We start from the raw sequence: 55,480 nt of genomic DNA, 5'->3' as shown, positions 1-55,480 counted from the left end.
TCGACACCGAGGCGGCGAACCGGCTGATCCGGCAGCAGAACCCGGAGATGGGCGAGGACCTCATCGCCTATGGGACGGAGATGATGAACAAGGAGGGCATCGTGCGCTCGGGCGATGCGCTCGCGCTCGGCATCGGGGCGATGACGGAGGCGCGGTGGGAGGCGCTCTACGAGGCGGCTGTGCAGGTGGGCGTGGTGCCACGGGGGATGGAGTGGCGGCGGGCCTTCGACCTGGGGCTGGTGAACAAGGGCATCGGCAAGGCTTGAAGGCCAGGGGCCCGCAAGCCCCTGGCCAATTTCGTTTTGGTTTGACAATTTTAGGGATTTAGGACTTTATTCGAATCCCGGCGCTGGGGCCGGGATGGAGTGTCGCATGCTCGTCCGCATCTCGCCGCAATGGCAAATCACCATCCCCACGGCGCTGCGGGCCCGGTTCGGCCAGGCGACACAGGCGGAGATCCACCTGGAGGACGGGGTGCTGATGGTGCGGCCGGTGGTCGCGCCCTCACCCGACTGGGTGGAGAGCCAGTATGCGCCGCAGGGCATCACCAAGGAGGTGCTGTGGGAAGCGATGCGGGTGATCGAGGGCCGGCGGCGGCGCAAGGCGGAGCGTTGACTTTTTTCCTATAGCGCGGGCGGGGTATGGAGGCAAGGGATATCCGGCCCTTGCCGTCGGCGTTTTCCTCCCTTCATCCTCACGCGATGCCGCCCCTGCCCTCCCCCCTCGCGTGACGCTCGTCGCCCTGGATGGCGTCGGCAAGCGCTTCGCCAGCGGGACGGAGGCTCTGCGGGGGGTCGATCTGCGGATCGAGGCGGGGGAGTTCCTGTCGCTGCTCGGGCCTTCGGGCTGCGGGAAGTCCACGCTGCTGCGGCTGATCGCGGGGCTCGCGGAGCCGAGCGAGGGGCGGATCGAGCGGGCGGCGTCGCGGCAGGTCGGGTTCGTCTTCCAAGAGGCGACGCTGCTGCCCTGGTCGGATGCCATCACCAATGTGCGGCTGCCGCTGCGGCTGGCGGGGATGGCGCGGGCGGAGCAGGAGGCGCGGGCGGCGGCGGCGCTGGCACAGGTGGGGCTCGGCGGCTTCGAGCGGGCCTATCCGCGGGAGCTGTCGGGGGGGATGCGGATGCGCGTCTCCATCGCGCGCGCCCTGGTGACGCGGCCGAGCCTGCTGCTGATGGACGAGCCCTTCGCCGCGCTCGACGAGCTGACGCGGCACCGGCTGAATGACGACCTGCTCGCCTTGTGGGTGGGGAGCGGGGTGACGGTGGTCTTCGTCACCCATTCGGTCTTCGAGAGCGTCTACCTCTCCTCGCGCATCCTCGTCATGGCGGCGCGGCCGGGGCGGATCGCGGCGGAGGTGAGGGTGGAGGAGGCGGCGCCGCGGCCCGAGGGGTTCCGCACCTCGGCCGGCTATGCGGCGCTCTGCCGGCGGACGACCGAGGCGCTGGAGGAGGCGATGCGGGCATGAGGCGATGGGCGGACTGGCTGGCGCCGGCCCTGGTCGGGTTGCTCGTGCTCGGCGGGTGGGAGGCGGCCGTCCGGCTGCTGGAGGTACCGGCCTATCAGGTGCCGGGGCCGGTCGCCATCGCCCGCGCCCTGGTGGAGGACTGGCCGCTCTTCCGTTCCTCCATGCTGGTGACGCTGAAGATCGCGCTGCTGGCCCTGCTGCTGGCAGTGACGCTCGGCGGGCTGCTGGCCGTGCTCTTCGCGCAGTCGCGCTGGGTGGAGCGGGCCTTCTTCCCCTATGCGGTGGTGTTGCAGGTGACGCCGGTCGTCGCCATCGCGCCGCTGATCCTGATCTGGGTGGACGACGTCACCATCAGCCTGCTGATCTGTGCCTGGATCGTCGCCTTCTTCCCGATCCTGTCGAATACCGTGCTCGGGCTGAACAGCGCCGACCGCAACCATGTGGAGCTGTTCCGGCTCTATGGCGCGACTCGGTGGCAGACCTTGTGGCTGCTGCGGCTGCCGGGAGCGCTGCCCTTCTTCCTCGCGGGGCTCCGCGTCGCCGGGGGGCTGGCGCTGATCGGGGCCGTGGTCGCGGAATTCGTGGCGGGTGCGGGGGGAACGGGATCGGGGCTGGCCTTCCGCATCCTGGAAGCCGGGTACCAGCTGAAGATCCCCCGGATGTTCGCGGCGCTGGCGCTGATCTCGGCGCTCGGCATCGCCATCTTCGCCGTGCTCGGCCTCGTCCAGCACCTGTTGCTCAGGCGCTGGCACGAGAGCGCGATGCGGCCGGAGGGCTAGGCCGCGCGGAGGCGGCGGAGGACAGTGTCGATGACGCCGCCGAGCGCGGTCGCGTCGCCCGAGAGCTGGTCGGCGATCCCGCGCAGCTCGCCGGCGCTGCGGCCGACGCCGAGGATGGCGCCGTTCACCTCATCGATGTTGCTGGTGACGGAGCGGGTGTCGCCGGCGGCGTTCTGGACGCTGCGGGCGATCTCCTGCGTCGTCGCGGCCTGCTCCTCGACGGCGGCGGCGATGGCGGTCGCCACCTGGTCCATCTGACCGATCACCTCGGCCACGCGGCGGATCATCGCCGCGGTGTCCTGGGTGGAGCGCTGCATGTCCGTCACCTGGGCGGCGATCTCCTCGGTGGCCTTGGCGGTCTGGGCGGCGAGGTTCTTGACCTCGGAGGCGACGACGGCGAAGCCCTTGCCGGCCTCGCCGGCGCGGGCCGCCTCGATCGTTGCGTTCAGCGCCAGCAGGTTGGTCTGGCCGGCGATGTCCTGGATGAGCTGGACGACGCCGCCGATGCGCTCCGAGCTGGCGGTGGCGCCGACCACCTGGCGGTCGGCCTGCTCGGCGAGGCGCACGGCCTCGGCGGCGATCTCGGTCGAGCGGTTCATCTGGCGGCCGACCTCAGAGACGGAGGCGGCCAGCTCCTCGGCGGCGGCGGCGACGGTCTGGACATTGGCGCTGGCGCGGTCGGCGGCCTGGCCCACATCGACGGCCTGGCCGGCGGTGCGGTCCGTCGCCTCCGCCATCGCCTGGGCGCTCTCGCCCATGCGGCGGGCGCTGTGCAGCACGCCGTCGGCGGTGCGCTGCACCGAGGCCTCGATCTCCTCGGCGGCGGCGAGCATGGCGGTGCGGCGGGCGGCCTCGGTCGCCTCCTGGTCGCGCTCGCGCTGGGCGCGGGCTTCGACCAGGTCGGACTGCATGCGGGTGAGCGCCGTCGCCAGGCTGGCGATCTCGTCCTGGCCCTCGACGGCGAGGCGCTGGTCGAGACGGCCGCCGGCGATGCCCTCGGCGAAGGCGACGCAGGCACGGACCGGGCGGACGATGCCGCCGGCGGCGAGCACCATCACGCCGATGCCGAGCGCCGCGACGGTGAGGCCGGCGACGAGCTGCAGCAGCGCATCGGCCCGGTTGCGGGCGGTGAGCTCCGCACCGAGCTGGGCGGCGGCGGTCAGTGCCACGCTGCGCGGCACCTCGACCAGCACGCTCCAGGGCTTGTCGGTATTGCCTTGGATGATAGGCGAGAAGGCGCGCAGCGAGTCGGTCTGGCGGTCGAGGGCGGTGGCGGCGCGGCCCTCCTGCACGGTGCGGAGATCTGCCTGCCAGTCGGGGCTCAGCGGCGCGAAGGACTGGCCGACCTGCTGCGGGTTGTTCGAGCTGGCGACAACCAGGCCCATATTGCTGATGATGGTGACGGCGGCGCGGCCGTCATAGAGTTGGGCAGCCACCTCCGTCGCCCGCTGCTGCACGAAGTCGAGGTTGATGTCGGCGCCGGCGACGCCGAGGAAGCGCCCATCCCGCTTGATCGGCACGGAGAGGGTGGCCAGCAGCAGGTTGCGGCCCTGCACCACATAGGGCAGCGGGTCGAGCACGCTCTCGCGTCCATGCTCGCGCGGGCCGAGATACCAGGCGCCCTTCATCACGCCGTTCGGGTGGAGGTCGCGGCTTTCATACTCGACAAGGGACTGCAGGCCGATACGGCCCGTGGCGTCGCGGTTCCAGTAGGGGATGAAGCGGCCGGTGTCGTCCGTGCCCGTCCTGCGCTGGCCGCGGTAGAAGGCGTCGGCGCCGTCGAGCGCATCCGGCTCCCAGGCGGTGTAGGTGCCGTTGAGGTTGGGCTCGTTGGCGAGGACGGCGGCGAGGATGCGGTTCATCTGGCTGCGCCGCAGCTCCGGCTCCAGGCCGGAGTCGGCCGCGGCGAGGACAGCGAAGGTCGAGCTCAGGGCGCGGGCGGCATCGAGGGCGGTGCGGAATTCGAGGCGAATGCGGTTGGCCTGCACCGCGGCGACGCTGCCGAGATAGTCGAGGGCGCCCTGGTCGAGCAGGGCCTCCGTCCGGCTCTCGACCACCTCGGCGGTGCGGAAGGCGGTGAAGATGTTCCAGCCGGTCAGGACCACTCCGGTGCCGAGGAGGCAGGCGCCGGAGAGGGCGGCGATCCGGGTGCGGACGGAGCGGAACTGGAGTTTCGACACGGCTTGCATCCACGCTGGGCGGCCGGCGCCGGATTGCGCCTGGCCGCGGTGGTGGACTGTGCGGGCGAAACGTTACGATTCGCCTTATGCGTGGGTCAGCGCGCGAGGAAGGCCCTGATTCGGTCGCCGACCGGGGCCATGCCGACCACGCCGTTGAGATGGCCGAGCGGGCCGGCGAGCTCCGCCGTCTCCACCTGCTTGCCGGCGCTGCGCAGCGTCTCGGTGAATTCGCGGACGCCATCGGCGAGGAAGACCCGGTCGGTCGGCGCGGAGACCACCAGCCAGCGCGCCGGGGTGCCGGAGAGGGCGGCGGCGAAGCTTGGGTACTCGTTCAGGAAGAGCTGGTTGGCGCGCACCATGTAGAGGAAGGAATTGGCGTCCGAGGTGCGGGCGCGGGCCGCAGCGGCATCGTCGAGCCAGCGCTCGATGGCGAAGCGGTCGCCGATGCGGCGGGCGGGGTCCTGGCCTTCGGGGAGCTGGCGGTCGTACTGCTTCGCCCAGAGGCGGTCGCGGGCGTGGAGCGTGACGACCTTCCAGGCTTCGGCGAGGCCGCGCAGCGGCGGCTCGCGCCCCTGGCCGTAGTAATTGCCCTCGGCCCAGTTCGGGTCGAGGCGGATCGGCGCCTCCCAGATGTCGAGCCAGCCCTGCATCCAGGCGTCGATGTCGGCGGCGATGACGGGCATCACCCGCTCGATGAAACCAGGGTAGGCGGCCGCCCATTCGATGCTCTGCAAGCCGCCATTGGAAGGGCCGGCGACGAGGGCGAGGCGCTTCACCCCGAGGCTGTCGAGCAGGCGCTTCTGCGTCTCGACGAAGTCGCGCATGGAGACGACGGGGAAGGTCAGGCCGTAGGGACGGCCGGTGTCCGGGTTGATGCTGGCGGGGCCCGTCGTCACCGTGTTGGCGTCGGGGACGTTGACGTTGACCAGCGTGTCGGCCGAGACGACCAAATAGCGGTCGGTGTCGATCGGCTTACCGGGGCCGATGATGGCGTCCCAGTAGCCGGCGGGGCCGCCCGCCGCGAGCCGGCCGAAGGCGTGGCTGTTGCCGCTGAAGAAATGGCAGATGAGGATGGCGTTGGTGCCCTCGGCATTCAGCCGGCCCATGGTCTGGTAGCCGATGCGGAGGTTGGTGATGGTCGCGCCGCCGCGCGTCTGGTAGGCGCCGCCCTCGAAGACCCGCTTCTCCACCACCTCCTGCGCCATCGCCGGCCCCGCCAACAGGCCCAGCGCCAAAGCCAGCGCCGGCAATGCACGCCGCATCATCCGCGTTTCCTCCGGGAAAGCCTCGCCCCATCGTGACGGCGCCGGGGCCGGCCGGCAAGCCTCACAACCGCTGATATGGCAGCGGAATGCAGCAGGGATACCGTTGCGCCGCTACCGCTGCCCGCCTAGCCTCGCTTCACCAGCGCCCCTCGAAGGGCGCGGCGAAGGAAGGGGGGGCTACCGTCTTGATGACAGTGACGTTGCTGCTCGTGATCCTGCTGGGGGCGCTGTCGCTCGCCTATGGCGTGGTCACGGCCCGGCAGGTGATGGCGCTCGATGCGGGCACTGCGCGCATGCAGGAGATCGCCCAGGCGATCCAGGAGGGCGCGCAGGCCTATCTGAAGCGCCAGTACATGACCATCGCCCTGGTCGGCATCGTGCTTTTCGTGGCGATCGTGCTCTGGCTGGGCATCGGCGTGGCGATCGGCTTCCTGCTCGGGGCGCTGCTCTCGGGGCTGGCGGGCTTCATCGGCATGAATGTCTCGGTGCGGGCCAATGTGCGGACGGCGCAGGCCTCGGCCGGCTCGCTGGCGGCGGGGCTCGACGTCGCCTTCAAGTCGGGGGCCATCACCGGGATGCTCGTCGCGGGGCTCGCGCTGCTGGGCGTCGCCGTCTACTTCTTCATCCTGGTCGTGCTGGTTGGGCATGCGCCGAACAGCCGGCCGGTGATCGACGCGCTCGTCGCGCTCGGCTTCGGGGCTTCGCTGATCTCGATCTTCGCGCGGCTCGGCGGCGGCATCTTCACCAAGGGCGCCGATGTCGGCGGCGACATGGTCGGCAAGGTCGAGGCGGGCATCCCCGAGGACGACCCCCGCAACCCGGCGACCATTGCCGACAATGTCGGCGACAATGTCGGCGACTGCGCGGGCATGGCGGCCGACCTGTTCGAGACCTATGCGGTGACCATGGTGGCGACGATGGTGCTGGCCGCCATCGCCTTCCCCGCCGACATGCTGGCGCAGGGGATGCTCTATCCGCTGACGATCGGCGCGGTCTGCGTCGTCACCTCGATCGCCGGGACCTATTTCGTCAAGCTGCCGGCCAACAACTCGATCATGGGGGCGATGTACCGGGGCTTCATCGTCACCGGCATCCTTTCGCTCGTCGCGTTGCTGCCGCTGAGCTACCTGGTCTTCGGCAGCGGAACGCTGAGCGCGGCGGGGGCGAATTTCACCGCCTTCTCGCTGTTTCTCTGCGGCGTCGTCGGGCTGGCGGTGACGGGGCTCATCATCGTGGTGACGGAATACTATACCGGCACCGACTACCGACCGGTGAAGGCCATCGCCGAGAGTTCGGTGACGGGGCATGGCACGAACGTCATCCGCGGGCTCGCCGTCAGCATGGAGAGCACGGCCATCCCGGCGCTCATCATCATCGCCGGCGTGCTGTTCAGCTACAACCTGGCAGGGCTCTACGGCATCGCCATCGCGGTGACGACGATGCTGGCGCTGGCGGGCATGGTGGTGGCGCTCGATGCTTTCGGGCCGGTGACGGACAATGCCGGCGGCATCGCCGAGATGGCGAGGCTGCCGAGCGAGATCCGCGTCACGACCGATGCGCTGGATGCGGTCGGCAACACCACCAAGGCCGTCACGAAGGGCTATGCCATCGGCTCGGCGGGGCTCGGGGCGCTGGTGCTGTTCGCCGCCTATACGCAGGACCTGGCCTACTTCTCGGCCAATGCGGCGACCTTCCCCTATTTCGCCGGGATCGGCGCGCTGACCTTCAGCCTGACCAGCCCCTATGTGGTGATGGGGCTGCTCTTCGGAGGGGCGCTGCCGTTTCTCTTCGGCGGCATGGCGATGACGGCCGTCGGCCGCGCTGCCATGGCGGTGGTGGAGGAGGTGCGGCGGCAGTTCAGGGAGAAGCCCGGCATCATGGCGGGGACCGACCGGCCGGATTATGGCCGCGCGGTCGATATCCTCACCAAGGCGGCGATCAGGGAGATGATCATCCCCTCGCTGCTGCCGGTGCTCTCGCCACTGGTCTGCTATTTCGGCGTCACCGCCATCGCCGGGAAGGCGGCGGGCTTCGAGGCGCTGGGGGCGATGCTGCTCGGCGTCATCGTCACCGGCTTCTTCGTCGCCGTCTCGATGACGACGGGCGGCGGCGCCTGGGACAATGCGAAGAAGTACATCGAGGAAGGCCATCATGGCGGCAAGGGCTCGGATGCCCACAAGGCCGCGGTGACGGGCGATACGGTGGGCGACCCCTACAAGGACACGGCGGGGCCGGCGGTGAACCCGATGATCAAGATCACCAACATCGTGGCGCTGCTGCTACTGGCAATCCTGGCGCATAGCTGACATGGAAAGGGCCGGCGGAGCGATCCGCCGGCCCTATTTGCTTACCGGCCCGCGCGGGCCAGTGTCAGGATCGCCCGCTGGGGCTTGCCGGAGGCTTCGGCGATCCGCCGGTCCTGGGCTTCGATCTCATCCCGGGCCGGCTCGTCGCCGTCGAGGCCGCCGAGCAGCTCGGTCGGCACCTTCCGGTTGGAGGCACGGCTGCCATCCGCATAGGCGACGTCAAAGAGCACGTATTTTCCATCATCGCGGCGCTTGGCCATGATCCTATCCTCATGCCGCCGCGGTGGCGGCTATCTGTCCTGGTCTGCGGGTTCTTCCTCGGGGGGCAGGCCCTGGGCCTCGCGCTCGGCCTTGCGGCGGGCGACGGCCTCCTCGCGCTCGCGCTGCTTCGCTTCCTGCTTGGCTTGCTTGCCGCGATTCACCTCGGCCCGCTGCTGGCCGTAATTCGGTCTGCGCGCCATCGGCTGCTCCCGGACATGATTCTGGGCTACGGCCTCTGGCCGCAGCGGCTGCGATAGGCGTTTAGCGCCCGATCAGCTGAAGACGGCCGGCGGTCCACCGCGGAGCTGGTTCTCCGGCACGACGCGCTCATGCCCGTCCTGCTGGTGCTTCACGCGGTACTCGCGGAGCTGCTCAGAACCGGGGAGTTGCCGAACCACGGTGTAGAGACCGCGGGGCACGTTGCCGTCGAAGCGGCCGGCGATGAATTCGACATTCTGGCCGACGGTGTAGAGATGCGTTGCCATGCTGGCTTACTCCTGCCACCGCGAAAAAAAGAGGCGGGCCGAAGCCCGCCCCAGTCGCTCAGTCGAGCTTCAGGTTGCAAGCGGAGAGCTTGCCCTGCTGGCCGCGCTGCACATCGAAGCTGAGGCGCTGGCCGTCCTGCAGGCCCTGGAGGCCGGAGCGCTGGACATCGGAGATGTGGACGAAAACGTCAGCGGTGCCGTCCTCGGGCTGGATGAAGCCGTAGCCCTTGGTTGCGTTGAACCACTTAACAGTGCCGGTAGACATGCGGGGAATCCCATCATGCAAGGGTGCCGTCCCACGCCATCGCGGGGCGGGCCAATCTGCCTTTGAGGGACGGAAACCAGGCTCGGGCTCCCAGGGGAGCAAACGAAACGGGCCGAACCAGACGGGTTGACGACCAAGATATGGTCCCTTCCCGCCCCTATTGCAATGGGGGCCTTCAGCCGATGCGCAGGCGCGACGGGATGGGAAGGCCGAGATGCAGCGGCACGTTCCAGACCTCGCGCACCGTGCGCAGCTTGCCGAAGCCGGCGGCGAGGTAGTTGGGCAGCGCGCGGGGATGGTCGGCGGTGCAGGTGTTGACGGTGAGGGCGCGGGTGCCCTGGCTCCAGGCCTCGTCCACCGCATGGCCGAGGAAGGCGCGGCCGAGCCCGGCGCCGATGGCATGCGGCATCAGCCCGAAATAGGAAAGGTTGACCAGCGGGCGGTTGCGGCGGTCGAGCTCATAGAAGCCGGCCGGCTCGCCATCCTTGTAGAGGACGTGGATGGTGACGCCGGGGTCGGCGAGGATGCGGGCGAGCTCGGCCTCGGTCAGCGTGCGCCGCAGCCACCAGACATAGTCGTGGCCGACGGTGTCGTAGAGGTAGCGGTAGAAGGCCGTGGTGCAGCGCGTGGCCCGCGTCACGCGCGCCCCGAGCGGCAGCGGCAGCGGCGGATCGGCGGGGCGCCGATCCATCCGCAGGAAGGTGACGTCGACGGCGACGGCCGCCGTCCGTTCCGCCGCGGCACTCATCTCAGTTGTCGAGGAAGCTGCGGAGCTTCCGCGAGCGGCTGGGATGCTTCAGCTTGCGGAGCGCCTTCGCCTCGATCTGGCGGATGCGCTCGCGCGTGACGTTGAACTGCTGGCCGACCTCTTCCAGCGTGTGGTCGGTGTTCATGCCGATGCCGAAGCGCATGCGCAGCACGCGCTCCTCGCGGGGCGTGAGCGAGGAGAGCACCCGCGTCGTCGCCTCGCGCAGGTTGGACTGGATCGCGGCATCCAGCGGGATGATCGCCGCCTTGTCCTCGATGAAGTCGCCGAGATGGCTGTCCTCCTCGTCGCCGATCGGCGTCTCGAGGGAGATCGGCTCCTTGGCGATCTTGAGGACCTTGCGGACCTTCTCGAGCGGCATGCCGAGCTTCTCGGCCAGCTCCTCCGGCGTCGGCTCGCGGCCGATCTCGTGCAGCATCTGGCGGCTGGTGCGGACCAGCTTGTTGATCGTCTCGATCATGTGGACCGGGATACGGATGGTCCGCGCCTGGTCGGCGATGCTGCGCGTGATGGCCTGCCGGATCCACCAGGTCGCGTAGGTGCTGAACTTGTAGCCGCGGCGGTACTCGAACTTATCGACCGCCTTCATCAGGCCGATATTCCCTTCCTGGATCAGGTCGAGGAATTGCAGGCCGCGGTTGGTGTATTTCTTGGCGATGGAGATGACGAGGCGGAGGTTGGCCTCGATCATCTCCTTCTTCGCCTGGGTCATGTCGCGCTCGCCGCGCGAGACGGTGGCGTAGACGCGGCGGAACTCGGCGATCGGCAGGTTGGTGTCGTTGGCGATGGCGCCCATCTGGGCGCGCACCGCCTCCACATCGTCGCGCGAGCGGGCGATGAAGGCCTTCCACGGCTTGCCGGTCAGCTTGGTCAGGCGGTCGAACCAGGCGGGGTCCAGCTCGGAGCCGCGCCAGTGCTGGAGGAATTCCTCGCGCTTGACCTTGGCGCCCTCGGCCAGCCGCAGCACCTGCCCCTCGAGGCTGGTGAGCTTGCGGTTGATGGTCTTGAGCTGCTCGACCAGTTCCTCGATGCGGTTGTTGTGCAGGTGGACCTTCTGCACCAGCGCGACGAGTTCCTGGCGGGTCTTCTCGTAGGTCTTCTCGGAGCGGCCCTGGAGGTCCTCGCCGGCGGAATAGGCCTCCATGCGCTTCGACTGCAGCTTGTGCAGCTTGGCGTAGTTCTGCTCGATGGCCTCGAAGGCGGCGAGCGCCTCGGGCTTCAGCTTCTCTTCCAGTGCGGAGAGAGAGAGGCCAAGGCCCTCGCCTTCCTCGCCTTCCTCGAATTCCTCATCAGGGTCGGGCGGGGCGGCGCCTTCCGGGCTGTCGGCGGCGGCCGTCGCCTCGAGGTCGATGACGTCGCGCAGCAGCATCTTGCCGGCGCGGACGGCCTCGTGCCAGGCGATGATGGCCTTGAAGGTCTGCGGGCTCTCGCAGAGCCCGCCGATCATCATGTCGCGCCCGGCCTCGATGCGCTTGGCGATCGCGATCTCGCCCTCGCGGGAAAGCAGCTCGACGCTGCCCATCTCGCGCAGGTACATGCGGACGGGGTCGTCGGTGCGGCCGAGGCTTTCCTCGTCCACATTGCCGCCGCCCTCTTCCTCGTCCTTCTCTTCCTTGTCCTCAGTGGCGGGCTTGGCGACGGCGGTGCCGTCGCCGTCCTCGCTCTCCTCGGACTCGACCACGTTGATGCCGATCTCGCTCAGCATCGCCATGGTGTCCTCGATCATCTCGGAGGAGACCTGATCGGAGGGAAGTGCCGCGTTCAGCTCGTCATAGGTGACGTAGCCGCGCTCCTTGCCGCGGGCGATCAGCTTCTTGACCGCGGCTGTCATCGTGTCGAGGAGGACACCCTCCACGACCTCGTCGCGCGTCTCGACCGTATCCGTACCACCTGCGGCCTTGCTCGCCATGCCTGCGCTCCATGCCTGCGACGGGCGGCCCGAGGGGGGCGGGCGCCCGTGCGACGATCCTTCTATACTATGCTATCCGGCTGGGCCTGGTCCCCGGCCTCGCCGCTCAACAGGGCGCGCTGCGCTTCGAGCAGCAGCACGTAGCGATGCTGGGCTTGCGGGTCGTTGGTCTCTTCCAGCATTCTCCGAGCCTCGGCCAGATCGTTATCCAACTCCGCCTTGCCCCGCAGCAGGCTGAAGAAATGCCACCAGGCCTCAAGCGCCTCCTTCGGCTGGGCCTCGGGATCGGCGGCCTGGCAGAGGCCGTGCCTCCTGGTCGCCCAGGCAGCAACAGTCTCCCATCCTGCCTCACGGAGGTGGTCCATCAGCCTCGTCGAGTCAAGGTGATCGGCGGCTGGAAGCCATGTGAGAAGCGCCTCCCTGAGATGCGAGCAATCGCCGGGAGGCAGGTCGAGGGAGGCGAGGGTTTCCTCCACCTCGGGCAGCAGGGCGGGGTGGTGGAGCAGGATCGCCAGCAGGTTGCGGGCGCGCTCCAGGCGGATCGCCTCATGGTCGATGGCGGTGCGTTGCAGGCCGCGGATGGAGACGAGTTCGCCCGGCTTGCCGCGCGGGGTCCAGGCGGGGCGCGCGGCCGGGGCCGGGCGGGCGCTGCGGCCCTCGGCGAAGAAGCGGTCGAGCCAGGCGCGGCGGTATTCGGCCGACAGGGTCTTGTCGGGGATGCTCTTGGCCGCCGCGTCCAGGCGGTGGCGGAAGGCGGCGCGCTGCTCGGGCGTCGTCGGCGGGGTCGGGCCGGCCAGGAGGTCATAGAGGGCGGCGGAGAGCGGCCTGGCGCCGGCGAGGACAGCCTCGAAGGCGGGGGAGCCGCCCTTCGCCACCAGCGTGTCGGGGTCCTCGCCGCCGGTCAGCATCGCCAGGCGCAGGCTGCGGTCGGGGGCGAGCAGCGGCAGGGCCAGCTCGGCGGAGCGGAAGGCGGCCTTGGCGCCGGCGGCGTCGCCGTCGAAGCAAAGCACGGGCTCGGGGGAGACCTGCCAGAGGGCTTCCAGCTGCTCGGCGGTCAGCGCCGTGCCGAGGGGAGCGACGGCGGCGTTGAAGCCGGCCTGGTGCAGGGCGATGACATCCATGTAGCCCTCGACCACCACCACAGTCGCGCCGCGGAAGGCGCCCTCGCGGGCAAGGTCGAGGCCGTAGAGGCTGCGGCGCTTGGAGAAGAGCTCCGTCTCCGGGCCGTTGACGTATTTCGGCTGGCCGTCGCCGAGGATGCGGCCGCCGAAGCTGATGGTCCGGCCGCGGCGGTCGCGGATCGGGAAGATCACGCGGTTGAAGAACATGTCGACAAGGCCAGCCTCGGGCCGGTCCGGGTCGCGGGGCTTCATCAGCCCGGCGGCGACGAGCTGCTCGGGGGTGATGCCTTCGGCCTTGAGGTCGGCGGCGAGTGCCCCCCTGCCCTCGCCCGACCAGCCGAGGCCGAAGCGGGCGATGGTCGCCTCCGTGAGGCCGCGCCGGCGGAGGTAGTCGAGGGCGGCGCGGCCCTCGGGCAGCATCAGGCGGCGGCGGAAGGCGGCCTCGGCCGCGGCGCAGACGGCGTAGAGGTCCTTCGCGCGGCGCTCGCGCTCGGCGGCCTGGGGCGTCGCCTTCGGCACCTGCATTCCCGCCTCGCCGGCGAGGCGTTCAACGGCCTCGGGGAAGCTGGCGCCTTCGGCGCGCATGAGGAAAGTGATCGCATCCCCATGCGCGCCGCAGCCGAAGCAATGAAAGTGGTCGTCATAGACGTAGAAGGACGGCGTCTTCTCGTTGTGGAAGGGGCAGCACCCCTTCCACTGCCGCCCGTTCCGCGCGAGGCGGGTCTTGCGGCCGATCAGGCCCGGCAGCGGCGTCCGGGCCCGCAGCTCCTCGAGGAAGGCGGGCGGGAGGGCCATCGGCCGGGCGCGGCTGTCAGTCCGCCTCGTGCTGGTCCGGGGCGGCGGCGCTGTTGAGCAGGATGTAGCGCTCGATGCCGATCAGCTTGATGAGGTCGAACTGGCGGTCGAGGAAGTCGACATGCTCCTCCTCGTTCGCCAGGATCTTCAACAGCAGGTCGCGCGAGACGAAGTCGCGGACGCTCTCGGCATAGGCGATGCCCTCGCGCAGGTCGCCCGTCGCCTTCTCCTCGATGGCGAGGTCGGCCTTGAGGATTTCCTCGACCGTCTGGCCGACGAGAACCTGGTTCAGGCGCTGCAGGTTGGGCAGGCCGCCGAGGAAGAGGATGCGCTCGATGAGCCAGTCGGCGTGGCGCATCTCCTCGATCGATTCCTTGTACTCGTGCGCGCCGAGCTTGGTGACGCCCCAGTGACGCAGGATGCGGGCGTGCAGGAAGTACTGGTTGATCGCCGTCAGCTCGTTGGTGAGCTGGGTGTTCAGATGCTCGATAACCTTGGGGTCGGCCTTCATGGCGGCTCCGGCACGAAAGGGCGCCAGGAGCCATGGGCTCCTGGCGCGCGCTGAGGATGGGCCGACTTGTATAGCAGAATGCGTCGTCAGGAAGCGGGAGTTTGCACCGCGGGTGCCGCTAAGTCACGGATCATATGGAGTATCATTCGCGTACACGTCCCGCACTGCGCCTTGCAGGCGCAATGGGCATAGACGTCGCGCGGCTTGCTCGCGCCCTTCTCGACAGCCTCGGTGACCTGCTTGTCGGAGAGCGCGTTGCAGAGGCAGAGGATCATCGCCGCCTCCCTCAGCGCCAGCCGGCGCGCTGCATGATCTGCAGCGCCTGCGTGGCATTCGCATTGGTGCGCTCGGCATCGACCGGCTCGGGCCGGAAGCTGCCCATGGCGCGCAGCGCGGGGTGCAGCGGCGCGTCGGCGACGGCCGGGTATTCCATGTTGCCGAGCGCGAAGCGCTCCTGCGCCGGGCCGCTCGTCAGGTATTCGAGGAAGCGCACGGCGGCGGCGCGGTTCGGCGCGGTCTTCACCAGGCCGGCGCCGGAGATGTTCACATGGGCGCCGCGGTCGCCCGGCGCCTGGTTCGGGAAGATGACGCCGATGCGGGCGAAGAGCGCCTTGTCCTCGGCGCGCTCGGAGGCGCCGATGGCGGCGAGGTAGTAGGTGTTGGCGATGGCGAGCCCGCACTGCCCGGAGGGGATGGCGCGGAACTGGTCGCGGTCGCCGCCCTGCGGCGGGCGGGCGAGGTTGGCGGCGAAGCCCTTCGCCCATTCCTCCGTCCGCTCCGGCCCGTTGGCGGCGAGGATCGAGGCGCCGAGGCTGGTGTTGTAGGGGTGGCTCGCGGTGCGGACGCAGATCTGGCCGCGGAAGCGCGGGTCGGCCAGGTCCTCGTAGCGGGCGAGGCCCTGGGGCGCGCCCTTCTCCTTGTCGTACATGACGACGCGGGCGCGGGTGGAGACGGCGAACCACTGGCCGTCGCGGTCGCGCAGGCCCTCGGGGATGCGCTGCTCTATCACCGGCGAGCGCAGCGGCGCCAGGATGCCGGCCGAGGCGGCGCGGGCGAGGCGCGCGGCATCGACGGTGATGAAGACATCGGCCGGGCTGTTGGCGCCCTCGTTGCGGATGCGCTCGATGAGCTGGTCGGCATCGCCCTCGATCAGGCGGACGCGGATGCCGGTCTCGCGGGTGAACTCCTCATAGAGCGCCCGGTCGCTGTCGTAATGGCGGGAGGAGTAGAGGTTGACCTCATCGGCGGCATCGGCCGGCCCGGACCAGGCGGCGAAGCAGGCGGCGGCGGCGAGGGCAAGCAGGCGTCGCGTTGGGCGGGCAGGCATGCGGACGTCTTCTCCGGACTGGCGCTGCGGTGTTGATAATGGCAGTGAGAACCATTCGCAAGTCACTTCCGCAGCGCGGCGGGAGGAACATGCCCCGGCGCCCCCCGCCCCGCCTTGATCAGGCTCAACCCGTTGGGCGCAGGCCCCGCAGGAAGCCGCTGCGCGCAGCGGCGGCCGCCATCAGCAGGGTGTGGTCGGAGCCGGCCAGGATGAAGCGGGCGCCGAGCCCGATATAGGCCGAGGCCCAGCGCTCGTCGTAGACGCCTCCCATGCCGAGCACCTTGCCCGAGGCCGCGCAGGCCGCGGCCACCTTGGCATAGGCCGCCTGCACCCGCTCATGGCCGATCTGGCCGGGGATGCCCATGGAGGCAGTGAGGTCCGAGGTGCCGATCATCAGCACATCCACGCCCGGAACGGCGGCGATGGCCTCGGCATTCTCCACCGCCTCCGGCGTCTCGATCATGCAGGAGACGATGATCTCGCGGTTCAGCTCGGCCTGGGCCTCGGCGACCGAAGGGGGCTGGAAGTTGTAGGCGAAGGGCGGGCCGCCCCAGGAGCGGGTGCCGGTCGGCGGGAAGCGGTAGGCGGCCGCGACCGCCCTCGCCTCCTCCGCCGTGTCGACATGCGGCACGACGACGCCCATGGCGCCGTTGTCGAGGGCCCGCGTGCCCTCGAAGAGGGCGTCCTTGCAGCAGCGGACGATGGGGGTGATGCCCTGGCCGAGCGCGGCGATGGCGATCTGCGTCGCCTCCTGCACCGAGGCGGCGCCGTGCTCCATGTCGATGAAGAGCCAGTCATAGCCGGTGGCGGCGGCCATCATCCCGACCGCGCTGCCGCGCAGGTGGTGCACCCCGAAGCCGAGCGAGATCTCGCCGGCCTGCATCCGCTGCCGCGCATGGTTGGGCACGATGGGCATGGCGCCTTCCTCCGTCCTTGTTGCGACGGAGCGCACCATGCCCGGCCCCAGGGGTCAATCAGCCGGTCAATCAGGCGGCGCGGCGCCGCCGCTTGCCGAGCCGCGCCACATCCGCGAGGCGGCGGTCGAGGAAGTCCAGCGCGTCCTCCACTTCCGGGTCGTCGTCGCGCATCCAGTAGGCGAGCGTCGCGCCGTAGACGCCGGCGAGCGTCGCCCGGCGGGTGTACCAGGAGAAGTCGGCCGAGGTGTCGCCCGCCGCATACCACATGGCATCCACCGTCTGTGCCGTGGTGCGCAGCGCCGTCGGCGTGTTCCAGGGCAGCGCCAGCAGGCTGAGCGCCCGGCGCAGCGCCCGCTTGTGCGGCGCCGTGGCACGCAAGCGAAGCTCCATCAGGCGGCGGATGCGGGCCGGGACGCGGAGGGCTGCCAGGTCCTCGGCGGCGGCAGCCGCTTCCATCTCGCGGTTGACGAGGTCGATCCAGTGGGCGACTGCGCCGGCCGGCCCCGAGGGGAAGTGGCTCTCGGCCAGCGCCGGGTCCTCGCCGATGGCGGCGAGGCCGGCGCGGATCGTGGCCCAGTTCCAGCCCTCGTCGGCGGCCACGGGCAGCATGGCGCGGATGGCGGCGTCGCGGAGGTCGCTGCGCTCGGTCATCGCGCCGGGCTCCCTGCGGCCCGGGCCAGCTCCTCGGTGAAGCCGAAGAGGGAATGGTCGGTCATCCGCATCGGGTAGAGGATGCCGTCCAGATGGTCGGTCTCGTGCTGCATCACCCGCGCCGTCATCGCCTCCGCCTCGCCTTCCACCGGGTTGCCCTCGGCGTCGAGGCCGCGATAGCGGATCCGGCGCGGGCGCTCCACCGCGCCGCGGAGGCCGGGGATGGACAGGCACCCCTCCCAGGCCATGTCGGCCTCCTCGCCGATGGGTTCCAGCTCCGGGTTGACCAGGGCGGCGACGCCGGTCGGGCCGCGCCAGACGAAGAGGCGGAGCGGCACATGGACCTGCGGCGCGGCGAGCCCGATGCCGGAGGCGTCCATCATGGTCTCGGCCATGTCGGCGATCAGCCGGCGGATTTCGGGATGGGTCGGGTCGTCCACCGGCTCGGCCTCGCGCAGCAGCACCGGGTGGCCCATGCGGGCGATCTTCAATATGGCCAAGGCTGACCTCCTCCGGCATTCCCCGCCCGAATTGGGGGCGTGCGGGCCATAGTGGGAGGGGGCTTCCCGCGATGGGGCTTGCCGTGCTAGGGAAGCGACCCTCCGCATCAGGGTGGGGATGGCGAGGGTGGCCGGTTTCGACCGAGCCGCCTGCAACCGCGCCCCCTGAGCGGCGATTCCTGTTTCTTCGTCAAGCCCATGGAGGCAAGGCCGCGTGCAAGTCGTCGTTCGTGACAACAACATCGATCAGGCGCTGAAGGCGCTCAAGAAGAAGCTTCAGCGCGAGGGTGTGTTCCGCGAGATGAAGCTGCGCCGCCATTACGAGAAGCCGTCCGAGCGCCGCGCCCGCGAGGCCGCCGAGGCCGTCCGCCGCGCCCGCAAGGTCGAGCGCAAGCGCCTGGAGCGCGAGGGCTTCTAAGCCTACGCAAGCCGCTTCCCCGGCTTGCATCCGCGGCGCGTCAGGGCACACTCCCCTCAACGAATGGGGGGAGAGTTCCATGGCGCCACCGCCGCCCAGCCTGCAACTGCATTGGTCCAGCCGCTCGCCTTTCGTCAGGAAGGTGATGGTCTGCGCGCATGAGCGCGGCCTCGCGGACCGCATCGAGCGCATCCCGACCGTCGTCGCGCTGACGCGGACGGAGCGCAGCCTCCTCCCCCGCAACCCGCTCGGGCGCATCCCGACCCTGGTGCTGCCGGATGGCGGGGTGCTCTTCGACTCCATCGTCATCTGCGAGTACCTGGACGGGCTCGGCGACGCGCCGCCGCTCTTCCCGGCGCCCGGCCCGAAGCGGATCGACGCCATGCAGCGCCACGCGCTCGGCACCGGCTTCATGGAGATGCTGCTGCTCTGGCGTGGCGAGGTGCTGCGGGAGCAGCCCTCGGCCGTCGTCATCGAGAATTTCGAAATCAAGCGCGCCGCGGTGATCCCGGCGCTCGAGGCGCTGGTGCCGCAGCTGGACGCGACGCCCTACGACATCGGCCATGTCGCGATCGGCTGCAGCCTCTCCTATCTCGACTTCCGCTGGCCCGAATACGACTGGCGCGGCGGCCATCCGCGCCTGGCCGCCTGGCACGCCGCCTTCAGCGCCCGCCCGGCCGTGCAGGCCACCGCCCATATCGACGCCTGACGGGAGCGCGGCCATGCAGAGCCTCAGGATCGGCGACGTCACCATCACCAGCATCATCGAGCGGGACGGGCCCTGGCGGCGGCCGGAGGATATGTTCCCGGCCTACGACCCGGAGCGGGGCAAGCAATACCTCGCCCAGATGGACCCGGTCGTCTTCGACCAGGCGAGTGGGCGGATGGTCATCACCTACCAGACCTTCGTGGTGCGGACGCCGAAGCACACCATCCTCGTCGATACCTGCACCGGCGAGGACAAGGGCTTCCCGCCGCCGATGGACTTCCCGAAGGCGCCGTGGCTGGAGGGCTTCCGCGCCGAGGGGCTGCGCTTCGAGGACATCGACTACGTCTTCTGCACCCATCTCCACATCGACCATTGCGGCTGGAACACTAGGCTGGTGAACGGCCGCTGGGTGCCGACCTTCCCGAAGGCCAAGTACGTCTTCCACAAGGGCGAGTACGCCGCCTGGGAGGAGGCGACGCGGCGCGGCGCCACCCCGCCCGGACAGGTCTGGCGGATGAACTGCGAGCCCGTGGTCGCGGCCGGCCAGGCGCTGCTGGTCGATGACGACTTCGCCCTCGACGACTGCATCCACCTCTCGCCGACGCCGGGGCATTCGCCCTGCCATTGCTGCGTGAACATCACCTCGGGCGGCCAGCGCGCCGTCGTCACCGGCGACCTGATGCACCACGCGCTGCAGATCCGCGAGCCGGCCTGGTCGACCGTCTTCGACTGGGATGCGGAGCAGGGCATCGCCTCCCGCCGCGGCTTCCTTGCCGAGGTGGCGGATACGCCGACCGTGGTGCTGCCGATCCACTTCCCCGGCCGCACCGCCGGGCGGGTGACGGCGGCGGCCGACGGCTTCCACTACAACTTCCTCAAGGAGTAAGCCGATGGCCCGCCTGCCCTATCTGGAGAAGGCCGACCTCGCGCCCGGGGACCAGGCGCTGCTGGCCCGCGACATCAACCTGCACAAGATCCTGGCCCACAACCCGGCGGCGGCGAGGGCCTTCGGCACGCTCGGGCAGTATCTGCGGCACGGCACGACACTCGATGCCCGGCTGCGGGAGCTGGTGATCCTGCAGATCGGCTGGCAGGCGCGCTCGCCCTACGAGTGGTCGCATCATGTCAAGATCGGCTACGACTTCGGCGTCAGCGATGCCGACATCAGGGGGCTGATCGCGGAGAGCCGGGGCGAGGAGTCGGGGCTGGAGCCGCTGGCGCGGCTCTGCCTGCGGGCGGCGCGGGAGCTGTATGACGGGGCCATCACGCCAGCCAGCTTCGCCGAGCTGGCGGGGCAGCTCGATCCCGCCAGCCTCACCGACCTCGTCGTGACGGCGAGCTTCTACTGCGCGGTGGTGCGGCTGCTGGCCAGTTTCGAGATCGATGTGGAGGAGAGCTACCGGCCTTACCTGGAGGCCTTCCCGCTGCCGGCCGGCTGAGGCGCCATCTACCCCCTGGGCAACCGCCCCCCTGTCATGGGATGACGATGGGATAACATCATCTTGGGGGATCAGGACGCCATGAGCGCCACGCAGCCTGCCCGGAAGCCTCGCGGCCGCCAGTTCTTCGCCAATCCTGGCCCGACCAACATCCCGGATTCCGTGCTGCTGGCCGGGGCGCACCAGACCGTCGACTTCAACGACCCGAATTTCATCGAGGTCTATACCGCCTGCATCGACGGGCTGAAGCGCGTCCTCAAGACGACGCAGAACATCTTCCTCTACACCGGCTCGGGCCATGCGGCCTGGGAGGCCTGCCTCGTCAACCTGCTCTCGCCGGGCGACACGGTGCTGATCGTCGAGAGCGGCTACTTCTCCGAGTCCTGGGCGAGGATGGCCGGCGACCTCGGCCTCGAGGTGCAGACAGTTGCCGCCGACTGGCGCCGCGGCGCCGACCCGGCGGCGGTGCAGGCGGCCCTCGCTGCCGACCGCGACCACCGCATCAAGGCCGTCTGCGTCGTCCACAACGAGACGGCGACGGGCATGACGCTGCCGGTGCAGGAGGTCCGCGCCGCCCTCGACGCCGCCGGCCATCCGGCGCTGCTGCTGGCGGACACCATCTCCTCCCTCGGCTCGCTCGACTTCCGCATGGATGAGTGGGGCGTCGACGCTTCGGTCGGCGGCAGCCAGAAGGGGCTGATGCTGCATACGGGGATGAGCTTCAACGGCGTCTCGGCCAAGGCGATGGAGGCCCACAAGACCTCGCGCCTGCCGAAGCATTACTTCAACTGGACCAACATGCTGGCCCGGCCGCACAAGAGCTTCGTCGGCACGGTGCCGGTCAGCTTCTTCTACGCGCTGCAGGAGAGCCTGCGGCTGATCGAGCAGGAGGAGGGGCTGGAGAATGTCTTCGCCCGCCACCACCGGCTGGCCGGGGCGGTGCGGGCGGCGGTGCAGCACTGGTCGGGCAACAATGGGCCGCAACTCTTCTGCCTGAACCCCGCCCGCTACTCCGACAGCGTGACGGCGATCCTGATGCCGGAGGGCTTCAATGCCGACGACCTGCGTGGCGTGGCGCTGAAGCGCTTCAACGTCTCGCTCGGCGGCGGGCTCGGCCCGCTCGGTGGCAAGGTGTTCCGCATCGGCCATCTCGGCGACCTGAACGAGCCGATGATCCTCGGCACGCTCTCGACCGTCGAGCTGGCGATGAAGGTGGCCGGCATCCCGCACACGCCGGGTGGCGTGGATGCGGCGATTGCGGCGCTTGCTGGCTGAGGCTTGACGGCGGCCGGACGCGTCCCGGCCGCCCTTCCCCTATTTCAGCACGAAGTCCCGCATCACCTCCGGCCTGAAGGCGAGGCCGTGGCCCGGCGTCTCCGGCGCGTGGATCATGCCCGCGTCGATCCGTGGGTGCTCGACCCAGAGGTCGTCGAGCAGGCCCATCTGCTCGGCCCAGGCGGCGTTCGGGATGCTGGCCAGCAGGTGGACGTTGAGCTCGGGGAAGAGATGCGGCGCGATGGTCATGCCCCAGGTGTCGGCGACCGTTGCGATCTTCCGCAGCTCGGTCAGGCCGCCGCGCATCGGGTCCGGCTGCAGGATCGGCAGGCGGGGGTTCTCCAGCACGGGCTTCAAATCCGCACGGCCGAAATGCGTCTCGCCGCCGACGACGCGGGTGGTCAGCGCCTCGGCGCAGCGGAGGTAGCCGGCGAAGTCGTCGGGCAGCACCGGCTCCTCGATCCAGTAGGGGTCGTAGTCCTGGAAGGCGCGGCCGGCGATGATCGCCTGGTCCGCCGTCCAGCCCATGTTGATGTCGATCATGATCTCGACATCGGGGCCGACCGTGTCGCGCACCAGCGCCAGGTTACGCACGTCCTGGCGCCAGTCGCCGATATGCGCCGCCTGCATCTTGATGGCCTTGTAGCCCTGGGCGGCGAAATGCTTGGCCTTGGCCGCCATCCCCTCGCCGAGCGAGGTGCGGAAGCAGCCGCTGCCATAGACCGGGATCGTGCTCCGCACATGGCCCCAGAGCCGATGCAGCGGCAGCCCGGCCGACTTGCCGAGGATGTCCCAGAGGGCGATGTCGATGGCGGATTGCGCCATCATCGTCACGCCGCCGCGGCCGCCGGTGACGCTCATCCGCCAGAGATCCTGCCAGATGCCCTCGACCTCCGTCGCGCTGCGGCCGATCACGCGCGGGGCCATCGCCTCCTCGATGCAGAGGCCGATGGTGCGCTGGAGCGGCAGCGTCAGCAGGTGGAGGTAGCCCATGCCGGTGATGCCGGCGGCGGTCTCGACCTCGACCACGACGAGGTCGCGCATCGGCCCGAGCGGGTGGTTGGCCAGCCAGGGGTCGTCGGGCCAGGGCAGGCGCAGCAGGGTCGTCCGCAGGGCGCGGATGGTGAGGTCGTTCATGGGCGTTCCTCCCCGTTCGGGATGTGCCGCCAGAGCCTGCGCGTCAGCGCCAGCGCCAGCAACCCCTCCGCCCCGCTGATCGCCGCCGCCATGGGCGCGCCGAGCCAGTCGGCGAGCAGCCCGATATGGAGGAAGCCGATGGGGCCGATGCCGATGCAGACCGAGAGCAGGCCGAGCACGCGGCTGCGCAGCGCCGCCGGCGCGAGGCGATAGACGAGCGTCGCCTGCATGATGCTGAAGCCGGCCTGGCCGAAGCCGGTCAGCAGCAGCGCCGCCCCCGCTGCCCAGGGGTGCGGCGCCAGGGCGAAGAGCATCTGCATCAGGAAGAACATCGTGATGCCGCCGAGATAGCAGCGCCCGTAGGTCGGCGGCCGCACCCAGGCGGCGACGGCCAGCGCGCCGAGGAAGGCGCCGACTCCGTCCATGCTGGCTAGCACGCCGACCGCCTCCGGCCCCAGCTGCAATCGGTCCGCCGCCACCACGGGGATCAGGCTGGTGAAGGGCCAGCCGAAGATGTTGAAGACGATGGTGACGAGCAGCGTGCCGGAGAGCCGTGGATCGGCCCTGACGGCCGCCAGCCCCTCCCGGATGCGGGCGCCGACGCCGGTGCCGTCGGCCGCGCGGACGCCGCTGCGGTAACGCAGCCGCAGCATCGCCACCACCGCCAGCGCGTAGAGCGCGACCGAGACGAGGAAGGTGCCGTCGATGCCGACCGCGGCGAAGATCAGGCCGGAGAGGGTCGGCCCCAGCATGCGGCTGGCATTGTTGCTGCCGACATCGGCCGACATGGCGGCGCCCATCCGCGCCGCACCCGCCACCTCGCCGACCATGACCCGACGCACCGGGTTGTCGGCCGCCCAGGAGAGGCCGTTGACGAAGCTTGCCACGGCAAGGTGCCAGACCTCGAGCATCCCGGCATGGGCGAGCACGGCCAGCACCAGCGAGGTCAGCAGGCTGATGACGACGATGCCGAGCAGGGCCGTCCAGGCTTCCACCCGCTCCGCGACGGCGCCGAGCACGGCGCCGAAGAGGCCCATCGGCAGGATGCGGAGCATGCCCAGCATGGCGACGAGGAAGGCGGAGCCGGTGGCCTGCCAGGCGAAAAGCGCCACGGCCAGCGTCTCCAGCCAGCGCACCAGGAAGATGACGAGGCCGACGAACCAGAGCCGGCGGAAATCGGGCAGGGCGAAAAGGCGCGGCGGCGGCGCCGCGGATGCGGTCGGGCTGATCATTTCCTCCCGGCGTTTTCCGCATGGTGGCGCGGGGCCGGCTGGCTGACCAGACGCGATGCCGGCGAGCTTTCCACCTTCGCATCGGGCAACCCGCCGCGGAACCCTTCGTTGGGGGGTGACCTGGGCTCCGCCGCCAGGATGGTGACTGCCCTGTTCGGGAGGATGATTTGCCCTTCGATTCACCCAGCCGCGGTCGCGGTTGGCTGGCGCAAGCTTGGCGCCCGGTCCTCCATTCCGCCGCCGATCGGATTCCGTGGCTCGGGCGCCTCCGCGCCCGGCGCCGCATGCGCAACGTGATGCGCGCCTCGCTGGGCTACGAGCCCGATCTGCGCCATCCGCGGACCTTCAACGAGCGCCTCGCGCGCAAGATTCTCGACGATCGCAACCCGCTGATCCCGCTGACCCTCGACAAGGTGCGGGTGCGCGACTGGGTGGCCGAGCGGGTCGGCGCCGAGGTGCTGGTGCCGCTGGTCGGCGTCTGGGAGCGGGCAGCGGACATTCCCTGGGATGCGCTGCCCGAGCGCTTCGTCGCCAAGACGAACCATGGCTGCACCTTTAACCTGCTGGTCCCCGACAAGGCGAAGCAGGACCGCGCCGAGGCCATCCGCACGCTCGATGGCTGGATGCAGGAGAATTATTACGAGCAGGCGCAGGAGTGGGGCTATCGCGACATCCCCCGCCGCATCCTCGTTGAGGAATTCCTGCGCGGGCGCGACGGCGGTGTGCCGGAGGACTACAAGCTCTTCGTCTTCGGCGGGCAGCCGCGGCTGTTGAAGGTGATCCGTGGCCGGTTCGGCCCGGCGCAGCGGCATTTCTACTACGACCCATACACGCTGGAGCCGCTCGACCTCGGTGAGTTCGACCCGGCTGACTTCCCCGAGGACCCGGCCCCGCTACCCGAGGCGCGGGGGCTGTGCGAGCTGGCGGCCCGGCTCGGCGCGCCCTTCGATGCCGTCCGCGTGGATTTCTACCTGATTGACGGGCGGCCGCTCTTCGGCGAGCTGACGCATTATACGGGCGCGGCTTCGCTCTCGATGGGGTCCTACGAGAAGGATCTCCGGGTGGGGGAGATGTGGGCCGAGGGGCTGCGCCAGCGGGCGGCCAGGCCGAGGCCGGGCCGGATCGGCGCCGCGGCGGGGGTTCCGGCGCCAGGTTGAGGCGCCGTCAGCCCGGCGCCCAGCCCGGTGGGGCCATCTCGAAGCCTTCGAAGCGGAAGGCCGGGCTGACGGTGCAGCCGACCAGGGTCCAGGCGCCGAGGCTTCGCGCGGCCTGCCAGCAGCCCTTCGGGACCAGGGCGAAAGGCCCCTCCCCCGCGCCGAGATCGGGGCCGAGGCGAAGCGCCTCGATGCTCCGGCCATCCGGCGAGAGGTCGAGGGCCAGGGCCGCGCCGGCATGCCAGTGCCAGGCCTCGGCGGCATCGACGCGGTGCCAGTGGCTGCGCTCCCCGGCGGCGAGCAGGTACAGGATCGCGGTGCCCGCGCCGCGGCTGCCATCGGGCGGGGCGTCTCGCCTGCCGCGGAGCGGCTCGTCCCTCCAGGTCTCGCGGTAATGCCCGCCCTCGGGATGCGGGCGGAGGCCGAGGGCGGCGATCACCGCCGCGGCCTCCAGCCCCGGATCGCGGAGATTCAGCGGAAATTATCCTTGCCGGTGCGGATGGCGGCGAGGCGGGCCACGTCGCCGGCGCGGAGGAAGGGGTTGGTGGCCTTCTCCTCGCCGATGGTCGTCGGCACGGTGGCGCGGCCGGCGGCGCGCTCGGCCTTCACCTCGGCGGCGCGGGCCTGGAGGGCGGCGTTGTCGGGCTCCACCGTCAGGGCGAAGCGGGCGTTGCTCTCGGTGTATTCATGGCCGCAGCAGACCAGCGTCGCCTCCGGCAGGGCGGCGAGGGCCTCGAGGGAGTAGAACATCTGCGCCGCCGTCCCCTCCAGCAGGCGCCCGCAGCCGAGGGAGAAGAGCGTGTCGCCGCAGAGCAGCACGTCCCCCTCGGCGAAGTGGAAGGCGATGTGGCCGACGGTGTGGCCGGGCGTGTCGATCACCACGCCCTGCGTCGCGCCGACCGAGACCGACTCGCCCGGCTTCAGCGCGAGGTCGAGGGGCGGCAGGCGGTGGGCGTCGGCGGCGGCGCCCACGACCTTGGCGCCGAAGCGGGCGCGGACCTCCTCGACGCCGTCGATGTGGTCGCCATGATGGTGGGTCAGCAGGATGAGGTCGCAACGGCCCCCCGCCGCCTCCAACGCGGCGATGGCCGGCCCCGCCTCGCCCGGGTCGCAGACGGCGATGGTCCCGGTCGCGGCGTCGCGGAGCAGCCAGGCGTAATTGTCGGAGAGGCAGGGAATCGCAGTGGCCGAGACCGGCATGGCGGGGACCTCCTTCACGCTGCCCCGTGAACTCCGGGGCCGATCTGTCCTATATCCTCCCCATGCGCCACGAGGTCCACGGCCTGCGGGATTTCTATGCCACCTCGGTGGGGCTGGTCGCCGCGCGCCTGCTGCGCGAGCGGCTGCGCCTGGCCTGGCCGGAGCTGCCGCGCGGGGCGGCGCTGCTCGGCCTCGGCTATGCCAGCCCCTTCCTGCGGATCTGGCACCGGGGCGGGGCGCGCTGCGTCAGCCTGTTGCCGCCGCACCTGCCGGAATGGCGCTGGCCGCGCAGCGCCCGCAGTCGCACCGCCATCGGCGAGGGCGAGGCCCTGCCCTTCCCCGACCTGTTCTTCGACCGCATCCTGCTGGTGCATGGGCTGGAGCATGCCGAGAATGCCCGCCGCCTGCTGCGCGAGGCCTGGCGGGTGCTGAAGGATGACGGGCGGCTGCTGGTCGCGGTGCCGAACCGGCTCGGGCTCTGGGCGCATCTGGAGCATACGCCTTTCGGCCATGGCGAGCCCTATTCGGCGGGCCAGCTGGAGCGGCTGCTGCGGCGGCAGATGTTTGCGGTGACGCGGCGGGACTCGGCACTCTTCGTGCCGCCCTTCCGCAGCCGGCTGCTGCTGCGGGGCGCGGGGGGCTGGGACCGTCTGGGCAGCCGGCTCTGCCCCGGCTTCGGTGGGGTCGCGCTGATGGAGGCGACGAAGGACTTCTCCGAGCTGATCCCGGCGGGAGCGGTGCCGGCGGGCGGGCGGCGGCGCCGGGTGGTGATGGCGGAGACGGCCTGACGCCGGCGGAAGGGGGCGACCCGGAGCAGCGGCATGGGGATTGCTGTCCCAGGCTGAAACGAAAGCCCGGGGTTCCCGCATGTCCCTCTCCCGCCGCGCCCTTCTCGGCGCATCCGGCCTCGCCCTCATGCCCAATGACTGGGCAGTGCCGCCCGCCGCCGCCCAAGGCGAGCGCGTCATCCGCTACGGCATCTCGATGGCCGACATCCCGCAGACCACCGGCCAGCCGGATCGCGGCGCCGGCGCCTATCAGTTCACCGGGTATACGATCTATGACCCGCTCGTCGCCTGGGAGATGGATGTGGCGGACCGGCCGGGCAAGCTGGTCCCCGGCCTCGCCACGAGCTGGGAGGCCGACCCGGCCGACCGGAAGAAGTGGGTCTTCCGGCTGCGCGAGGGCGTGAAATTCCACGACCGCTCGGCCTTCGATGCCGATGCGGTCATCTGGAATTTCGAGAAGGTGCTGAACCCACAGGCGCCGCATTTCGACAACCGGCAGGCGGCGCAGGTGCGGCCGCGGCTGCCCTCGGTCGCATCCTGGCGCAAGCTGGATGCGATGACGGTCGAGGTCACCACCAAATCCGTCGACAGCATCTTCCCCTACCAGATGCTCTGGTTCCTCATCTCATCGCCGGCGCAGTACGAGAAGCTGGGGCGAAGCTGGGAGAGGTTCGCCGCCGAGCCCTCCGGCACCGGGCCCTTCCGCCTGGCGAAGCTGACGCCGCGGGCGAGCGCGGAGCTGGTGCGCAACTCCGACTACTGGGACCCGAAGCGCATCCCGAAGGCGGACCGCATCATCCTCGTCTGCGCGCCGGATGCGGTGACGCGGACCAATGCGCTGCTGACCGGGCAGGTCGACTTCATCGAGACGCCGGCGCCGGACCTGGTGCCGCGGCTGAAGCAATCGGGCGCGCGGATCATCGAGAATGTCACGCCGCATGTGTGGAACTACCATCTGAGCCTGCTGGAGGGCTCGCCCTGGCGCGACATCCGGCTGCGCCGCGCCGCCAACCTCGCCATCGACCGCGACGGGGTGGTGGCGCTGATGAACGGGCTGGCGAAGCCCGCGGTCGGCGTGGTCGATCCCTCATCGCCCTGGTTCGGCAATCCGAGCTTCAAGGTCAGGCACGACCCGGCCGAGGCGCGGCGGCTGCTGGGCGAGGCCGGCTTCTCGCCGCGCAACCCGCTGCGCACGCGCTTCCTCGTCGCCACCGGCGGCAGCGGGCAGATGCTGTCGATGCCGATGAACGAGTACATCCAGCAGAGCTGGCGCGAGGTCGGCATCGCGCTGGAGTTCGAGCCCGTCGAGCTGGAGGTGCTCTATACCTGCTGGCGCCAGGGGGCGGCGGGAGATCTCGCGAAGAACGCCACCGCCAACAACGTCGCCTATGTGACGAGCGACCCGCTCTATGCGCTGATCCGCTTCTTCCACTCGAAGCAGATCGCGCCGACAGGGGTGAATTGGAGTCATTACCGCGATGCGGAGATGGACCGCCTAATCGACACCGCGATGCAGACCTTCGACCCCGCCGAGGTGGACCGGCTGATGGCGAAGGTGCACGAGAAGGCGGTGAACGAGGCGCTGCTTGTCTTCGTCGTCCACGACACCAACCCGCATGTCGCCTCGAACAAGGTGCGCGGCTACACCCAGGCGCAGCACTGGTTCCAGGACCTCACCACGCTGGCGTAACCACGCCATCGCGAAGTCCGGAGCGGCAGCGGCCGTGCAAGCCTTCTCCCTCGCCGCACCCGAAGCGGCGGGGGAGAGAAATGCATGGCAGATCCCATCATCGGGCGCCGCTCGCTCGGCGCGCTCGCCGGTGCGCTCGCGGCCGGCGCCGCCATCCCGGCCCAGGCCCAGCGCGGCTATGACCGCGGCGCCGCGCCCACCCGCTACCCGGATGCCGACATCGTTGCCATCGACCCGAAGCGCTTCACGGCGAAGCTCGGCAACACCACCATCCGCCGCCTCGGCACCGGCTATGGCTGGGCGGAGGGGCCGGCCTGGCACGCGACCGGCCGCTTCCTGATCTGGTCCGACATCCCGAACGACGAATGCCTCCGCCTCGTCGAAGAGGACCAGTCCGTGCATCGCCGCTTCCGCAGCCCATCGGGCTTCTCCAACGGCAATACCTTCGACCGCGAGGGGCGGCAGATCGCCTTTCGCCACTTCCACCGCGACGTGCTGCGCTACGAGGCGGATGGCAGCACGACGGTGCTCGCGGCGCGCGGGCCGGACGGCGCCTTCAACGCGCCGAATGATGGCGTCGTGCATCCGCAGGACGGCGCGATCTGGTTCACCGATCCGGGCTATGGCGCGCTGATGAACTATGAGGGCCAGCGCGTGCCCGAATCCGCCAACAGCCCCCGCCCCTTCATCAAGGAGGCGATCTACCGCATCGATGCGCAGACCGGGCAGGTGGCGAAGGTGGCCGACCAGCCCTTCAAGCCGAACGGCCTTTGCTTCTCGCCCGACTACCGCCGCCTCTACGTCGCCGACAGCGGCAAGTCCCACTACGATGAAGCGAAGAACATCATCTGGATGTTCGACGTGGACGGGCCGCGCCTGACCAACCCGCGCACCTTCTGCGACATGGAATTGAACGGAAAGTCGGGCTTCGGCGACGGCCTACGCTGCGACGAACAGGGCAATGTCTGGGTCGGCGCCGGCTGGGTCGGCGACGGCTATGACGGCGTCCACGTCTTCGCACCGGATGGCCAGCGCATCGGGCAGATCAGGCTGCCGGAGATCTGCGCCAATCTCTGCTTCGGCGGCACGCGCCGGAACCATCTCTATATGACGGCGAGCCAGTCGCTCTACATGGTGCCGGTCGAGACCCGCGGCGCGCATTTCTGCTGAAGGGAATGCAGGGGCTCTGCCCCTGCACCCCGCCGGGGCCAAAGCTTGGCCCCGGACCCCGCCGCTAGTTTACACCCGCTCCAGGCACATCGCGACGCCCATGCCGCCGCCGATGCAGAGCGTCGCCAAGCCACGCTTGGCCTCGCGGCGCTGCATCTCGAAGAGCAGCGTGTTGAGCACGCGCGCGCCGGAGGCACCGATCGGGTGGCCGAGGGCGATGGCGCCGCCGTTGACGTTCACCTTCGAGGTGTCCCAGCCGAGATCCTTGTTCACCGCGCAGGCCTGCGCCGCGAAGGCCTCGTTCGCCTCGATCAGGTCGAGCGTCGAGATGTCCCAGCCGGCCTTCTGAAGCGCCTTCCGGCTCGACGGGATCGGCCCCGTGCCCATGATCGAGGGATCGACGCCGGCCGTCGCCCAGGAGGCGATGCGCGCCAGCGGGGTGATGCCGCGCTTGCGGGCCTCCTCGGCGGACATAACGACGAGCGCCGCGGCGCCGTCATTGATGCCGCTCGCATTGCCCGCGGTCACCGTGCCGTCCTTGCTGAAGGCGGGGCGCAGCTTCTGCAGCACCTCGAGCGTGGTTTCCGGCTTCGGGTACTCGTCGTCGGAGATCGTCACCTCGCCCTTGCGGGTCTTCACCGTCACCGGCGCGATCTCGTCGCGGAAGCGGCCGGCCTTCATCGCCTCGCCCGCCTTGCGCTGGGAGGCGGCGGCGAACTCGTCCTGCTGCTCGCGGGTGATCTGGTACTTCTGCGCGACGTTCTCGGCGGTCGTGCCCATGTGGTAGCCGTGGAAGGCATCCCACAGCCCGTCCTTGATCATGGTGTCGACGAGCTGGAGGTCGCCCATCTTCTGCCCGGCGCGGAGCTGCTGGGCATGCGGCGCCTGGGTCATGCTTTCCTGCCCGCCGGCGACGACGATGCTGGCATCGCCCGTCGCGATCTGCTGGGCGGCGAGCGCCACGGCGCGGAGGCCCGAGCCGCAGAGCTGGTTGATGCCGAAAGCCGTCCGCTCGACCGGGATGCCGGCGGCGACGGCGGCCTGGCGGGCCGGGTTCTGCCCCGCGCCCGCGGTCAGGATCTGGCCGAGGATGACCTCGTCCACCTCCTCCGGCCGCACCCCGGCGCGCTCCATGGCGGCCTTCAGTGCGATCGTGCCCAGCGTATGCGCCGGCAGGCTGGCGAAGGCCCCGGAGAAGCTCCCTACCGGCGTGCGTGCTGCGGAGGCGATGACGATATCGGTCATGTCTGGGTCTCCCACCCTATTCGCTGTGATGCGGCGCAGTCTGGACCTGCGCCGCCCCTGGCTACAAGCCGAGCCCCGAGAGCCACTGCCGCAGCGGCCGCCACAGCGCCGCCTCGGCCCCCTGCCCGGCCACCATGCCGATATGGCCGGCCGCCGCCCCGTGCACCAGGGCCCCGGGCAGGGACTTCGCCAGCGCCAGCGCCGAGGCCGGCGGGACGATCCGGTCGCGCGAGGGGATGGCGAGGAAGCTCGGCATGGCGAGGCGGCCGGGCTCCACCGCCTCGCCGGCGATGCGCCATTCGCCGCGCGCCGGGGCATTGGCGCCGTACCAGCCGCCGAGCACCTCGCGGGCCACGGGTGCGGCCAGTGCGATGCCGTCGTTCAGCCAGTCCTCCAGCGCGACGAAGCGCCGGGCCCGCGCGCTCTCCGGGTCGAGGGTGGCGAAGCCGCGGTACTTCTCGGGGATGGCGAAGGGGTCGAGCGCGGCGAAGAGCGCCTGGAGCGCATCGACCGGCAGGGCGCCGGTCGCCGCCAGCAGCGGCTCCAGCCCCGGGAGCAGGGCACCGAGGGAGCGGGCGCGCGCGGCGTCCTCGGCCCAGAAATCCCAGGGCGTTGCCAGCAGGGCGAGCGCCCGCACCCGCTCCGGCCGGCGCTGGGCGGCGGCCATCGCCAGCAGGCCGCCCATGCAGTAGCCGGCCAGCACCACTGGCTCCTCCACCGCCCGCAATGCCCGCTCCAGCCGCCCGGCGACGTAGTCGGTGAGGCCGAAGCGCCGCTCCACCGGGCCGGGCTCGCCCCAGTCGAGCAGCAGCACCCGGAGGCCCTGACCCGCCAAGTGGCGGAGCATCGAGGCCTCCGGCATCAGATCGAGGATGTCCGCTCGGTTCACCAGCGAGGGCACGACGAGGATCGTGGTTCCCTCCCCGCCGTAATCGAGCAGGCGGCTGCCGCCTTCGGCCCAGAGCACGGGCAGCGACGGCGCCTCGCGCCGCCAAGGATGCCGGCGATAGGCGCGGATGCCGGCCAGCAGCGCCGCATCCGACCGATCGAGCGCCCGCCAGACGGCCCGGGCGAAGGCCTCAGGTGGGTGGCCGCTTGCGGCGAGGCGGGCGGCGAGGCTCGTCACCTGCGGCTTCGAGGGCGGCCAGCCGGGCTTCGAGGGCGGCGATGCGGTCGAGGAGGCCAGCGGCAGCGCCGCCATCGCCAGCCATCGCCGCATCCCGAGCAGGCCCAGGTGCAACGGCAGCGGCCGCGGGCCCCGCCTCACGTGGCGCGCCTCCGGGCCATGCGCCAGGCAATCCGCCCAGCATCAGCCGCCAGGCGGCCATCATGTCGGCATCCGCGGCGAGGGCCCCGATCTCTTCCTGCCAAAGCCCGATCCACTCCTCCGCCAGCCGGTCGAGCCCGCCCTCTTCCGCCATGCCGCACCTCCGCGCGCGATTGTGTGCGACGCAAAAACCCGCTTCCGCGCGGGCCGTTGCGCCGTGCTACGCTGGTTGGCCTTTCACACAAGAACCGCATCGGAACCGCCATGGCCGACACCACCGCCCGCGCCGAACCAATGCCAGAGCCATCCGCGACTCCGCCGGTGGTCGTGAAGAAATACGCCAACCGCCGCCTCTACAACACGGAATCCTCGAGCTACGTGACCCTGGAGGACCTGGCCGGCATGGTTCGCCAGGGCCGCGACTTCGTCGTTTACGATGCCAAATCGGGCGAGGAGATCACGCGTTCCGTCCTCACGCAGATTATCGTCGAGGAAGAGTCGAAGGGGCGCAACCTGCTGCCCGAGGGCTTCCTCCGCCATCTCATCGGCTTCTACGGCGACAGCTTGCAGACCGTGCTGCCGCGCTACCTCGACGTGGCGATGAACGGCTTCGCCCGCCAGCAGACGCAGATGCGCCGCTCCATGGAGCAGGCGATGGGCGGGTTCATGCCCTTCCCGACGCTGGAGGAGGTCAGCAAGCAGAACATGGCGATGATGGAACGGGCGATGAGCCTCTTCGCGCCCTTCCGCCCGTCCGAGGCGGGGCCAGGCCAACCGCCCGCCGGCCCCCAGTCGGGCCAAACCATTGAATCCCTGAAGGCCGAAGTCGAATCGCTGCGCCGTCAGCTGGCCGAGTTGCAGCATGCCAAGGCGGATCCCTCGCGCCCCGGGTGAATCGGAACCGTTCTCCATCCATCACGCGTTCGTCACGCGTTGCGGTGGAACGAGGGACATCCCACGGCATTGCCCAAGGTGAGACAACCACGGGCCCCGAGGGATACAATATGCCAGCAAGCACCGAAACCGGTTCGCCGCGTCCCGCCGCTCCCAAAATGGGTCAACGGGCAAATGCAGCGGATCGCCATGTCGGCGCCCGGATCCGGGAGAGGCGCGTGATGATGGGCCTCTCTCAACAGCAACTCGCCCGGATGATCGGGGTTACTTATCAGCAGGCTCACAAATATGAGCGCGGCCTGAACCGTATTTCCGCCGGCCGCTTGTTCGAGATCGCCCAGGTGCTCAACGTCGCCGTGTCCTGGTTCTTCGAGGGGCTGGCCGATGAGAGCGAGCCGAGCGAGATCTCCCCGCGCCAGCGCATGTGCCTGGAGCTGGCCCGGAACTTCGCGCTGATCGACAACGAGAAGCACCAGGAGGCGCTGAGCCAGATGGCCAGGGCGCTGGCTGCCCAGAGCCTGGCAGAGAACCCGGACCGTGAGCTGGTCGTTGAGGGCCAGGAGCGCCTCTGAGGCGCCTCCCCACTGGCCTGAGGTAACCCGCGCATCGTGTCGAGACGCCCACCCGCTCCCCCGTTGCTGCGGCCTAAGAAGCGTATGTCCTGGACCGGCCCGGCTGGGCTGGTCCTGGCCCTGGTTGGGCTGGTGGGCGGCGTCGCGCTCGGCCTGGGCCTCCGCTCATCGCCGCCGCGGCCTGCCCCGCCAGTGGCGAGCATAGACCCGATGGCCCCGGCCGTGCCCCCTGCCCCGGCTCCGAACCCTGCCTTGGCTCCCGCGCCGGCCGATTCCGCAGCCCGGCGCGCTGCGATCGAGGCCGATATCGCCGCCGAACAGGCCCGCCTCGACAGCCTCCGCCAAGCCCGTGCCACGGCCGAGGCGGAGCTGGCCAATTTGCGACAAAGCCGTGCCGCGGCCGAGGCGGAGCTGGCCGGCCTGCGCCGCGACCTCGCCGCCGGGCGACGTGAGCTGGCCGCCGCCCAGCCGCCCGCGCCGCCGCAGCAGCTCGGCGCCCCGCCCCGCCCGCTCCGCCTGCCGGAGACGGTGGCCACGGCGGCGCCGGGCCAGCCCCGCGTCTTCATCCATCTGCGCGCCGGCTCCACCGCCGCCGCCAATGCCGCGGCCGAGCTGGCCCCGCAGCTGCGCGAGGCCGGTTTCGACCTGGGGGAGGCGCGTGTCGTCACCGCCACCCCGTCGCAGCGGGTCGTCCGCTATTTTCATGGCGAGGATGCGCCCGCCGCCGCCCGCCTCGCCGGCCGCCTCGGGCGGGGCTGGGCGATTCAGGATTTCCGCAATTTCGAGCCGGCGCCGAGCCTCGGCACGCTGGAGATCTGGCTCCCCGACCGGTAGCGGCGCAGCCGGCGGCGATGCCGCCGATCGGGCGCCGCGTTGCCTTGCCGCTTCCCTTCGGCGCGACGGACCGCGCGGCGCGAGCGCTGGTGATCGACCGGCCGGCCCCGCCGGGCCTCCTCGACAGCCAGGGCGGGCCGGCGGCACAGTGCGGCAGCCCGCCCACTGCGCAAGGACGACCATGACTCCCGACAGCCGCCGCAAGCTCGCCGAGGTCAGCACCGCGACGCTCACCACCGTGCTGTTCAAGCACGGCTTCCGCAACCTGTTTCTGCAGGGCCCGCGGCTGATCAACCCGGAGGCGCCGCGGCTGGTCGGACCGGCCTATACGCTGCGGTACATCCCGGCGCGGGAGGATCTCGACAAGCTCGACGCCTTCCTCGACCCCGACCATCCGCAGCGCAAGGGCGTGGAGGAATGCCCGGCCGGCAGCGTCCTCGTCGTCGACAGCCGGGGCGACCCGAAGGCGGCCAGCGCCGGCGGCATCCTGCTGACGCGGCTGATGGTGCGCGGCGTCGCCGGAGCCGTCACCGATGGCGGGTTCCGCGACACGCCGGAGGTCGCGCGGATGCCCTGGCCGGTCTACCACGCGGCACCGAGCGCCCCGACCAACCTAATCCGCCACCACGCGGTCGACCTCAACGTGCCGGTGGCCTGCGGCGAGGTGCCGGTCTATCCCGGCGACATCATGGTGGGCGATGGCGAGGGGGTGGTCTGCATCCCGGCGCATCTGGCGGACCAGGTCGCCGAGGAGGCCTATGAGCAGACGGTGGGCGAGGACTTCGTGCAGGAGCGGGTGGCCGCGGGCCATACCATCCGCGGCCTCTACCCGATGACCGACCCGAAGAACCGGGAGATCTTCGCCGCCTGGCGGAAGGAGAAGGGACGCTAGAACTCCCCCGCGAAGCCGCTTCGCGGCCCCCGGGCCGCCGGCTTCGGCGGTGGCGCCGGAGCGCGTGGGCCGCCTCCCGAACTTTGCGGAGCCTCCCGTGTTCGCCTGCTGGCAGCCGACGCCGGAGGCAAGCATGGCCCCTTTCCAGCACGACCCGATCCGATGGCGCTTCGCCCCGGCCTGCCGGGTTCCATCGGCGTGAGCGACGGCGCCGCGGCCAAGCCCCTCGCCCGCCTGCTTCCTCACGGCATCGACTGGCGCATCCCCCTCGCCCTGGCCGCCACCTATGCCAGCTTCGGCTCGGGCCCGGCCGGCGCGCGGGCCGCGCTCGACACGCTGCCGCCGCTGCTCCTCGTCGGCATCCGCGGGATCGTGGCGGGCGCGGTGCTGTTCCTCTGGTCGCGCGCCACCGGCGCCCCCCGCCCGACCCGCCGCCACTGGCTGGCCGCGCTCGGGATCGGCCTGCTGATCCTCGCCCTCGGCGCCGGGGGCGGCACCTTCGGCCAGCAGACCGTGCCCTCCGGCATCGCCGGGGTGATGTCCGGCCTGCTGCCGATCGTCGCCGCCTGCCTCGGCTACCTGCTCTTCCGCGAGCGCCCGGCCCGCCGCGCCCTGATCGGCCTGGTGATCGGCGTCGCCGGGCTCGGGCTGCTGCTCCGGCCCGGGGCCGATCTCGATCCCTTCGGCGTCACGCTGCTGGTCGCCAGCCAGTGCGCCTGGGCGCTCGGGGCGGTGCTGGCGCCGCGCGCCGGCCTGCCGGACGACCCGCGCCTGGCGGCGGGGATGGAGCTGCTCTGCGGCGGTGCCGTCCTGCTGGCCGCGGCTAGCCTGATGGGCGATGTCACCGGGCTCGACTGGCACGCCGTATCGACGCAATCCTGGCTTGGCCTCGGCTGGCTGATCCTCACCGCCGTGGTCGGCTTCACCGCCTTCGGCTTTCTCGCCGCCAATGTAACGCCCTCGGTGGCGACCACCTTCTCCTACGTGAACCCGGTGGTGGCGCTGGGGCTCGGCTGGCTGCTCTTCGCCGAACCCCTTACCTGGCAGGCGATGCTGGCCACGGCCATCGTCGTCGCCGGCGTCTGCCTGATCGTCTCGGCGAAGTCGGACACGCAGCACCCGATGACCTCGGGCCATGGCCATCGGCGCTTCATCGTCAGCACGCCCCCGAGTACGCCCCCGTCGGCGGAAGGCCAGGCGCCGGCCCCGGCCGGGCCGAGGAGGATGACCGAAGCCGGGCCGTGACCGCCGCGCTCAACCCCGGCGCAGCCCGTCCGCCACCAGCGTCGCCCCGGCGACCGCGAGCAGGATGCAGAGGCCCGGCCAGACCGCCTGCATCGGCGCCGAGAAGACCATCTCCTGCGCGTTGGAGAGCATGTTGCCCCAACTCGGCGCGGGCGGCTGGATGCCGAGGCCGAGGAAGCTCAGCGTGCTCTCGGCGAGGATCGCCCCGGCGACGGCCAGCGCCGCCGCGACGCCGATCGGGCCCGCGATGTTCGGCAGCACGTGGCGGACCAGCACCCGCGCCTCGCTGGCACCCGAGACGCGCGCCGCCGCCACATAGTCGAGCGAGAGCTGGGTGAGCGCCGCCGCCCGCGCCAGCCGCGCTGTGCCGACCCAGCCGAAGGCGACGAGGATCACGACGATGCGGAGGATGTCGGAAGTGGCCTCGCCCCGCGGCAGGCCGAAGCGCCCGGTATCGACGGCGGCCAGCACGACGAGCAGCGGCAGCGCCGGCAGGGCCAGCAGCCCGTCCGCCAGCCGCATCAGCAAGGCATCGGCCCAGCCGCCGCGCCAGGCGGCCAGCAAGCCGACCGCGGTGCCGAGCCCCGTCGCACCGATCGCCACCGCCAGCCCGACGCTGAGCGAGACCCGCGTGCCATGCAGCAGGCGCAGCAGCAGGTCTCGCCCCAGCTCGTCCGTGCCGAGCGGGTGCGCAGCGGAGGCTTCACCGTAGCGCGCCAGCAGGTCGGGGCTGAAGGGATCGGCGCCGAGCCAGCCCTGCGCCCAGCCCGCCCCCGCTGCCCCGAGCCCAAGCAGGCCGAGCAGCACCAGCCCCAGCGCCAGCCGCATCAGCCGGCCAGCCGCGGGTCGATGAGGCGCTGGACGATGTCGGCCGCGAGCGTCGCAAGCATCGTCACCAGCGCCGCCAGCAGCAGGGCGAGCAGCGCCAGGTTGTAGTCGTTGCCCATGATGCTGTCATAGATCAGCTTGCCCATGCCGGGGCGGGCGAAGATCGTCTCCGTCACCAGCGCGCCGGAGACGAGGCTGCCGGCATCGAGCGCGGCGACCGTCACCACCGGGATCGCGGCATTGGGGAAGGCATGGCCCCAGACCACCTGCCGGGCCGAGAGGCCCTTCATCCGCGCGGTGCGGATATAGGGCTGCGCCATCTCCTGCCGCATGGCGGAGAGGCTGTGCCGGGCATAGGCGGCGATGTTGACGAAGGCCAGCGTCGCCACCGGCAGCACCAGGAAGCGCGCGGCCTCGCCCAGGCTGCCGCCCTCGCCCGTGCCGCCGGCCGGCAGCCAGCCGAGCTCGACCGCGAAGAGGATGACGAGCAGGATGCCGAGCCAGAAGCCGGGGATGGATTGTGCCAGCAGCGCCACCCCATCCGCCAGCAGGCCGGCGCCGCGCCGGACCGCGCCCAGAACGCCGAGCGCGATGCCGAGCCCGGCCGAGAGCAGCAGCGACCAGCCGAGCAGCACCAGGGTGGAAAGCAGTGCCGGCCAGAGCACCGCCGTCGCCGGCAGGGCGTAAAGGCGGGAGAAGCCGAACTCGCCCCGCAGCACGGCGGCGGCCCAGGCGAGGTAGCGCTCGGCCAGCTGCCGGTCGAGCCCGTGCAGGGCGCGCATCCGCGCCGCATCCTCGGCGCTGAGGCGCGGGTCGGCGGCCATGGCGAGGTCGAGCGGGTCGCCCGGCATCAGCCCCATCGCCAGCCAGACCAGCGCGGAGAGGATGGCGAGCACCACCCCGATCTGCACCAGCCTGCCGGCGATGAGGCGCAGCATGCCAAACCCCTATCGGCCTGGAGACGTCCCCTCCCGGTGCCCTTCCGCGGCTTCGCCGCGGAAGGCGAGACGACGCCATGGGTAAGGAGCGCCTTCCGGGACCCCCGCAAAACTGCGAAGCGGTTTTGTGGGGAGTTCTTACCCGCCGCGGGCTTCCTTGATGGCGGCCTTCGCGGCGTTGACCATCAGCCCGACATCGTTGCCGCCGACGGTCACGAGCTTGAAGCCCATATCGATCATCTTCTTCGCGTATTTCGGCGAGGAATTGTGCAGGCCAGCCGCGATGCCGCGCTTCGAGGTCTCCTTGATGAGGCGCTCATAGATCTTTAGGATTTCCGGCTCCTCACGGTCGAGGATCGGGATCATGCCGAGGGAGAGGCCGAGATCGGAGGGGCCGACATAGATCGCGTCGATCCCCGGCACGTCGAGGATGGCCTCGAGGTTGTCGAGCGCCGTCTGGGTCTCGATCATCGGGATGACGAGGATCTCGTCATTGGCGGTCTTCTGGTAGCCGCCCGCCTCGCCGTAGACGCCGGCGCGGATCGGGCCGTTGCTGCGCGTGCCGCGCGGCGGATACTTGGAGTACTGCACCAGGGCGCGCGCCTCGGCCTCGGTGTTCACCATCGGGCAGATGACGCCGTAGGCGCCGGCATCCAGCACCTTGCCGATGATGCCCGGCTCGTTCCACGGCACCCGCACCATGGGCGTGGCGCCCGAGGGCTGGATGCCCTGGAAGCAGGCGACGCAGGAGAGGTAGTCCTGCACGCCATGCTGCATGTCGACGGTGACGCTGTCCCAGCCGGCCTGGCTGTACATCTCGGCGCTGAAGGCGTTCGGAATGGCGAGCCAGCCATTCACCACGGCCTTGCCGGCCTGCCATGCTGCCTTGACCTTGTTGGGCATCGTTTCCCCCTGGGACTCTCGTATCGGGAGGGCGACGCTAGGCGCGGGCGGCAGGGGCGTCAACGCGCCCTGGATGTTGCGGAACCGGCCCGAACCAGGGTAGGATGCGCCCCGCCACCGGCCGTCCCGCGCCGGATGGCCCTTCAATCCATCAATCTCTAAATTTGTTTGCGGAGGCGGCCTCCGCCGCGGCTTTGCCGGCGCCCCGCTTCAAGACTTGAAGGTTTGGGGTCGCGCTCTGGACGCCGCCGCCCGGCCCCGGCACCCTGGCGCGATGCCCGACTGGACCGTCACCTCCGAAACCGGCCGCCTGACCGACGTGCTGGTCTGCGCGCCGGACCACTATCGCTGGCTGTCGACCAACAGCATCGCTCGGCGGACGTTGGCCGGGGGCGGCCAGCCGGACCTCCAGGGGCTGCAGGCGCAGCACCGCGAGCTGGCCGCGGCGCTGGAGCAGGGAGGCGCCCGCGTCCATCACCTGCCGCCCGAGCCGCATCTGCCCTACATGGCCTATACCCGCGACAGCGTGGTGGTGACGCATCTCGGCCCCATCCTCTGCCAGCTGGAGCGTCCGCAGCGGCGGGGCGAATATGCCGCGCTGATCGACTGGCATGGCGGGCGGTTCTGGCGGAAATCCTCGGCCGGGACGCTGGAGGGGGGCGATGTCCATATCCTCCGCCCCGGCCTCGCGCTGATCGGCGCCTCGGGCGGGCGGACCGACCTCGACGGCGCGGAGCAGCTGGCGGGCTGGCTGAGGGCCGAGGGGTGGGAGGTGCGGGTCCAGCCCTTCGACGAGCATTTCCTGCATCTCGACGTGCTGTTCTGCCTGGCCGCGCCCGGCCTCGCCGTCGCCTGCCTCGACGTGCTGCCGGAGGATTTCATCGGCTGGCTGACGGGGCGGGGCATCGCCTGCCTGCCGGTGCCCTACCGCAGCGCCATGCAGCTCGGCTGCAACATCCTTTCCCTCGGCGAGGGGCGCGTGATATCGGCGGCCGAAAGCCGCGACCTCAATGCCGCGCTGCGGGCGGAGGGGCTGACCGTGCTCGACCCCGCCCTATCGCTCTTCACCGCCGGTGGCGGCGGCCCGCATTGCCTGACCTGCCCGCTTGCGCGGGAAGAGGAAACCCCATGAACACCATCGCCCCTCGCCCCGTGGATGCCGTCATCGCCGGCATCCGCGCCCTGATCGGGGACCGGCTCTCGACCGCCCAGGCCATCCGCGAGCAGCACAGCCGCGGCGAGGACCAGACGCCGCCGACCCTGCCGGATGCCGTCGCCTATGCGGAGAGCACGGAGGAGGTCAGCCGCATCCTGGCGCTCTGCAACCAGCATGGCGTGCCGCTCGTCGCCTTCGGCGCCGGCACCAGCCTCGAGGGGCATGTGAACCCGGTGCGGCGCGGCATCTCGCTCGACCTGTCGCGGATGACGAACATCCTCGAGGTCAACGGCGAGGACATGGACTGCCTGATCGAGCCCGGCGTCACCCGCCACCAGATCAATGACTACCTGCGCGACCAGGGCATGTTCTTCCCGGTCGATCCGGGCAGCCATTGCACCATCGGCGGCATGTGCGCGACGCGGGCCAGCGGCACTTGCGCCGTGCGCTACGGCACCATCCGCGAGAATGTCCTCGGCCTCGAAGTGGTGCTGGCCGATGGGCGGGTCATCCAGACCGGCGGGCGGGCGCGCAAGGCGGCGAATGGCTACGACCTGACGCGGCTCTTCATCGGCTCAGAGGGCACGCTCGGCGTCATCACGAGGATCAGGCTGCGGCTGCACGGCATCCCGGAGGCGATGTCGGCGGCGGTCTGCCAGTTTCCCGACCTCAAATCGGCGGTGGAGACCACCATCGCCACCATGCAGGCCGGCATCCCCGTCGCGCGGATCGAGCTGCTCGATGCCGACCAGATGCAGGCCTGCATCCGTTACTCGAAGCTCGAGGGCTACCGGGCGACGCCGACGCTCTTCCTCGAATTCCATGGCAGCCCGGCGGCGGTGCAGGAGCAGGCCGAGACGGTGGAGGCCATCGCCACCGAGATGGGCGGCGAGGGCTTCGCCTGGGCGACCGATGCCGAAGCGCGCAACCGGCTGTGGAAGGCGCGGCATGATGCCTATTGGGCGGCGGTCGCGCTGATCCCCGGGTATCGCGCCATTACGACCGATGTCTGCGTCCCCATCTCGCGTCTCGCCGAGGCGATCCTCGGCGCCAAGGCGGATGCCGAGGCGGCGGGCGCCACGACCTGCATCGTCGGCCATGTCGGCGACGGCAATTTCCACCAGGTCATCCTCTACGACCCGAACGACCCGCAGGGCCATGAGAAGGCCTGGGAGATCGACCGCAGGATCGTGGCGCGCGGCCTGGCGTTGGGCGGCACCTGCTCCGGCGAGCACGGCGTCGGCCTCGGCAAGCGCGAGTTCCTGGAGCAGGAGCATGGGCCGGAGGCGCTGGCGCTGATGCGCGGCATCAAGGCAGGCTTCGACCCCAAGGGCATCCTCAACCCGGGGAAGATGTTCCGGAACTAGGCTGCGAGTTCGAAGGGCCAAGGGGGGAAGGATAACGTGCCGCCAATCCGCGGCCCCGCAGTGCCGATCCTGGCGCTGACGCTCGGCCATGTCTTCTCCAACGCCGTGCGCACGCTGCCGGCGCTCGCCGCCGACGTGCTGCAGCGCGACCTCGGCCTCTCGCCGGACGGCCTCGCCGCCGTCACCGGGGCCTTCGCGCTGACCTTCGCCCTCTGCATGGTGCCGGTCGGGGTGGGGCTCGATCGCTTCGGGGTCCGCCGCACCGCGCTCACCGTGCTGGCGATCGCCGGCGCCGGGGCGTTGCTGGCCGCCGCGGCGGAGAGCGCGGCCGGGATGCTGCTCGCCCAGATCGTGCTCGGCATCGGCTGCTCGGGCATGCTGATGGGGCCGATGACCTTCGCCGCCCGCGGCGTGCCGCCGGCGCGCTTCGCCCTCTGGTCCGGCATCATCCTCACCGTCGGCAATACCGGGATGCTGCTCTCCGGCAGCCCGCTCGCCTGGCTGGTCGATGCGCATGGCTGGCGGGCCGGCTTCCTCGCCACGGCCGGGCTGGCGGCGCTGGCGATGCTGGCCGTGGCGCTGACCGTGCATCACCCGCCGCCCGAGCGAGGGGGGCGCCGCTCACTGCTGCAGGATGCGGCGGAGGTCGTCGCCATCGCCGCCTCGCCTGTGCTGCGGCCGCTGATGATCTTCAGCTTCGCCAGCCTGGCCGTGGTGCTCGGGCTGCGCGGGCTCTGGGGCGGGCCCTGGCTGATGGAGGTGAAGGGCCTCAGCCGCGTCGAGGCGGGGCATGTCCTATCGCTCTTCGCGCTGGCGCTGACCATCGCCCCGGCCGTCTGCGGCTGGGCGGAGCGGCGGATCGGCCGGCCGGTGCTGATGCTGGCCGCGAGCCATTATGCCGTGGCCGGGCTGATCCTGGCGCTCCTTGCCGGGCATGGCATGCCGCCGGCCTGGGATGCGGCGATCTTCGCGCTGATCGGCGCGGTGATCTCGGTGCAGTCGGTGGTCTTCGGCCAGGTCCGCGCGGCGGTGCCGCCGGAGCGGGCCGGGCGGGCGCTCTCGGCGGTGAACATCGCCTTCTTCGGGGGCGCGGCGGTGATGCAGGCGGTCTCCGGCCTCGCCGCCGCCTGGGCCGGGGTGGGCGCTGCGCTGGCGAGCTTCGCCGTCGCGCTGATCCTCTGCACGAGCGGCTTCCTGCTGCTGCGGCGGCGGGACTAGGCTCGCGGCCATGCTGCGGAGACTGCCCGTCGCCGAGGCGGCGCGGCTGCTGCGCCAGGCGCCCTTTCCCCTGCCCGTCCGGCATCGAGGACAGGGAAGCCTGGCTCGCGCTGACGTTATCGGGTCGGTTTCATCGCCCTGACATGCCCGACGGCTTGCGTCCGCGCGGATGGCCGCTATTTGAGGAATCCATCTGGTCCCGGGGGGGACGCCCTGGTATCGCCAGCCGCTCCGATCCGGATGACCCGCATGCTGCGCCGCCTTCCCGCCGCCCTCCTGCTCACCATGCTCGCCCTGCCGGCCGCCGCCCAGTTCGGGCCGCAGGGCCCGCCGGCCGTCGGCGTCATGCCGGCGAACCGCCAGCCGGTGACCGAGAGCACCGAGTTCACCGGGCGGATCGAGGCGGTGAACCGCGTCGAGATCCGCGCCCGCGTCACCGGCTTCCTCCAGGAGCGCGCCTTCACCGAGGGCCAGGAGGTGAAGGCCGGCGAGGTGCTGTTCCGCATCGAGAAACCACCCTTCGAGGCGCAGCTGGAGCAGGCGCGGGCCAATGTCGCCTCCGCCCAGGCAACGCTCGAGAATGCCCGCGTGGCGCTGGCCCGCGCCCGCGAGTTGCAGCAGACCGGCGCTGGTACGCGTGTCGCGCTCGATAACGCCCAGGCGCAGGAGCGGACGGCGAATGCCCAGCTGCTCGGTGCCCAGGCGGCGGTGCGCGTCGCCGACATTAATCTCGGCTATACCGACATCCTCTCGCCGATCGACGGCAAGATCGGCCGGGCCAGCCTGACGCCGGGCAACGTCGTCACGCCGACGCTGACCGACCCGCTGGCCGTCGTGGTCAGCCAGGACCCGATGCGCGTGGTCTTCACCGTCAGCTCCCGCACGGCGGGCGAGCTCCAGGCCCGCTATGAGGGCCGCGGTGGGGTCAATGCCGTGGTCGTGCGCGTCCGGCTGAGCGATGGGCGGCCCTACCCGCAGGCCGGGCGGATCGAGTTTGTCGATACCCAGGTCGACCGCAACACTGACAGCCTGCTGATCCGCGCGCTGATCCCGAACCCGCTCCGCGCCGGCGCCCAGCCCGGCAGCCCGGGCGACCGGGAGCTGATCGACGGGCAGTTCGTCACCGTGGCGGTGGAGGGCGTGGAGCCGGTGCAGGCCATCGTGCTGCCGCGCGCGGCGGTGCTGCAGGACCAGGGCGGCAACTACGTCCTTGTCGTCGACAACGAGAAGAAGGCGCAGCGCCGCCCGGTGCGGCTCGGGCGGACCATCCGCGACCAGGTGGTGATCGAGGACGGGCTGCAGGGCGGCGAGCAGGTGATCAGCGAGGGCTTGCAACGCGTGCGGCCGGGCCAGGAGGTGAATGCCGGGCCGGCCGGCGCGCCACCGCCGGGCGCCAGGCCACCCGGCGCGCCTGCCGCTGGCGGCCGGCCGGGCTGACGCGCCATGATCTCCAGCGTCTTCGTCGACCGCCCCCGGCTGGCGATCGTCATCGCCATCGTCATCACCCTGGCCGGCCTGCTGGCCCTGCTGCGGATCCCCGTGGCGCAGTTCCCGGACATCGTGCCGCCCCAGGTCTCGGTGCAGGCGACCTATCCGGGCGCCTCGGCCGCCGTCATCGAGTCGACCGTCGCGCAGATCATCGAAAGCGCCGTCAACGGCGTCGAGAACATGATCTACATGCGCTCGAACAGCGCCAATGACGGCACCTACCAGCTCTCGGTGAGCTTCGCCCTCGGGTCCAACCCGGACATCAACACCGTCAACGTCAACAACCGAATCCAGGCGAATATCGCCCGGTTGCCGCAGGAGGTGCAGCGCGCCGGGCTCATCGTGCGCAAGCAGTCCTCCTCGGTGCTGCAATTCGTCGCCCTGACCTCGGCGAACCCGGAGCACACGCCGCTTTTCCTCTCGAACTACCTGACGATCAACATGGTCGACCGCATGGCCCGCGTGCCGGGCGTCGGGCAGGTGAACATCTTCGGCGCGCAGAACTATTCGATGCGCGTCTGGTTCGAGATCGACCGGCTGACCAGCCTGAACCTGACGCCGCAGGACCTGATCGCGTCGATCCAGAGCCAGAACATCCAGGCCGCGGTCGGCCGCATCGGCGCTCAGCCGATCCCCGATACGCAGCAATTCCAGATGAACATCCAGACGCTCGGGCGGCTGATCACGCCGGAGCAGTTCAGCGACATCATCATCCGCGCCAACCCGGACGGCTCGGTGCTGCGGGTCCGCGACGTGGCGCGGGTCGAGCTCGGCGCGCAGAGCATGGATACGGTGAGCCGGCTGAACGGCCAGCCCGCCGTCACCGTCGGCGTCTACCTCTCGCCCGGCGCCAATGCGGTGACCGTCTCCAACGCCATGAAGCGCACCCTGGAGGAGATGGCGACCCGCTTCCCCGAGGGGATGCGCCAGCAGGTGCTCTACGACAGTTCGACCTTCGTCGTGGACACGATCGAGGAGGTGATCCACACGCTGATCGAGGCCTTCGTCCTCGTGGTGGTGGTGGTCTACCTCTTCCTCGGCTCGTTCCGGGCGACGATCATCCCGACCATCGCGGTGCCGGTGAGCCTGATCGGCGCCTTCGCCATCCTGCTGGCCATCGGCTACAGCGCCAATACCGTCTCCCTGCTGGCCATGGTGCTGGCCATCGGCATCGTCGTCGACGACGCGATCGTCGTCGTCGAAAATGTCGAGCGGGTGATGGAGGAGCACCCGGACTGGACGCCCAATCGGGCGGTGAAGCAGGCCATGGCCGAGATCACCGCGCCGATCATCGCCATCACCCTGGTGCTGCTCTCGGTCTTCGTGCCCATCGCCTTCATCCCCGGCCTCTCGGGCGTGCTGTTCCGGCAGTTCGCGGTGACGATCTCGGCGGCGATGGTGATCTCAGCGATCAATGCCCTCACCCTCTCGCCGGCGCTGTGCGTGCTCTTTCTGCGGCATACCGGGCCGAAGCGGGGGCCGATCAAGTACGTCCTGCGAGGGATCGACAAGGTGCGGGACGGCTATGCGGCGGTGGTGCGGCGGATCGTCCGGCTCTCGGTCGTCTCGCTGGTGCTGACGGCGGCGATCGCCTTCGGCATCTTCACCATCGGCTCGAGGACGCCGCAGGGCTTCCTGCCGCAGGAGGACCAGGGGACCTTCTTCGTGCAGGTCTCGCTGCCGCAGGCGGCCTCCCTCTCCCGCACCCGGGCCACCGTGGAGCAGGTCGAGGGCATCCTGAAGGGCATCCCGGCGGTCGAGAACGTGCTGGCGATCGTCGGCTTCTCGCTGATCGACCAGGGCGCGCAGTCCAACTCCGCCTTCATCGTGGCGCGGCTGAAGCCCTTCGACCAGCGGACCGATCCGGCCGATTCCGTCTTCGCCTCCATCGGACGGGTCTTCGGCGCCGGGGCGAATGTGCGGACGGCGACGGTCGTCGCCTTCAACCTGCCGCCGATCATCGGCCTCGGCACCGGCGGCGGCTTCGAGTACCAGCTGCAGGACCTCCAAGGGCGCGACCCGGCGGAGCTGGGCAGCGCGATGCTCGGCCTCGTCGTCGCGGCGAACCAGGACCCCCGCCTGCAGCAGGTCTTCTCGACCTTCTCGGCGGCGACGCCCTCGCTCTTCCTCGATGTGGACCGGGACAAGGCGCAGGCGCTCGGCATCCCGATCTCCAACATCTTCTCGGCCCTGCAGGCTTCGCTCGGCGGGTTCTACGTCAACGACTTCAACCTGTTCGGCCGCACCTGGCAGGTGAACATCCAGGCCGAGGCGCAGGACCGCGACGATACCGAAGACATCTGGCGCATCCGGGTGCGCAACACCCGCGGCGACATGGTGCCGCTGCGCGCCTTCGCCGATGTGCGGATCGTGGTCGGGCCGCAGACCATCAGCCGCTACAACAACTACCGCGCGGTGCTGGTCAACGGCGCGCCGAAGCCTGGCGTCTCCTCGGGCGATGCGCTGAACGCCATGGAGGAACTGTCGCGGCGGGTGCTGCCGGCGGGCTACGGCTATGAATGGACGGGCACCGCCTATCAGGAGAGGCTCGCGGCGGGGCAGACCATCTATGTGGTCGCGCTGGCGATCCTCTTCGCCTACCTGTTCCTCGTCGCGCTCTACGAGAGCTGGACCATCCCCGTGCCGGTGCTGCTGTCGGTGGCGGTGGGTGGCCTCGGCTCCTTCCTCGCCATCCAGATCGCCGGGCTCAGCCTCGACGTCTATGCGCAGATCGGCCTCGTCGTGCTGATCGCGCTGGCGGCGAAGAACGGCATCCTCATCATCGAATTCGCCAAGGATGCGCGGGAGCGCGGCATGTCGATCCGCGATGCGGCGATCGAGGGCTCGCGGCTGCGATTCCGCGCGGTGATGATGACCTCGATCGCCTTCGTCCTCGGCCTGGTGCCGCTGGTGACGGCCTCGGGCGCGGCGATGCTCTCGCGGCGCGCGGTCGGCACGCCGGTCTTCGGCGGGATGCTGGCGGCCTCCATCGTCGGCATCTTCATGATCCCGATGCTCTATGTCGTCTTCCAGGCGACGCGGGAGCGGGTGAAGGGGTGGATGGGCGTCCGCCCGGTGGAGGCGCATGCCTCGGTCGGGCCCGGCCAGTCGCCGCAGCCGGCGCCCGACAAGCCGGACAGCACCCGGCCTTGAGCCGCATCCTTCTCGCCACCACCGGCTCGCTCGGGGACCTCTTCCCCCATCTGACGGTGGCGGCGGGGCTGGAGCGGCGGGGGCACCGCGTTACCATCGCCACCGCCGAGGGGTATCGCGGGCGGGTCGAGGCCGCGGGGCTCGGCTTCGCGCCGATGCGGCCCAGCATGCCGGAGGGGGAGCCGGACCTCGAGGCCTTCGCCCGGGCGATGGATCCGCGGACAGGCTCCGAATTCGTCTGGCGGACCCTGGTCGTGGAGCCGATCCGCGACGCCTATGCCGATCTGATGGCGGCCTCGGAGGGGGTGGAGCTCATCCTCGCCAGCCCGGTCGCGGCGGCGGCGCCGATGGTGGCGGAGCGGCGCGGGCTGCCCTGGGCGCCGGCCTATCTGCAACCCTTCACCCTGTTCTCGGCGCGCGATCCCGGCATTCCGGGCGGCTATGAGTGGCTTTGGCGGGCGGACTGGCTGCGACGCCTCGCCGGACCCGTGATCCGCGCCGTCGGACGATGGACCGTGGTGCGCTGGTCGCGCGAGGTCGCCCGCTTCCGGGCGGAGCTGGGCCTGGCGCCGGCGGCCGACCCGATCCTCAACGCGGCGGAGGCGCCGGCCTTCTCCCTCGCTCTCTTCTCGCCGCTGCTGATGCCGGACGAGCCGGCGGCGACGGGCTTTCCCTTCTGGGACGAGCCGGTGGCGATGCCGCGGGAGCTGGCGCGCTTCCTCGCGGGCGGGCCGCCGCCGCTGGTCTTCACCCTCGGTTCGGCGGCGATTTACGCGCCGGGGCGGTTCTTCGCCGAAAGCCTGGAGACGGCGCGGCGGCTCGGTCAGCGGGCGGTGCTGCTGACCGGGACGGAGGCGAATCGCGCGGCGCTCGGCGCCCTGCCGCCGGAGGTGCTGGCGATGGACTACCTGCCGCATGCGGCGCTCTTCCCGGCGGCTTCGGCCATCATCCACCAGGGCGGCATCGGCACCGCGGCGCAGGCGATGCGGGCCGGGCGGCCGATGCTGGTGGTGCCCTACAGCCATGACCAGCCGGATAATGCGGCGCGGCTGGCGCGGCTTGGCATCGCCGCCGGCCTGCCGGCCGGGCGCTACACGGCGGAGAACGCGGCCCGAGCGCTCGCCCCACTGCTGGAGGACCCGGAGGTGGAGGCTCGCGCAGGGGCTATCGGCCGGGCGGTCCGGGCGGAGGATGGCGTCGGCGCCGCCTGCGACCGGGTGGAGGCGATGCTCCGCGCGCGGTGATTTCACGCCGCCCCCCCCTTCCCGTCTCCCCCTTCCTCCGCAGATGATGGGGGAGAATTCGAACGGGAGGGGTATCCCCATGGCCAAATTCGGTCTGAGCCAGCCGGTGCGACGCATCGAGGATCCGCGCCTGCTGATCGGCGGCGGCCGCTACACCGACGACATCGCCATGCCGGGCGTCGCTCATGGCATGGTGCTGCGCAGTCCGCATGCGGCGGCGAGGATCCTGTCGATCGACACCTCTGCGGCGCTGGCCGTGCCTGGTGTGCTGGCCGTCATCACCGGGAAGGACTGGCAGGAAGAGGGGCTCGGCGAGATTCCCTGCGTCATCCCGCTGAAGAACCGCGACGGGAGCGAGCGCCTCAATACCCCACGTGGGGCGCTGGCGACGGACCGGGTGCGGCATGTCGGCGATGCGGTGGCCTTCATCGTCGCCGAGACGCATGAGGCGGCGCGGGACGGGGCCGAGGCGGTGATGGTCGACTACGACCTCCTGCCGGCGGCGACCGACCTCGCTACCGCCTATAAGCCCGGCGCGCCGCTGGTCTGGGACGAGGTGCCGAACAACACCGTCTTCGACTGGGAGACGGGCGACAAGGCCAAGGCCGATGCGCTGTTCGGCCAGGCGGCGCATGTGACGAAGCTGACGGTCGTCAACAACCGCGTCATCGTCAACAGCCTGGAGGTCCGCGCCGCGACCGCCGAGTACGACGCGGCGAATGAGAAATTCACCCTGTTCTGCGGCACCCAGGGCAGCTGGCTGGTGAAGAACCTGCTGGCGGAGAGCGTCTTCAAGCTGCCGCCGGAGAAGTTCCGCGTCGTCACACCGGATGTCGGTGGCGGCTTCGGCATGAAGCTCTACCTCTATGGCGAGTATGCGCTGGTCTGCATGGCGGCGCGCCGCCTTGGCCGACCGGTGAAGTGGACGAGCGAGCGGACGGAGGCCTTCCAGTCCGACACCCAGGGGCGCGACAACATCACCGAGGCGGAGCTGGCGCTCGACGAGGAGGGCAAGTTCCTCGCGCTGCGCACCACCAACTATGCCGGGATGGGCGCCTATCTCTCGACCTTCGCGCCGATGATCCCGACCGGGGCAGGCACCAAGGTGCTGGCGAGCGTCTACAACTTCCAGGCGATCCACGCCCATGTCATCGGCGTGCTGACCAATACCGTGCCGGTCGATGCCTATCGCGGCGCCGGGCGGCCGGAAAGCAACTACGTCGTCGAGCGGCTGATCGACGCGGCGGCGCGCGAGATGGGCATCGACCGCATCGAGCTGCGCAAGCGCAACATGGTGCCGGCGAGCGCCATGCCCTATGTCACCGCGGTCGGCCAGCGCTACGACAGCGGCGAGTTCGGCGCGGTGCTGGATGCGGCGCTGAAGAATGCCGACTGGGCCGGCTTCGCGGCGCGGCGCAAGGCGTCCGAGGCCCGCGGCAAGCGGCGGGGCATCGGCGTCGCCTACTACCTGGAGGCGACGGGCGGCGGGCCGACGGAGCGTGCCGAGGTGCGCTTCGCGGCCGATGGCATGGTGGATGTGCTGGTCGGCACGCAGAGCACCGGCCAGGGGCATGAGACGGCCTATGCCATGCTGACGAGCCATGAGCTCGGCATCCCGATGGAGAAGATCCGCATCGTCCAGGGCGATTCGGATGAGATTCCGACGGGCGGCGGCACGGGCGGCGCGCGCAGCCTCTATTCCGAGGGGCAGGCGATCCTGCTGACGGCGGCCACCGTCATCGAGAAGGGCAAGCAGGCCGCCTCCGAGCACCTGGAAGCCTCGGTCGCCGACATCGAGTTCACCACGACCGGCGGCCGCTTCTCGGTGGTCGGCACGGATCGCGGTGTCGATATCCTCTCGCTCGCCAACATCCAGCGGGAGCGGGCGGCGCGGGGCGAATCCGCGACGCTGCTCGACGCGGCGGAGGTCGCCGAGATCAAGTCCCACACCTTCCCCAATGGCTGCCACATCGCGGAGGTCGAGGTCGACCCGGATACCGGGCTGATCGAGGTGCCGCGCTATGTGGTGGTGGACGATGTCGGGCATGCGATCAACCCGATGATCGTGCGCGGCCAGGTGCATGGCGGCGTCGCCCAGGGCATTGGCCAGGCGGTGCATGAGCGGACGGCCTATGACCCGGAGAGCGGGCAGCTGCTCTCGGCCTCCTTCATGGACTATGCCCTGCCGCGGGCGGAGGACCTGCCGGATATCGAGGTGGAGTTCCTCTCCGTCCCCTGCGAGACCAACCCGCTCGGCGTCAAGGGTGCCGGCGAGGCGGGGGCGGTCGGCTCGCCGCCGGCGCTGATGAATGCACTGGTCGATGCGCTCTCGACCATGGGTGTCACCCATGTCGACATGCCGGCGACGCCGGAGAGCGTGTGGAAGGCGATCCACCTGGCGAAAGCGGCCTAGGCTTCCCCTCCCCGGCGGGCGCCGTTCCGCCGGGGAGTCGCCCATCATGGGGCGTCAATGCTAAGGAAAGGGGTCTGGCCCAGTCTAGGGGCCCCTTTCCGGAGAATCACGGTCCATGCGTCTCGACGCCATCGCCATCGGCAAGAACCCACCCGAGGACATCAATGTGGTGGTGGAGGTCGCCATTGGCGGCGAGCCGATCAAATACGAGATGGACAAGGAGGCCGGCACGCTGGTCGTGGACCGCTTCCTCTATACGCCGATGCGGTATCCGGGGAATTACGGCTTCGTCCCGCATACGCTCAGCGACGACGGCGACCCGATCGACGTGCTGATCGCCAATACCCGCCCGATCGTGCCGGGCGCGGTCATCAATGTCCGCCCGGTCGGCGTGCTGAAGATGGAGGACGACGGCGGCGTCGACGAGAAGATCATCGCCGTGCCCTCCACCAAGCTGACGCGGCGCTACGAGAAGGTCGCCAACTATTCCGACCTGCCGCAGATCACGCTCGACCAAATCACGCACTTCTTCGAGCACTACAAGGATCTCGAGCCGGGCAAGTGGGTGAAGATCGCCGGCTGGGGCGATGCCGCCGAGGCGAAGCAGCTCATCCAGGAAGCGATCGAGCGGGCCAAGACGGCGAAATGAGCGCCGGCACCGCTCTCGTCGTCAGCGCCCATTCGGCGGACTTCGTCTGGCGCGCGGGCGGTGCCATTGCCCTCCATGCGGAGCGGGGCTGGCAGGTGACGGTCGTCTGCCTTTCCTTCGGCGAGCGGGGCGAGAGCGCCAAGCTCTGGCGCCAGCCCGACATGACGCTGGAACGCGTCAAGGCGGAGCGGCAGGGCGAGGCGGAGCGGGCCGCGGCGGCGCTCGGCGTGCACGACCTGCAATTCTGGGACCTCGGCGACTATCCGCTGACGCTTTCGCAGGAGAGCCTGTTCCGTCTGGCTGCCCTCTACCGTGCCATCCGGCCGCGCTTCGTGCTGACGCATAGCCGGGAGGATCCCTACAACCACGACCATCCGGCGACGACCGGCTTCGCGCAGCATGCCCGCATCATCGCCCAGGCGCATGGGCATGAGCCGGGGGTGCCAGTGATCGGCGCGCCGCCGGTCTATCTGTTCGAGCCGCACCAGCCGGAGCAATGCGCCTGGGCGCCGGACATGCTGCTCGACATCACCCCCGTCTGGGAGCGGAAGCTCGCGGCCATCCGCTGCATGGCGGGGCAGGAGCATCTCTGGGACTACTACACCCGCGTGGCGCTCCAGCGCGGCGCCCAGGCGGCGCGGAATTCCGAGCGTGCCGTGACCTATGGGGAGGGCTATCAATCCGTCTTCCCGCATGTGGTGGAGAGCCTGGCCTGACCCTGCCGCCTGTCGCCGACCCCGAGGCGCCGCTCCGCCGCGCGCTCGCGCGCCATCGTGCCATCGCCACCGGCCTGCTGATTGGCATGGCGGGGCTGCTGGTGTTCGCCTACTGGCTGCCGCCCGGCTACTGGACGGACATGCTCCAGGCCTCGGCCAAGGCCGGCGTCGTCGGCGGCATCGCCGACTGGTTCGCCGTGACCGCGCTGTTCCGCCGGCCGCTCGGCCTGCCGATCCCGCATACGGCGATCATCCCCCGGCAGAAGGAGCGGCTGGGCCAGGGGCTCGGGCGCTTCGTCGCCAACCACGTCTTCACCGAGGCTGAGGTGCGACGGGTGATCGGCCGGCTCGACCTCGCCGGCATCCTGCGAGGGGTGATGGCCGACCCGGCCGCCGCCCGCCCCACCGCCGAGGCGATCGCCGCCAGCTTGCCGAAGCTGCTGGCCAGCATTGAGGATGGCCGCGCCCGACGGCTGCTCGGCCGGCTGCTGCCGCGCATGGCGGCGGGGCCGGGCGGCGCGCGCATCCTCGCCCGGGCGCTGCGGACGCTGATGGCAGGGGGGCGGCACAACGAGGTCTTCGACCTCGCCATCGGCCAGCTCCGCATCATCCTCGCCAGCAAGGAGGACCAGCTGCGCGGCGCGATCGAGCAGCGCGTCCGGGCCGAGGGTGGAGCGCTGGTCGGCTGGCTGGCCGGGGCGGCCGTCGCGCGGCGGATTCTCACCACCGTCAATGCCGAGCTGGCACGGGTCGAGCCCTCCGACAGCGATCTGCGCGGCGCCTTCGAGATCTGGCTGCGCGGCGAGATCGACAAGCTGGAGAGCGACCCGGAGCGGGCGGCCGCCGTCGGCCGGGCGCTGCGCCAGGCCATCGCCCACCCGACCGTCGCCGCCTGGATCGGCGATATCTGGGACCGGCTGAAGGCGGCGCTGATCGCCGATGCGGGCAATCCGCAGGGACGAACCGTCGCGCTGCTGGAGGGCGCCTTTGCCAATGCCGGCAGCCTGCTGGAGCAGGACCCGGCGGCGCGCGACCGGCTGAACCGCGCGGCGGAGGGGCTGATCGCCACCATCCTGCCTTCCGCTCGGACGCAGCTCGCGGGCTTCATTGCCCAGGTCGTCGCCGGCTGGGATACGGCGCAGGTGACGGAGAAGATCGAGCTGCGGGTCGGGCGCGACCTGCAATATGTGCGGATGAACGGGACGCTGGTCGGCTTCCTGGTCGGTGGCGTGCTCTTCGCCCTGCTGACGGCGGTATTCGGTCGGGTAACCTTCTGATTCAGCATATCCGCTGGTGCATTGCCCATGCGGTGCCGCTGCTGCACCGGGACCGGGATTTCGATGCCCTCGCCACGTATGGTGGCCTGCCAGTCCAGCCTGTCTGAACCCCTTCCGCCGGCGGGCAATGGGGGCCAGATTTCCTGCATGACCCTCCGCCTCGCCATCCTCGACCAATCGACCATCGCCTCCGGCCGCGGGGCCAATGCGGCGATCCGTGAGACGCTGGCCCTCGCCCGCCTTGCCGATGAATGGGGCTATGGCCGCTACTGGCTGGCCGAGCACCACAACAGCCAGTCCCATGCCGGCTCGGCGCCGGAGATGCTGGTCGCCGCCATCGCCGCCACCACGCGGCGAATCCGGGTCGGCACGGCGGGGGTGATGCTGCCGCACTACTCGGCGCTGAAGGTCGCCGAGCAGTTCAAGGTGGCGGAGGCGATCGCGCCAGGGCGGATCGACCTTGGCCTCGGCCGGGCGCCGGGGAGCGACGGACGGACGGCCTACGCCCTCAATCCACAGGCCAATGAGGCGGCGGACCGCTTCCCGAACCAGGTGATGGACCTGCTCGGCTGGCTCGGTGACGGGCTGCCGGAGGGGCACCGCTTCCGCGCCGTCACGGCCAACCCGCAGGTGCCGACGCGGCCGGAGGTGTGGATTCTCGGTTCCAGCGACTATGGGGCGCAGCTCGCGGCTTATCTGGGGCTGCCCTACTGCTTCGCACATTTCATCTCGGATCATGGGTCGGAGCAGGTGACGGCGCTCTATCGCGAGGGCTTCCGGCCGCAGCCGGGGCGGCTGGCCGCGCCGCATTGCGCACTCGGCGTCTTTGCGCTCACCGCCGATACCGAAGCGGAGGCTTGGCGGCTCTACAGGTCGCGCGAACTCTGGCGGCTGTTCCGCGACACCGGGCGCTTCCCGCCGCTGCCGAGTGTCGAGGAGGCGGAGGCCTATCCGTATAGCGATGCGGAGCGGGCGCATCTCGACCGCATCCGCGCCAAGGCGATCGTTGGCGCGCCGGAGCAGGTGAAGGCGAAGCTGGAGGCGCTGGCCGCGGCACATGGCGCGCAGGAGGTGGCGGTGCTCAGCCCCTGCCACGATCCGGCGGCACGGCAGCGGAGCTACCGGCTGCTGGCGGAGGCCTTCGGGCTCGCAGCCGGCGCGGCGCCGCTCGCGGCGGAATAGGGCGGGGTCAACCGGGCGGGAAGTCTGGGCTGCGGCTGCGGTGCCGGCGGCGATGCGGACGGCGGTGGCGCCACCAGTCGAGCCCGGGACCGACCGCCAGCAACGGCGTCGCCGCCAGCATGGCCAGGGCGAAGCCCGCCGCCCAAAGCCTCGCGCCGAGCATCAGGCAGAGCGCGGAGAGCGCCGCCAACCCGCCGACGGCGAGGCTTGTCAGCATCACCCAGCCGAGGACCAGCCGGTGTCGCGGGCCGAGCCAGGCCGGCGCCTCGCCGGTATCGGTACGC

Annotated in this window: 57 protein-coding genes (2 of these 57 cut by a window edge); 31 read left to right on the top strand and 26 right to left on the bottom strand. The window is 70.7% G+C overall.

What is annotated here, in order from left to right; all coding sequences use genetic code 11:
• The 4 genes from EP26_RS08975 to EP26_RS08960 all read left to right on the top strand — a co-directional run.
• A protein-coding gene (locus EP26_RS08975; RefSeq protein ID WP_052388973.1) for an ABC transporter substrate-binding protein crosses the window boundary here: on the top strand, positions 1–266 show its 3' portion. Its footprint begins 763 nt before the window's first position; only the last 266 of its 1,029 coding nucleotides appear in the window; the start codon falls outside the window, past its left edge; it ends in the stop codon at positions 264–266.
• 106 nt (positions 267–372) lie between these two features.
• On the top strand, positions 373–615 hold the full coding sequence (locus EP26_RS08970; protein ID WP_043337884.1) for a hypothetical protein: 243 nt from the start codon (positions 373–375) through the stop codon (positions 613–615).
• A gap of 112 nt (positions 616–727) precedes the next feature.
• Entirely contained in the window at positions 728–1,465 is a 738-nt protein-coding gene (locus EP26_RS08965) for an ABC transporter ATP-binding protein (protein WP_043337883.1), read from the top strand.
• Positions 1,462–2,244: an ABC transporter permease gene (locus EP26_RS08960; protein ID WP_043337882.1), complete on the top strand. Its 783-nt coding sequence runs from the start codon at positions 1,462–1,464 to the stop codon at positions 2,242–2,244. The genes EP26_RS08965 and EP26_RS08960 overlap by 4 nt, the downstream gene beginning before the upstream one ends.
• Here the strand turns inward: EP26_RS08960 and EP26_RS08955 are convergent.
• Both EP26_RS08955 and EP26_RS08950 read right to left on the bottom strand, forming a co-directional pair.
• Positions 2,241–4,424, bottom strand: coding sequence for a methyl-accepting chemotaxis protein (locus EP26_RS08955; protein WP_245624338.1), 2,184 nt, complete (start codon positions 4,422–4,424; stop codon positions 2,241–2,243). The two genes, EP26_RS08960 and EP26_RS08955, sit on opposite strands and share 4 nt — an antisense overlap.
• 95 nt (positions 4,425–4,519) lie before the next feature.
• Complete coding sequence (locus EP26_RS08950) at positions 4,520–5,689, bottom strand: E22 family MetX-like putative esterase (protein WP_043337879.1); 1,170 nt, start codon at positions 5,687–5,689, stop codon at positions 4,520–4,522.
• Between the two features lie 188 nt (positions 5,690–5,877).
• On the opposite strand from EP26_RS08950, the gene EP26_RS08945 reads away from it, so the two are divergent.
• Positions 5,878–7,995 (top strand): sodium-translocating pyrophosphatase, encoded by a 2,118-nt coding sequence (locus tag EP26_RS08945; protein WP_043337878.1) that lies wholly within the window; start codon positions 5,878–5,880, stop codon positions 7,993–7,995.
• Positions 7,996–8,036: 41 nt separating this feature from the next.
• On the opposite strand, the gene EP26_RS08940 is transcribed toward EP26_RS08945, so the two are convergent.
• From EP26_RS08940 to def, 13 genes are all read right to left on the bottom strand, one after another.
• Complete coding sequence (locus EP26_RS08940; protein ID WP_043337876.1) at positions 8,037–8,255, bottom strand: hypothetical protein; 219 nt, start codon at positions 8,253–8,255, stop codon at positions 8,037–8,039.
• Between the two features lie 30 nt (positions 8,256–8,285).
• On the bottom strand, positions 8,286–8,456 hold the full coding sequence (locus EP26_RS36200) for a hypothetical protein (RefSeq protein ID WP_169747374.1): 171 nt from the start codon (positions 8,454–8,456) through the stop codon (positions 8,286–8,288).
• Positions 8,457–8,528: 72 nt separating this feature from the next.
• Entirely contained in the window at positions 8,529–8,741 is a 213-nt protein-coding gene (locus EP26_RS08930; protein WP_043337872.1) for a hypothetical protein, read from the bottom strand.
• A 58-nt stretch (positions 8,742–8,799) separates the two neighbouring features.
• Positions 8,800–9,006, bottom strand: a complete 207-nt coding sequence (locus EP26_RS08925) for a cold-shock protein (RefSeq protein WP_043337870.1) — start codon at positions 9,004–9,006, stop codon at positions 8,800–8,802.
• Positions 9,007–9,181: 175 nt separating this feature from the next.
• On the bottom strand, positions 9,182–9,754 hold the full coding sequence (locus EP26_RS08920) for a GNAT family N-acetyltransferase (protein WP_043337869.1): 573 nt from the start codon (positions 9,752–9,754) through the stop codon (positions 9,182–9,184).
• 1 nt (position 9,755) lies between these two features.
• Positions 9,756–11,681: an RNA polymerase sigma factor RpoD gene (rpoD, locus tag EP26_RS08915; RefSeq protein ID WP_043337867.1), complete on the bottom strand. Its 1,926-nt coding sequence runs from the start codon at positions 11,679–11,681 to the stop codon at positions 9,756–9,758.
• Between the two features lie 62 nt (positions 11,682–11,743).
• Complete coding sequence (gene dnaG, locus EP26_RS08910; protein WP_043337866.1) at positions 11,744–13,597, bottom strand: DNA primase; 1,854 nt, start codon at positions 13,595–13,597, stop codon at positions 11,744–11,746.
• A gap of 16 nt (positions 13,598–13,613) precedes the next feature.
• Positions 13,614–14,108 (bottom strand): bacterioferritin, encoded by a 495-nt coding sequence (bfr, locus tag EP26_RS08905; RefSeq protein WP_043337865.1) that lies wholly within the window; start codon positions 14,106–14,108, stop codon positions 13,614–13,616.
• Between the two features lie 86 nt (positions 14,109–14,194).
• On the bottom strand, positions 14,195–14,383 hold the full coding sequence (locus EP26_RS08900; protein ID WP_043337864.1) for a (2Fe-2S)-binding protein: 189 nt from the start codon (positions 14,381–14,383) through the stop codon (positions 14,195–14,197).
• Between the two features lie 11 nt (positions 14,384–14,394).
• Complete coding sequence (locus EP26_RS08895) at positions 14,395–15,435, bottom strand: Fe(3+) ABC transporter substrate-binding protein (protein WP_043337863.1); 1,041 nt, start codon at positions 15,433–15,435, stop codon at positions 14,395–14,397.
• Positions 15,436–15,559: 124 nt separating this feature from the next.
• A complete protein-coding gene (locus tag EP26_RS08890) occupies positions 15,560–16,351 on the bottom strand; it encodes an HpcH/HpaI aldolase family protein (RefSeq protein ID WP_043337862.1) in 792 nt (263 codons plus the stop codon).
• Between the two features lie 70 nt (positions 16,352–16,421).
• Positions 16,422–17,003 (bottom strand): COQ9 family protein, encoded by a 582-nt coding sequence (locus EP26_RS08885; protein WP_043337861.1) that lies wholly within the window; start codon positions 17,001–17,003, stop codon positions 16,422–16,424.
• Positions 17,000–17,503, bottom strand: a complete 504-nt coding sequence (gene def / locus EP26_RS08880; protein ID WP_043337859.1) for a peptide deformylase — start codon at positions 17,501–17,503, stop codon at positions 17,000–17,002. Before def ends, EP26_RS08885 begins: the two co-directional genes overlap by 4 nt.
• Before the next feature lie 214 nt (positions 17,504–17,717).
• Between def and rpsU the strand changes: the two genes are divergently transcribed.
• The 5 genes from rpsU to EP26_RS08855 all read left to right on the top strand — a co-directional run bounded on the left by rpsU (position 17,718) and on the right by EP26_RS08855 (position 21,344).
• Positions 17,718–17,921 carry a 30S ribosomal protein S21 gene (rpsU, locus tag EP26_RS08875; RefSeq protein ID WP_007006360.1) on the top strand — a complete coding sequence of 68 codons (204 nt, stop codon included), beginning with the start codon at positions 17,718–17,720 and terminating at the stop codon, positions 17,919–17,921.
• Positions 17,922–18,000: 79 nt separating this feature from the next.
• Entirely contained in the window at positions 18,001–18,630 is a 630-nt protein-coding gene (locus EP26_RS08870) for a glutathione S-transferase family protein (protein WP_211259406.1), read from the top strand.
• Between the two features lie 13 nt (positions 18,631–18,643).
• Positions 18,644–19,516: an MBL fold metallo-hydrolase gene (locus EP26_RS08865; RefSeq protein WP_043337858.1), complete on the top strand. Its 873-nt coding sequence runs from the start codon at positions 18,644–18,646 to the stop codon at positions 19,514–19,516.
• A gap of 4 nt (positions 19,517–19,520) precedes the next feature.
• Positions 19,521–20,069 (top strand): carboxymuconolactone decarboxylase family protein, encoded by a 549-nt coding sequence (locus EP26_RS08860; RefSeq protein WP_043337857.1) that lies wholly within the window; start codon positions 19,521–19,523, stop codon positions 20,067–20,069.
• Positions 20,070–20,150: 81 nt separating this feature from the next.
• Entirely contained in the window at positions 20,151–21,344 is a 1,194-nt protein-coding gene (locus EP26_RS08855; RefSeq protein WP_043337856.1) for a pyridoxal-phosphate-dependent aminotransferase family protein, read from the top strand.
• Positions 21,345–21,383: 39 nt separating this feature from the next.
• On the opposite strand, the gene EP26_RS08850 is transcribed toward EP26_RS08855, so the two are convergent.
• On the bottom strand, positions 21,384–22,481 hold the full coding sequence (locus tag EP26_RS08850) for a mandelate racemase/muconate lactonizing enzyme family protein (protein WP_043337855.1): 1,098 nt from the start codon (positions 22,479–22,481) through the stop codon (positions 21,384–21,386).
• Positions 22,478–23,713, bottom strand: a complete 1,236-nt coding sequence (locus tag EP26_RS08845) for an MFS transporter (RefSeq protein WP_043337854.1) — start codon at positions 23,711–23,713, stop codon at positions 22,478–22,480. Before EP26_RS08845 ends, EP26_RS08850 begins: the two co-directional genes overlap by 4 nt.
• Before the next feature lie 296 nt (positions 23,714–24,009).
• On the opposite strand from EP26_RS08845, the gene EP26_RS08840 reads away from it, so the two are divergent.
• Complete coding sequence (locus EP26_RS08840) at positions 24,010–24,870, top strand: ATP-grasp fold amidoligase family protein (protein ID WP_169747373.1); 861 nt, start codon at positions 24,010–24,012, stop codon at positions 24,868–24,870.
• A gap of 7 nt (positions 24,871–24,877) precedes the next feature.
• On the opposite strand, the gene EP26_RS08835 is transcribed toward EP26_RS08840, so the two are convergent.
• Complete coding sequence (locus EP26_RS08835) at positions 24,878–25,306, bottom strand: cupin domain-containing protein (protein ID WP_245624337.1); 429 nt, start codon at positions 25,304–25,306, stop codon at positions 24,878–24,880.
• Between the two features lie 32 nt (positions 25,307–25,338).
• Positions 25,339–26,067: a hydroxyacylglutathione hydrolase gene (gloB, locus tag EP26_RS08830; protein ID WP_043337851.1), complete on the bottom strand. Its 729-nt coding sequence runs from the start codon at positions 26,065–26,067 to the stop codon at positions 25,339–25,341.
• Positions 26,068–26,093: 26 nt separating this feature from the next.
• Here gloB and EP26_RS08825 point away from each other — a divergent pair, with 26 nt between their 5' ends.
• The 3 genes from EP26_RS08825 (at position 26,094) to EP26_RS08815 (ending at position 29,715) form a co-directional block, all read left to right on the top strand.
• Positions 26,094–26,855: a class I SAM-dependent methyltransferase gene (locus tag EP26_RS08825; RefSeq protein ID WP_245624336.1), complete on the top strand. Its 762-nt coding sequence runs from the start codon at positions 26,094–26,096 to the stop codon at positions 26,853–26,855.
• Positions 26,856–26,934: 79 nt separating this feature from the next.
• Positions 26,935–28,545 (top strand): ABC transporter substrate-binding protein, encoded by a 1,611-nt coding sequence (locus EP26_RS08820; protein ID WP_084112404.1) that lies wholly within the window; start codon positions 26,935–26,937, stop codon positions 28,543–28,545.
• An 84-nt stretch (positions 28,546–28,629) separates the two neighbouring features.
• Positions 28,630–29,715 (top strand): SMP-30/gluconolactonase/LRE family protein, encoded by a 1,086-nt coding sequence (locus EP26_RS08815; RefSeq protein WP_043337850.1) that lies wholly within the window; start codon positions 28,630–28,632, stop codon positions 29,713–29,715.
• 69 nt (positions 29,716–29,784) lie between these two features.
• On the opposite strand, the gene EP26_RS08810 is transcribed toward EP26_RS08815, so the two are convergent.
• From EP26_RS08810 to EP26_RS37360, 3 genes are all read right to left on the bottom strand, one after another.
• Complete coding sequence (locus EP26_RS08810) at positions 29,785–30,960, bottom strand: acetyl-CoA C-acetyltransferase (protein ID WP_043337849.1); 1,176 nt, start codon at positions 30,958–30,960, stop codon at positions 29,785–29,787.
• A gap of 61 nt (positions 30,961–31,021) precedes the next feature.
• Entirely contained in the window at positions 31,022–32,086 is a 1,065-nt protein-coding gene (locus tag EP26_RS08805; protein WP_245624335.1) for an alpha/beta fold hydrolase, read from the bottom strand.
• Positions 32,040–32,381, bottom strand: a complete 342-nt coding sequence (locus EP26_RS37360) for a hypothetical protein (RefSeq protein WP_245624334.1) — start codon at positions 32,379–32,381, stop codon at positions 32,040–32,042. The genes EP26_RS08805 and EP26_RS37360 overlap by 47 nt, the downstream gene beginning before the upstream one ends.
• Positions 32,382–32,491: 110 nt before the next feature.
• Between EP26_RS37360 and phaR the strand changes: the two genes are divergently transcribed.
• The 6 genes from phaR (at position 32,492) to EP26_RS08780 (ending at position 36,664) form a co-directional block, all read left to right on the top strand.
• Positions 32,492–33,121 carry a polyhydroxyalkanoate synthesis repressor PhaR gene (gene phaR, locus EP26_RS08800; RefSeq protein WP_245624333.1) on the top strand — a complete coding sequence of 210 codons (630 nt, stop codon included), beginning with the start codon at positions 32,492–32,494 and terminating at the stop codon, positions 33,119–33,121.
• 110 nt (positions 33,122–33,231) lie between these two features.
• Positions 33,232–33,693, top strand: coding sequence for a helix-turn-helix domain-containing protein (locus tag EP26_RS08795; protein ID WP_052388972.1), 462 nt, complete (start codon positions 33,232–33,234; stop codon positions 33,691–33,693).
• Between the two features lie 84 nt (positions 33,694–33,777).
• On the top strand, positions 33,778–34,527 hold the full coding sequence (locus tag EP26_RS36755) for a hypothetical protein (protein ID WP_052388971.1): 750 nt from the start codon (positions 33,778–33,780) through the stop codon (positions 34,525–34,527).
• A 17-nt stretch (positions 34,528–34,544) separates the two neighbouring features.
• Entirely contained in the window at positions 34,545–34,712 is a 168-nt protein-coding gene (locus EP26_RS34705; protein WP_157033452.1) for a hypothetical protein, read from the top strand.
• Positions 34,709–35,419, top strand: a complete 711-nt coding sequence (locus EP26_RS08785) for a ribonuclease activity regulator RraA (protein ID WP_043337846.1) — start codon at positions 34,709–34,711, stop codon at positions 35,417–35,419. Before EP26_RS34705 ends, EP26_RS08785 begins: the two co-directional genes overlap by 4 nt.
• Before the next feature lie 162 nt (positions 35,420–35,581).
• Entirely contained in the window at positions 35,582–36,664 is a 1,083-nt protein-coding gene (locus EP26_RS08780) for an EamA family transporter (RefSeq protein WP_043337845.1), read from the top strand.
• A 9-nt stretch (positions 36,665–36,673) separates the two neighbouring features.
• Here EP26_RS08780 and EP26_RS08775 read toward each other — a convergent pair whose 3' ends face one another.
• The 3 genes from EP26_RS08775 to EP26_RS08765 all read right to left on the bottom strand — a co-directional run bounded on the left by EP26_RS08775 (position 36,674) and on the right by EP26_RS08765 (position 39,333).
• Entirely contained in the window at positions 36,674–37,492 is an 819-nt protein-coding gene (locus EP26_RS08775) for an ABC transporter permease (RefSeq protein WP_245624332.1), read from the bottom strand.
• Positions 37,492–38,430: an ABC transporter permease gene (locus tag EP26_RS08770; protein ID WP_043337842.1), complete on the bottom strand. Its 939-nt coding sequence runs from the start codon at positions 38,428–38,430 to the stop codon at positions 37,492–37,494. Before EP26_RS08770 ends, EP26_RS08775 begins: the two co-directional genes overlap by 1 nt.
• A 138-nt stretch (positions 38,431–38,568) precedes the next feature.
• Complete coding sequence (locus tag EP26_RS08765) at positions 38,569–39,333, bottom strand: HpcH/HpaI aldolase family protein (RefSeq protein ID WP_043337841.1); 765 nt, start codon at positions 39,331–39,333, stop codon at positions 38,569–38,571.
• 274 nt (positions 39,334–39,607) lie between these two features.
• Between EP26_RS08765 and EP26_RS08760 the strand changes: the two genes are divergently transcribed.
• The 11 genes from EP26_RS08760 to EP26_RS08710 all read left to right on the top strand — a co-directional run bounded on the left by EP26_RS08760 (position 39,608) and on the right by EP26_RS08710 (position 55,196).
• Positions 39,608–40,465 carry a dimethylarginine dimethylaminohydrolase family protein gene (locus tag EP26_RS08760; protein ID WP_043337840.1) on the top strand — a complete coding sequence of 286 codons (858 nt, stop codon included), beginning with the start codon at positions 39,608–39,610 and terminating at the stop codon, positions 40,463–40,465.
• Positions 40,462–41,856, top strand: a complete 1,395-nt coding sequence (locus tag EP26_RS08755; protein ID WP_052388970.1) for an FAD-binding oxidoreductase — start codon at positions 40,462–40,464, stop codon at positions 41,854–41,856. Before EP26_RS08760 ends, EP26_RS08755 begins: the two co-directional genes overlap by 4 nt.
• A gap of 36 nt (positions 41,857–41,892) precedes the next feature.
• A complete protein-coding gene (locus EP26_RS08750) occupies positions 41,893–43,074 on the top strand; it encodes an MFS transporter (RefSeq protein WP_043337839.1) in 1,182 nt (393 codons plus the stop codon).
• Positions 43,075–43,323: 249 nt separating this feature from the next.
• The gene (locus tag EP26_RS08745; protein WP_211259405.1) at positions 43,324–44,511 is read left to right on the top strand and encodes an efflux RND transporter periplasmic adaptor subunit; all 1,188 of its coding nucleotides are present in this window, start codon (positions 43,324–43,326) and stop codon (positions 44,509–44,511) included.
• Positions 44,512–44,517: 6 nt separating this feature from the next.
• Positions 44,518–47,715, top strand: coding sequence for an efflux RND transporter permease subunit (locus tag EP26_RS08740; protein ID WP_043337837.1), 3,198 nt, complete (start codon positions 44,518–44,520; stop codon positions 47,713–47,715).
• A complete protein-coding gene (locus tag EP26_RS34700; RefSeq protein WP_043337836.1) occupies positions 47,712–48,959 on the top strand; it encodes a glycosyltransferase in 1,248 nt (415 codons plus the stop codon). The genes EP26_RS08740 and EP26_RS34700 overlap by 4 nt, the downstream gene beginning before the upstream one ends.
• A gap of 79 nt (positions 48,960–49,038) precedes the next feature.
• Entirely contained in the window at positions 49,039–51,372 is a 2,334-nt protein-coding gene (locus tag EP26_RS08730; RefSeq protein ID WP_043337835.1) for a xanthine dehydrogenase family protein molybdopterin-binding subunit, read from the top strand.
• 115 nt (positions 51,373–51,487) lie between these two features.
• Positions 51,488–52,021, top strand: a complete 534-nt coding sequence (gene ppa, locus EP26_RS08725) for an inorganic diphosphatase (protein WP_043337834.1) — start codon at positions 51,488–51,490, stop codon at positions 52,019–52,021.
• The gene (locus EP26_RS08720) at positions 52,018–52,737 is read left to right on the top strand and encodes a PIG-L deacetylase family protein (RefSeq protein ID WP_043337833.1); all 720 of its coding nucleotides are present in this window, start codon (positions 52,018–52,020) and stop codon (positions 52,735–52,737) included. Before ppa ends, EP26_RS08720 begins: the two co-directional genes overlap by 4 nt.
• An 86-nt stretch (positions 52,738–52,823) precedes the next feature.
• Complete coding sequence (locus EP26_RS08715) at positions 52,824–54,014, top strand: DUF445 domain-containing protein (protein WP_084112403.1); 1,191 nt, start codon at positions 52,824–52,826, stop codon at positions 54,012–54,014.
• A 147-nt stretch (positions 54,015–54,161) separates the two neighbouring features.
• Positions 54,162–55,196 (top strand): LLM class flavin-dependent oxidoreductase, encoded by a 1,035-nt coding sequence (locus tag EP26_RS08710; RefSeq protein ID WP_043337949.1) that lies wholly within the window; start codon positions 54,162–54,164, stop codon positions 55,194–55,196.
• A 7-nt stretch (positions 55,197–55,203) separates the two neighbouring features.
• Here EP26_RS08710 and EP26_RS08705 read toward each other — a convergent pair whose 3' ends face one another.
• Positions 55,204–55,480: the 3' portion of a hypothetical protein gene (locus EP26_RS08705; protein ID WP_043337832.1), read on the bottom strand. 74 nt of this gene lie beyond the right edge of the window; 277 of the gene's 351 nt are visible here — the last part of the coding sequence; the start codon falls outside the window, past its right edge; the stop codon is at positions 55,204–55,206.

It is taken from the genome of Belnapia moabensis DSM 16746, from assembly GCF_000745835.1.
Taxonomy (GTDB): Bacteria; Pseudomonadota; Alphaproteobacteria; order Acetobacterales; family Acetobacteraceae; genus Belnapia; species Belnapia moabensis.
This window is presented reverse-complemented; position numbering and strand designations above follow the sequence as displayed.

Bases quoted from the DNA above. Each gene is read 5' to 3' on its own strand.
- ppa (WP_043337834.1), top strand. From the start codon at position 51,488: ATGCGTCTCGACGCCATCGCCATCGGCAAGAACCCACCCGAGGACATC.
- EP26_RS08720 (WP_043337833.1), top strand. From the start codon at position 52,018: ATGAGCGCCGGCACCGCTCTCGTCGTCAGCGCCCATTCGGCGGACTTC.
- EP26_RS34705 (WP_157033452.1), top strand. From the start codon at position 34,545: ATGCCGCCGATCGGGCGCCGCGTTGCCTTGCCGCTTCCCTTCGGCGCG.
- EP26_RS08710 (WP_043337949.1), top strand. From the start codon at position 54,162: ATGACCCTCCGCCTCGCCATCCTCGACCAATCGACCATCGCCTCCGGC.
- EP26_RS08740 (WP_043337837.1), top strand. From the start codon at position 44,518: ATGATCTCCAGCGTCTTCGTCGACCGCCCCCGGCTGGCGATCGTCATC.
- EP26_RS08760 (WP_043337840.1), top strand. From the start codon at position 39,608: ATGCCCGACTGGACCGTCACCTCCGAAACCGGCCGCCTGACCGACGTG.
- EP26_RS08890 (WP_043337862.1), bottom strand. From the start codon at position 16,351: ATGCCCATCGTGCCCAACCATGCGCGGCAGCGGATGCAGGCCGGCGAG.
- EP26_RS08730 (WP_043337835.1), top strand. From the start codon at position 49,039: ATGGCCAAATTCGGTCTGAGCCAGCCGGTGCGACGCATCGAGGATCCG.
- EP26_RS08755 (WP_052388970.1), top strand. From the start codon at position 40,462: ATGAACACCATCGCCCCTCGCCCCGTGGATGCCGTCATCGCCGGCATC.
- EP26_RS08770 (WP_043337842.1), bottom strand. From the start codon at position 38,430: ATGCTGCGCCTCATCGCCGGCAGGCTGGTGCAGATCGGGGTGGTGCTC.
- EP26_RS08895 (WP_043337863.1), bottom strand. From the start codon at position 15,435: ATGCCTGCCCGCCCAACGCGACGCCTGCTTGCCCTCGCCGCCGCCGCC.
- bfr (WP_043337865.1), bottom strand. From the start codon at position 14,108: ATGAAGGCCGACCCCAAGGTTATCGAGCATCTGAACACCCAGCTCACC.
- EP26_RS08925 (WP_043337870.1), bottom strand. From the start codon at position 9,006: ATGTCTACCGGCACTGTTAAGTGGTTCAACGCAACCAAGGGCTACGGC.
- EP26_RS08885 (WP_043337861.1), bottom strand. From the start codon at position 17,003: ATGACCGAGCGCAGCGACCTCCGCGACGCCGCCATCCGCGCCATGCTG.
- EP26_RS08845 (WP_043337854.1), bottom strand. From the start codon at position 23,713: ATGATCAGCCCGACCGCATCCGCGGCGCCGCCGCCGCGCCTTTTCGCC.
- EP26_RS08745 (WP_211259405.1), top strand. From the start codon at position 43,324: ATGCTGCGCCGCCTTCCCGCCGCCCTCCTGCTCACCATGCTCGCCCTG.
- EP26_RS08715 (WP_084112403.1), top strand. From the start codon at position 52,824: ATGGCGGGGCTGCTGGTGTTCGCCTACTGGCTGCCGCCCGGCTACTGG.
- gloB (WP_043337851.1), bottom strand. From the start codon at position 26,067: ATGCCGGTCTCGGCCACTGCGATTCCCTGCCTCTCCGACAATTACGCC.
- EP26_RS08815 (WP_043337850.1), top strand. From the start codon at position 28,630: ATGGCAGATCCCATCATCGGGCGCCGCTCGCTCGGCGCGCTCGCCGGT.
- dnaG (WP_043337866.1), bottom strand. From the start codon at position 13,597: ATGGCCCTCCCGCCCGCCTTCCTCGAGGAGCTGCGGGCCCGGACGCCG.
- EP26_RS08900 (WP_043337864.1), bottom strand. From the start codon at position 14,383: ATGATCCTCTGCCTCTGCAACGCGCTCTCCGACAAGCAGGTCACCGAG.
- EP26_RS37360 (WP_245624334.1), bottom strand. From the start codon at position 32,381: ATGGCGGAAGAGGGCGGGCTCGACCGGCTGGCGGAGGAGTGGATCGGG.
- EP26_RS08765 (WP_043337841.1), bottom strand. From the start codon at position 39,333: ATGCCCAACAAGGTCAAGGCAGCATGGCAGGCCGGCAAGGCCGTGGTG.
- EP26_RS08785 (WP_043337846.1), top strand. From the start codon at position 34,709: ATGACTCCCGACAGCCGCCGCAAGCTCGCCGAGGTCAGCACCGCGACG.
- EP26_RS08970 (WP_043337884.1), top strand. From the start codon at position 373: ATGCTCGTCCGCATCTCGCCGCAATGGCAAATCACCATCCCCACGGCG.
- EP26_RS08860 (WP_043337857.1), top strand. From the start codon at position 19,521: ATGGCCCGCCTGCCCTATCTGGAGAAGGCCGACCTCGCGCCCGGGGAC.
- EP26_RS08870 (WP_211259406.1), top strand. From the start codon at position 18,001: ATGGCGCCACCGCCGCCCAGCCTGCAACTGCATTGGTCCAGCCGCTCG.
- EP26_RS08865 (WP_043337858.1), top strand. From the start codon at position 18,644: ATGCAGAGCCTCAGGATCGGCGACGTCACCATCACCAGCATCATCGAG.
- EP26_RS08850 (WP_043337855.1), bottom strand. From the start codon at position 22,481: ATGAACGACCTCACCATCCGCGCCCTGCGGACGACCCTGCTGCGCCTG.
- EP26_RS08775 (WP_245624332.1), bottom strand. From the start codon at position 37,492: ATGCGGCTGGCGCTGGGGCTGGTGCTGCTCGGCCTGCTTGGGCTCGGG.
- EP26_RS08960 (WP_043337882.1), top strand. From the start codon at position 1,462: ATGAGGCGATGGGCGGACTGGCTGGCGCCGGCCCTGGTCGGGTTGCTC.
- rpoD (WP_043337867.1), bottom strand. From the start codon at position 11,681: ATGGCGAGCAAGGCCGCAGGTGGTACGGATACGGTCGAGACGCGCGAC.
- EP26_RS08945 (WP_043337878.1), top strand. From the start codon at position 5,878: ATGACAGTGACGTTGCTGCTCGTGATCCTGCTGGGGGCGCTGTCGCTC.
- EP26_RS08840 (WP_169747373.1), top strand. From the start codon at position 24,010: ATGCGCGCCTCGCTGGGCTACGAGCCCGATCTGCGCCATCCGCGGACC.
- EP26_RS08795 (WP_052388972.1), top strand. From the start codon at position 33,232: ATGCCAGCAAGCACCGAAACCGGTTCGCCGCGTCCCGCCGCTCCCAAA.
- EP26_RS36200 (WP_169747374.1), bottom strand. From the start codon at position 8,456: ATGGCGCGCAGACCGAATTACGGCCAGCAGCGGGCCGAGGTGAATCGC.
- EP26_RS08930 (WP_043337872.1), bottom strand. From the start codon at position 8,741: ATGGCAACGCATCTCTACACCGTCGGCCAGAATGTCGAATTCATCGCC.
- EP26_RS08920 (WP_043337869.1), bottom strand. From the start codon at position 9,754: ATGAGTGCCGCGGCGGAACGGACGGCGGCCGTCGCCGTCGACGTCACC.
- EP26_RS08810 (WP_043337849.1), bottom strand. From the start codon at position 30,960: ATGACCGATATCGTCATCGCCTCCGCAGCACGCACGCCGGTAGGGAGC.
- phaR (WP_245624333.1), top strand. From the start codon at position 32,492: ATGGCCGACACCACCGCCCGCGCCGAACCAATGCCAGAGCCATCCGCG.
- EP26_RS08820 (WP_084112404.1), top strand. From the start codon at position 26,935: ATGTCCCTCTCCCGCCGCGCCCTTCTCGGCGCATCCGGCCTCGCCCTC.
- EP26_RS08950 (WP_043337879.1), bottom strand. From the start codon at position 5,689: ATGATGCGGCGTGCATTGCCGGCGCTGGCTTTGGCGCTGGGCCTGTTG.
- EP26_RS08855 (WP_043337856.1), top strand. From the start codon at position 20,151: ATGAGCGCCACGCAGCCTGCCCGGAAGCCTCGCGGCCGCCAGTTCTTC.
- EP26_RS08780 (WP_043337845.1), top strand. From the start codon at position 35,582: ATGGCGCTTCGCCCCGGCCTGCCGGGTTCCATCGGCGTGAGCGACGGC.
- EP26_RS36755 (WP_052388971.1), top strand. From the start codon at position 33,778: ATGTCCTGGACCGGCCCGGCTGGGCTGGTCCTGGCCCTGGTTGGGCTG.
- EP26_RS08940 (WP_043337876.1), bottom strand. From the start codon at position 8,255: ATGGCCAAGCGCCGCGATGATGGAAAATACGTGCTCTTTGACGTCGCC.